The sequence below is a fragment of the Micromonospora parathelypteridis genome, assembly GCF_014201145.1.
Taxonomy (GTDB): domain Bacteria; phylum Actinomycetota; class Actinomycetes; order Mycobacteriales; family Micromonosporaceae; genus Micromonospora; species Micromonospora parathelypteridis.
The window spans coordinates 2803397-2859786 of sequence record NZ_JACHDP010000001.1 but is presented as its reverse complement, the minus strand read 5'-3'; the positions used below and the strand labels follow the sequence as shown (position 1 = coordinate 2859786).

The following is a 56390-nucleotide window of genomic DNA, read 5'->3' as shown; positions in this document are numbered from 1 at the left end:
TCTCGTAGAACTTCCGGGCCGCGTAGGCGGGGGTCAGTCGTTCGGCGACCGAGCCCCATCCCGGCCGCTGCTGGAACAGGCCCAGCGAGTCGTGGTCGGCGCCGACGCCCTCGTGCGGCAGGGCCAGAGACTCGGGGACCGTGCTGTTCGCCAGGTTGCGCAGGGCGGACTCCTGCATCGCGGTGGCCAGGGCGATCACCCAGCCGCGCGAGGGCACCCCCAGGTCCTGGCCGACCTTGATGATGATCGCCGCGTTGCGGACCTGCGCGTCGCCGTACTCGGTGAACCGTGGCAGCTCGGCGGCGATGTCCACCGGACGGACCGGGCCGCAACCCCAGCCCGCGAGGGTGTCCCCGTTCTCCGGGTCGCCGCCGAGCCCACTGAGGAAGAAAGCGGCGGTGCCGCCGGTGCAGCAGAGCAGGAACAGCACCCCGGTGAGTATCGCGGCGATCACGCCCACCCGCAGCGGCCGGCGGACAGCGCCGGCTGCTCGACCGGTGGTCATTGCCGCTCCCAATCGACCACGTCGACCAGCCAGCTGCCCTGCGCGGCAACCAGCTCGAGCCGGAGCCGACCGGTGTCGAGGGGCAGCAGCACCTCGACGAACGTCTCGGTACGCGATCGCACGGACGGCGGACCGCTGACCGCCTCGGCCGGCACGCCGCCCGGCTCGGCGCCGGCCAGCTTCTCGGTCAGCGCCGGGGTCGACAACGGCCGCAGTCCGGCCTGCCACTGCTCGGCGGTCATTCCGGGGCGGCCCAGCCAGGCCGCGGTGAACCGGTCGGCGGTCTGCTCTGGTGTGCGGGCACCCGGTGCGGTGACCGGCGACGGCGGAGCCTCGGTGGAGGTCACGCCATCATCACCGGCGGTCGGGTCCACGGTGGTGATCGGCCGGTTCGGGCGGCTGCTCAACCCGTCCGCCGGGTCGGCCGGGCCGGAGACCAGCCGAGCCGCCCCGATCACGCCGAAGATGAGCACCGCGATCACCAGCGCCACCCCCAGCCGGGACCGCAGCGCCCGGGTGAAGAGGAACTCCAGGGCCCGTCGCATCGCCGTCACCGCGCCTCTGAGCGCACCCGCGGTCCGGTCCGGTCCGGCGCACGCTCGGTGGAACCTGGTCGGTACACCGCGAACGACGGGTTCTCGGCCGGCACGTCCGGCTCGGTCCACGTAGCCGGCTGTCGCCGCCGGGGCTGGGGCGGGACCGGACGACCACGGCCGCCGGTCTTCTCCGTCGGCGTCTCATCGGTGTGTTCCCGGCCGTCCGGCCGGCCCCTGTCGCGTTGGCCCTCGACCGGTGCGGTCGGCGTCGAGACCGGATCTTCCCTCCGCGCCTCCGGACGCAGCCGGGTCTGCTCCGCGTCCGGCGACCGGCGCCGTCCGCCCACCGGCTCCGCCGTGCCGCCCGGCTCGGCCACGTCCAGTCGTGCGGCCGTCCGCATGTCACGGAAGAACCGGCGGTGCCAGGACCCAGCCGAGCTGACCGCCTCGCTGCTGTCCTTCCCGCCGAGCTGGGTGATCCGCCGGTACGGACGTAGCAGCAGCCAGCCGACCACGCCGCACAGCCAGACCAGCACCACCTGGAGCCAACCCGGCAGGGTCGGAGTGCTCATGATCAGGTCGACCGCGAACAGGTAGATGGCGGCCCCGGTGCCGAAGATGGCGATGTTGAAGACTGCGGCGACCACGGCGTTCGCCAACCGCCGCAGCCCGGCGCTGGCCGGCCGGAGTAGACCGACCGTACCCAGGATGGGTGCCGCGATCACCGCCCACCGGAAGATCAGGAAGCCCAGCAGAACCAGCAACGACGCCGTCAGGTCAAACATGGCGAAGAGCACCGCGGCCAGCACCGCGATGAACCCCGCGCCAACCCGGTCCATGTCCCGGACTCCCTGGAGGTACTCGTACGCCTCCGGATCCTCGGTCTGGATCTGCTGGGCCACCCGCGCCCACTGCTGCTGCTTGGCCTTGATCGTCGCGTCACGGGTGGCCGGGTTGGCGCGCAGCTTCTCGGCCTCGTCCCAGGAGAGCGACTTGGCGTCGTAGAGCGCCGGGCCGTACTTGCGGGCGGTCTCGCTGTCGGCCGAGCCGAGGACACCTCGGAGCCAATTCCGGTAGAGCATCGCCTCGGTGGCGGTGTCGCTGGCTCGCACGGCGGGCGGGCGGTTGTCCTTACAAGCTCCGGGGGTTGGATCGTCGCACTCGTCTGGGGGGGTGTCCCGGGCTGCGGGACCCACGGCGTCGTGCACCACGCCCAACGTGGTGACCAACGTGCCGTCGGCAATGTTCGCCGACTTGACCGGCCAAGCGGCGAGCGCCGTAACCGCGACCATCACCAGCAGCGCCCAGCCCGCGGTGGTCATCGCGTTGCTCATATCGGACTGGCGGGAGCGCCAGAGGAGGTACAGCCCCACCACGCACAAGGTGACGATGCCGAAGACACTGAACACCTTCTGGTACACGGCCTTGGTCGCCTGCTCGACCAGTGGGTCCGCCCAACCCCACATCGAGCGCGGATCCCAGGCCCGCTCTCGCAGCGCGTTTGAGGCCCCCACGATCGCAGTTGCGATCATGAACTCCCCGTTCGCCACGGTCGTGGTGAACTTGTAGTCCGGATGCAGGACAGACGACGCGCAGCCGCCCGGTATGTCGTACGTCGGGTAGCTGTAGCCTGCGTAGCCGTAGTCGCTGTAGAGCCCTTTCGGCCCAAGCTCCTTGGCGGAATCTGGGCGGCCTGCGAACCAGCCGGCGAGGCCGGAGTCCGGCGTACCCGGGGTCGGTGCGTTTCGGCACTTGACCTCGTCCTCGCTGACCGCTTGCAGTTTTCCTACGCAGGCCCGGAAGTCGGCCTGCCACTCGGCGGTGGTGCAGAGGTCGGCGCGGACCTGCGCGACGGGAGGTGCGGCGGCTGCGGCCTCTGCACCGATCAGCGGCCAGCTGAGGGTCGCCACGGCCAGTACGCCGAGGGCGAGCAGGAACGACGTGATCCTTGCCCGGGCCCCAGCCATGTCACGCCTCCAGATCCGGCAGGGGGATGCTCGGGAGCACTCCGGCCGCTGCGGCGATCGCGGCGGGCGTCGTGTCGAGGTGGTCCAGCAGCCCTTCGACGTACGAGACGTCGACTCGGACCTTCTGCACGCGGCCGTCAACGTCGCGCATCACGAACTCGCGGAAGCCGAGGCGGTTGGCCGAGCTGGTGTCGGCAGCGGAGAGCGAGGCGAGTGTTGCCTCGTACCCGTCGTTGACCGGCACCCGCAGCAGCCGCAGTGCTTCGGAGGCGATCTCGGCGTCTTCGGCGATCCGGCCGACGAAGACGGTGGAGACCAGGTTCTGCACGTCGAGGCCGAGGATGTCGCGGGGGTTCTGCGAGGCGACCAGCGCGGCGAGGTTCCATTTGCGGGAGTCGCGGGCGAGTCGGACCAGGAACGAGCGTCCGGACCGCCAGCCCTCCATGAAGTGCGCCTCGTCCAGGCCGACAAGCTTGCGGGACGACATCGAGCCGCCGTAGCAGCGGCGAACGGCGAGCCGGTGCGCGGTGTGCAGCATCGGCAGGGCCAGTGCCTCCTCGGCCGACCAGTACTCACGCTCGATCTTGAGGTCGGGCAACCGCAGCCCGGCCATGGTGATCACGGTGAGTGCGGCGTCGGCGCCGAGCAGCCCCTCCGGTGGCCGCCCGAAGAAGAGCATCGCCAGTGGCATCTCGGCGGTGTCCAGCAGGAGGTTGGCGAGCTCCTTGCCGGTGTCGTCGTCGAGGCGACCGAGGCAGCTCACCACGTCGTCCAACGTGGATGTCTCCTCGGCGGGTACCTGGCGGACGGCGTGCCGGAACAGCGTGGCGGTTGACGCCTCCCGGGCCACCTGCGGCGGCACGAGCATCATGCAGATGTCCTGGACCAGCATCCGCCGCTCGGCCCGCGCGTTGGAGACCGCGATCTCGAACTCGCGGTCACCGGACGCCCCGGCAGCGAATTCGGTACGCAGTGGCGTGGGAATGAGCGAGTAGGGCGCCAGGGTGCCGTGCTCCGAGCCGGTCAGGTTCAACACCCGGGAGTACGGTCGCAGCTCCGGCATCGCGCAGAGTCGGGCCAGCGGCCCGGACGGGTCGAGCAGGGTCACCTGGACACCTCTGCGGGCCGCCAGGTAGCCAAGCGCGCCGAGCAGGGTCGACTTGCCACCGCCCGGTTCGGCAACGAAGACCGCGAGCCCGGAGCGCTCCCGGACCTCCATGGGGAAGTGCAGGTCGAGGAAGACCGGGCGGCGGCAGGTGCCGGCGGTCCGGCCGATCAGGTCGCCCCGCCGGTCACCCACGTTCGATGCCGCCTGGGGGAGCGCGGCCGCCAGCAACGGCACCGGCATGCGGCGGACGTAGCCGGTGTTGGCGATCGGTTCGCCAGGGATGAACTCGCGGGCCAGCCAGTCCTGGTTCTTCGGGTGCTGCAGCGAGATGCGCAGTTCCCGGGAGTAGAGCTGGATGAGCCGGCGGGCCCGCTCCAGGCATTCCTCCCTGGTCCGGCCGCCGACGGCGATCCGGTGCCAGCCGTGTGCGCGGGCCGAGTCGACCGGCAGGCCGGTGGTCATCTCGTCGCCGATCACCAGCGCGCGCTTGGCCAGTCGCTCCAGCTCCGGGGGTGCGTCGATGCCGTGCTCGGCATAGTCGAGCTGTTGCGAGCGGATCATCCGCAGCCGGTGTTCGAGATTTCGGAAGGAGTCGTTGGAGCCGAGGATGTCGACGCGGGTGGAGATCTCCATCGGCCAGGGCAGCCGCTCGTGGAAGTGCAGCCAGGGTTCGTGCCGTTCCGGGATCTCCAGCGGCTCCATCCGGCCGACGGCGAGCACGGCCACGTGCCGCTCCTCGCCGGTCATCCGGTTGACCAGCTTCACCGTCGAGCCGTACGGGGTGCGGTAGCGCTCGACCTGCTCGGTCAGGGCGAGCAGGTCGCCGCGTTCCCAGCGCCCGTCGGTCACCGGGGAGAGTGTGCCCGGCGGCGCCATGCAGAGGGCCACCGAGCGGTAGAGCAGCCACTCGAGCTCCTGCGCGGTGACCCGCCGGCCTCGCATGCCGAACGCGCCGAGGACCTCGTCGAACTGCTCCACGGTGCGACCCAGCTTGCGGCGCTCGCCCTCGGCGGTGCCCCGGCCGAAGCTGCGCAGCAACCGTTCGGTGAGCGAGTCGCCGAGGGACCGGCGGGCGAAGGTGACGCCCAGGTAGGTCTGGCCCTCAGCGTGGTTGACCGCCATCAGGTGGCGCTGGGCGGCGACCAGGTGATCAGCCCAGCCGGTGGTGCCGGGCACGTCGGCGAGCGGTGCGGAAGTGTGTGCGTCGATGGTGCGCGCCCACTCGTCGGCGGGGAACGGCCGTGTGGTGCGACGCAGGTGCAGCCGGAAGCCGGCCAGGCCGGCGTACTGCTCGGAGATCGCCGACAGCAGCGCCTCGCGCTCCGCGTCCGGACGGAACGCCCAGCGGACCTCGGGCAGCCAGTACCACGCGGTGACGGTGTTGGGTGTGAAGGTCAGGTGACCGGCGATCTCGGTGATGGCCAGCTCGACCGATGGGTCCCGATCCCCAAATTTGATCTTCGGGGCGCGGATGCGCGTCGGTTTGGTCGGTCGGTCCGGTCGGCTCGCGGCACGCTGTCGGGGTGGGGCGAGCTGCCGCCCGGTCGGCTCGGTGTCGGCGCCCCGGGGTCGCTCCGTGTTGGTGGTCCGGCGCGCGGTGCGCTCCAGAGCCGGCCGCTCCGGGGGTGCGGTGCTGGCCAACGGCTCCGCCGATGCTGTCGGCCGGCTGGCTTGTGTCGTCGGCCGGCCTGCCGGCGTAGCCGTGGAGCCGTTGCCCGGCGCGGTGCTGGCTGGGCGGCTGGTGGGACCGGTGGTCGCCGGCGGCGGCGCGGCGGCGGTCGGGTCGGCCTCGGCCGGTGGACGGAGCATCGGCAGGCGATCGCCGGCCTGATGCGGCACCCGGGACTCGCTGGCCGGGTGGCCGCCCCCGTGTCGCGGCTCGACGGGCCGGCGACCGCTGCCGGGCCGGTCGTCGGGCGTCCACGGTGGTTCCAGTTCGGGAATCGGCCGGCCTGGGGCCGGGCCGGCTGCGGGTGGCGGCTGCTGTGGGATCGCCGGCTGCTCCCGGGTGCTCGGACCGGCCGAGACGGCTCGCGCCGCGCCGGGCCGTGCCCCGCCGAACAGGTCCAGGAAGGGAGAGTCGATGTCGGCGTTCTCGCCGGCCGACACCGCGGTGGGCTCGGCGGGTGGCGTCCGGCGGGGGACCGGCCGGGGTGCCTGGAACACGCCGACCGCACCGTGGCCGGGCGACGTCACCAGCGCAGGATCGAGCGCGACCTCGTCCTCGTCCTCGGCGCCGGTGTAGCCGTATGACTGCGCACGGTGACTTGCCGGCACGGCCGGGTGGCCGGCCGGGGAACCCGGCGTGGAAGAGCGACTCATGCGACCGCCTTAGTGACTGGCGGCAGGCTGTTACCCGCGTAGTACGACGGACCAATCGGCGTACGCCCGGTCATGCCAGCTCCTCCCGGATCCTGATCCGGCTGCCGACCAGGCGCGGGTCGCGCTGCTCGATCGCCGGCTCCCGGGTGCGTCGCCAGTCGGTCAGCGCGGTGCGGATGACCACCCGCGCCGGCCGATCGGGGTCGACGTGCCGGAAGATGAACGACGTGGTCACGATGGCGAGCGCGATCTCCCAGGCGGGGAAGAGCTCGACCGTCAACGTGAACAGCCAGTGGATGAACATGTAGAGGGGGACCAGCAGCATGAAGAGCCCGTACTGGGCGTAGGGCAGGTGGACCGGAAGGGTGTAACCGGGCGGCCCGAGGTAGACCAGGCGGGCCCGGTAGATGTCGTCGTCGGTGCGCAGCCGCATCTGGTGAACGCGCCTATTCGAAGATGAGGTCGATCAGGTAATCGCCGACGAAGAAGAGTGTTGCCGCGCCCGCGATGAAGGCGAGCCCGACGATGGCGATCGCGGAACTGGTCAGCACCTTGGAGATCTCGCCCCGGCTGGCACGGCCGATGAAGATGACGCCCAGGACGGCGAGCAGGATCGGCGCGATCTTGCTGGCGAAGAAGGTGACGACACTGTTGGTGTCGATCCCCTTCGGTGCCGGCTCGGCGAGCGGAGTCGACGCCAGAGTGGAGAGCGCGTGGGCGACGCCGGACGACGCCGTCTCCATGAGCTCGAAGGCGATCACTGGAAACCTCCCCATAGCGCGGCCGGCGGTGCCGCGGCGGTGCAATAGGCGAGCCTGGCGGGAAAAGTGCTCCACAGGGCGCAGCGATCTTGACCCTGTGTTCGTTACTCACCACAGAGCGTGGCGAGGTTTGGGCGGTTTTTCCCCGCTTCGGCCCTCCCTCCAAGCTTCGCCATCTCGATGCTGGCCAATTCCAAAGCGTACGGGCCGCCCCGGATTGCGACAAGCCGCGAAGGGGCTGCCCGATGCTGCCCGGATGACCGATCGTACACCTGTTCCAATGAGCACGTCAGGGATGGTGATGCGAGCCGACCCGGGTCGGTAAGCGCCGCTGCCGCGACCGGTACCGTCTAGTCGTGACCGATCTGGTGCGGGCTTCGGGCCCGGTGGTGATGGGCGTCCTCAACGTCACACCGGACTCCTTCTCCGACGGCGGACGGTACGCCGACCTCGACTCGGCTGTCGGACATGGCGTCCGTCTCCGCGACGCTGGCGCGCACCTGGTCGACATCGGCGGTGAGTCGACCCGCCCGGGCGCTGAGCGGATCGACGCCGCGACCGAGGTCGCCCGGGTGTTGCCGGTCATCCGCGAGCTGACCGCCGCCGGCGTGGCGGTCAGCATCGACACCAGCCGCGCACGGGTGGCGGAGGCCGCCCTGGGCGCCGGGGCGGCGGTGGTCAACGACGTCTCCGGTGGACTGGCCGACCCGGACATGGCCCGGGTGGTCCGGGACGCACGCTGCCCCTGGGTGTTGATGCACTGGCGTGGCCACTCCCGCGAGATGCGCGAGCTGGCCAACTACACCGACGTGGTGGTCGACGTCCGGACCGAGTTGGCCCAACGGATCGACGCGGCGCTGGCCGCCGGGGTTTCCGCCGACCGCCTCATCGTCGACCCTGGACTCGGCTTCGCCAAGACCGCGGCGCACAACTGGGAGCTCAGCGCCCGCCTGCCGGAGCTGCTGGACCTCGGCTACCCGCTGCTCTTCGGGGCCAGCCGCAAGTCGTACCTCGGCAGGCTGCTCGCCGCCCCGGACGGCACCCCGCGACCGACCGCCCAGCGGGAGGCGGCCACCGTGGCCACCAGTGTGCTGGCGGTCGCGGCGGGTGCCTGGGGCGTACGCGTGCACGACGTACAGGCCACCGCCGACGCGCTCGCCGTCTGGGCCGCTACCGGCAGCCCGCGCCTGGCCGCCGCTACCAGCAACCCGCGCCTGGCCGCCGCCTCCGACGATCACGAGCAGAAGGTGCAGCGATGACGACCGACCGGATCCAACTGACCGGCCTGCGGGCCCGCGGCCGGCACGGGGTGTACGACTTCGAGCGGGCACAGGGGCAGGACTTCGTGGTCGACGCCGTCCTCGAACTGGACCTGGCCCCGGCCGCCGCCAGCGACGACGTCACCGACACCGTGCACTACGGCGAACTGGCCGAACGACTGGTCGCGGTGGTGACCGGCGAGCCGGTCAACCTGATCGAGACCCTCGCGGACCGACTTCTCGCGGTCTGCCTGGCCGACGAGCGGGTCGCGGTGGCCACGATCACCGTGCACAAGCCGGAGGCCCCGGTGCCGCACACCTTCACCGACGTGGCCGTCACCATGACCCGGACGCGTTCCCGGTGACCAGGGCCGTGCTGTCGCTCGGCAGCAACCTGGGTGACCGGCTGGATCACCTGCGCACGGCTGTCGCCACGTTCGGCGACGCCGTACTCGTGCTCTCCGGGGTGTACGAGACTCCACCGTGGGGCGACACCGACCAGCCCGCGTACCTCAACGCGGTGTTGCTGGCCCAGGACGAGACCGCGACGCCGCGCGACTGGCTGGAGCGGGCTCGCGGCGCGGAGCGCGCGGCCGGTCGGGTCCGTGACCCGCAGCGGCGGTTCGGGCCGCGCACCCTCGACGTGGACGTGATCGCGGTCTGGGACGACGACGACACGCCGGTGCTCAGCGACGACCCGGAGCTGACGCTGCCGCACCCCCGGGCGCACCTGCGCGCCTTCGTGCTGCGGCCGTGGATCGACATCCAGCCCTACGGGCGGCTGCCCGGTCACGGCTGGCTGACCGACCTGCTCACCACCGGCCCCGCGGCCGACGACGCGTTGGAACTGCGCCCCCGGCCGGAGTTGGCGTTAGAGTCGACGACATGACCGAGCGGAGCCGGCCGGCATGACGCAGGCGAAGTCCCCACCACCGGGCGGGTCGGGCCCGGATCGGTCACGGATGGGCCCCACCCGGATCTCGACCCTGGTCGTGGCCGCCCTGGCTGCGGCGGCGGTGGCCTGGCTGCTGATCAGCACCCTCTACTACAGCGGCATCCCACGGCTGCCCTGGCTGCCGGTGGTGACGCTGGCCGGGCTCGCCGTGCTCGAGGCGTACGCCGCGATCAACACCCGGGGCCGGATCGAGCGCAAACCCGGCCGGGACGCGGTCGACCCGCTGCTGGTTGCCCGCTTCGTGGTGCTGGCCAAGGCATCGGCGCTGGCTGCGGCGATCTTCGCCGGTTTCTACGCGGGTCTCACCGGCTGGCTCTTCGTGGAGACCACCCGCGCGGCCCTGGACGATCGACCGGCTGCCGGCGGGGGTCTGCTCGCCTCGCTGGCTCTGGTCGGCGCCGCCCTGTGGCTCGAGCGCTCCTGCCGGGTGCCGGAACGCCCGGACGACGAGCGCGAGCAGGACCCACGGGAGAGCCGCCCCGGGCAGCGCTGAGCATGGGGTTACGCCCGGGTCCGGGCGCGGGTACGGTGCCTGCGATCGGGGAGCAAGGGCCGCCCACCGATCGTCCGCGCGCCGGACCGGGGACGGCCGGCCACTGGGGAGGCGGCGTCATGGGGTACGAAGAAGCGGGGCGGGACCGCGCGACCGAGCCCTCGTCCGGGGTGCCCGTCGCCGTTCTGGAGAACGTCTTCGACGACCCCACCCACGGCGAGCCGGGCCGGGATCGGGTCGGCGTCCATCTGGGCTGGGAGCTTGTGCTGCTGGCTGGGCTGGCGGTCCTGGGCTGGCTGCTCTGGCAGGAAAATCCGGCCGCCCTGCGCGCCGACAACCTGCGCACGCTGCTCGTCGACGCGGTGGGGCTGGGGTTGCTCGCCCTGGCCGCCGGGTTGAGCCTGCGTACGGCCGCGCCAAACCTGGCCGTCGGGCCGGTCGCGGTCGCCACCGCCCTGCACTACGCCGAGCAGGGCGATCGGGGTCTACCCGCGTCGGTCGGCCCGGCGGTGGCGGTCGCCGCGCTGGGCGGGCTCGCGCTGGCGCTGGCCGTGGTGGGGCTGCACGTGCCGGGTTGGGCTGCCAGCCTGGCCGGCGCGGCCGGTGTGGTGGTGTTCATCGAACGCCGTTCGGGGCCTGTGCTGGTGCAGAGCGACTACGACCCGGGGCGCAACGCCGGATACCTCTTCGCCGGGTTCGCCGCGCTGGCCGTCCTCGGCGGGTTGTTCGGCGCGATCCGGGCGATCCGCCGGCTGGTCGGCCGGTACCGGCCGATCGCCGATCCGGCCCAACGGCGGGGCGCGGTTGCCGCCGTGGTCACCGCGCTCGGGCTGGTCGGCTCGACCGTGCTGGCCGCTCTCGCCGGGGTGCTGCTCGCGGCCAACGGCCCCGGGGTCGTCGAGCCCACCTCGGGGCTGGACCTGACGGTGCTGGCGATCGGGGTGGCCCTGCTCGCCGGCACCAGCGCGTACGGCCGTCGGGGCGGTGTGTTCGGAACGTTGCTGGCGGTCAGCCTGGTCGCCGCCTTCCAGGTGTACGCGTCGGAGCGCGGCTGGACGTTCAGCACCTGGGTGGTCGGCGGCGTCGCGCTGGGCGTCGGACTGCTGGTCACCCGGCTGGTCGAGACGTTCGGTCGGCCCCGAGCGGGCAGCACCGACAAACCTGAGCCGGTCGGTGACGGCACGATCAGCACGGGTTGGACCATGCCGCAGTCGCAGTCGGTCGACAACTGGCCGCCGACGTTGCCGACGCCGGCCGCACCCCAACCCGTGGACCCGTGGCGGGATCCGCGTTGGGAGGACAGCCCGCGCAGGTGGGACACCGACGAGCGGTGACCGACGTCGCGTCCGCCAAGCCGGAGCTGATCTCGACCGTTAGGCTCGGCGGCATGACCGACACACCTGCCGCCACCCCCGGCGGAACCTCGTTCGAGGAGCTTGACGCGCTGTCCACCGAGGAGTTGCGGGAGCGGGCGTTCGCCCTGGCCCGGGAGCGCCGCGACGTGGGGTTCTACTGGTCGGTGCTGCGGCACCTGCCGAACGCGGACGAGGCCACGGTGCTGGACGGCGCACCGAACTCGATCGGCCCGACCATCGACGAGGCCAACGCGTTGTGGCGGGAGTTGACCGGTCACGGCTACGAGGAGTCCGCGCCGTTGCTGCGGGCTGCCTTCATCGACTACCTGATGAAGCACTGAACCGCTCGAGGCAGCCCAGGTCCGCCCGAGCGACCGGGTCGGGGCCTGGGCGGATCGCATCGCTCATGCACCGCTCCGGCCCGGTCGGCCGCTACGGCACGGCCGCCGGCACCGGTGCGCTCGCCGTGCTGTTGCTGGTCGGCATCTGTGGCAGCCCGGCGTTCACCGGTTGGGCCGCCACGCAGACCGACCCGGAGTCGGCGGGCGCCTTCTACGTGCGCCTGCTCGCGTGGCCGGCCTGGCGGCTCGACGCGGACGGGCAGGCCGGCGGCTTGTTCGCCGCCGACCTGCGGGCCGTGCTGCTGGTGGTCCTCGCGGTGGCCCTGCTCTACCTGTTGCCCGCCGCGCAGGTGGCCCGGGTGCCCGGCTCGGTCAGCCAGTTCTTCTCCGGCTGGGCCGCGTACGTGCTGGCCGGCGGGCTCGCCGCCGTGCTGGCGGCGCTGCTCGGTCCGACCCCGTCGCTGCTGGGCGCCTTGCAGGACGCCAGCACCGGTGCCGGCTACGGCTTCCTCACCGGGTGGATCATCGGCACCGCCAGCCTCGGCGGTCGCGCCTGATCCGACCGGGCAGGTCAGCTCGTCGGGCGGCCGAGGTCGAGCAGGCGCTGTCGGCTGAGCGCACCCACCGGTCGGCCGGCGTCGGTCACCACGAGTTGGTCCCGTCCCGAGGTGAGCAGCACCGCCAGAGCGTCGTACGCCGAGCCGTCCAGTGCCACGGTGGGCAGGTCCGCCGCGGCGTCCCCGGGTACTGGTTCCAGCGACTCCCGATCGAGTGGGGTGACCGCCAGCCGGCGGATGCCCCGGTCGGCTCCGACGAACTCGCGTACGAACGGGGTGGCGGGTGCGCCGAGCAGCGCGGCTGGCGTGTCGTACTGCTCCAGGTGCCCGCCCTCGGAGAGCACCGCGATCCGGTCGCCGAGCCGGACCGCCTCGTCGAGGTCGTGGGTGACCAGGACGATCGTCTTGCGGACCTCGGCCTGCAGGCGCAGGAACTCCTCCTGGAGGCGGGCCCGGACGATCGGGTCGACGGCCGAGAACGGCTCGTCCATCAGCAGCACCACCGGGTCGGCGGCGAGCGCACGGGCCACTCCGACCCGCTGCCGCTGGCCACCCGACAGCTCGTGCGGGTAGCGGCCGCCGAACTGGGCCGGGTCCAGTCCGACGAGGTCGAGCAGCTCGTCGACCCGGGCCCGGGTCTGATTCTTGGGCCACCGGAGCAGGCCGGGCACGGTGGCCACGTTGGCCCGAACCGTCTGGTGTGGAAAGAGGCCGACGTTCTGGATGACGTACCCGATCCGGCGGCGCAGCCGCACCGGGTCGACGTCGGTGACGTCCTCGTCACCGAGCGTGATGCGGCCGGCGGTCGGTTCGATCAGACGATTGATCATGCGCAGCACGGTCGACTTGCCGCAGCCGGACGGGCCGATCAGCACCACGAGTTCGCCGGCCCGGACGTCCAGGCTGAGCCCTCGGACAGCCTCGGTGCCATCCGGGTAGCGCTTCTGGATGCCCTGTAGGGAGATCGATGCCGCGCGAGGGGATTGGGTCACGTCGGCAGCCTCCGGGGTAACGTCCACGTATGTCCTTCCGCCTGAGCTACCGGGCCGACCCGGGTAACCCCTGGTTCTCCTGGCAGTACGTGCGGGACAACTCTGACACGATCCTCGCCGCCGTGCGCGAACACGCCTCCCTCACCGGGCGCGCGGTGTTGATCGCGGTGCTGATCGCCCTGCCGTTGTCCGTGCTGGCGTACTGGTTCCGGCCGCTCGCCGGTCCGATCCTCGCCGTCAGCGGGGTCGTCTACACCATTCCATCGTTGGCGCTCTTCGCGTTCATCGCGCCCTACCTGGGCACCGGGAGCACCACCGTGCTGGTCGGGCTGGTCCTCTACGCGCTGCTGCTGATCGTGCGCAACGTGGTGGCCGGGCTCAACCAGGTGCCTCCGGAGGTCGGCGAGGCAGCCGAGGGGATGGGGTACGGCCGGTGGGGGCGGCTGTTCCGGATCGACCTGCCGCTGGCCCTGCCGGGCATCGTGACCGGCGTGCGGTTGGCGACCGTCTCCACGGTGGCGTTGGTCACGGTCGGAGTGCTGGTCGGGCACGGCGGCCTCGGGCAGTTGATCTTCGCGGGCTTCCAGAACAACCTCTACAAGGCCGAGATCATGACCGCCGCTCTGCTCTGCGTGGCGCTCGCGGTCGTGCTCGATCTACTGCTCGTCCTGGTCGCCCGCCTGGTGACCCCCTGGTCCACCCGGAGGGCACGGTGACCGTCGCGACGAACCCGATCGGCCAGGCGGTCGTCTGGATCAACGACCCACTGAACTGGACCAATCCCGGAGGGATGCTGGACCGCCTCGGCGAGCACCTGACGATCTCGGCCCTGGCGGTGGCGCTCGGCTGCCTGGTGGCCTGGCCGCTGGGTCTCTGGCTGGGGCACCTCGGTCGTGGCGGCGGTCTGGTGGTGCTGGTGTCCAACGCCACCCTGGCCATCCCCACCCTGGCACTGCTGACCATCCTGCCGGTGGTCTTCGCCAGCGGCTTCGGGCGGACGCCGGTGGTGGTGGCGCTGGCCGTCTTCGCCGTCCCACCCCTGCTGGCCAACGCGTACACCGGGGTGCGGCAGGTGGACCCGGAGGCGCTCGACGCGGCCCGGGGGATGGGCCTGTCCGGCGGGCAGTTGCTCCGCCGCGTGGAGCTGCCGCTCGCGGTGCCCTACCTGGCGGCCGGGTTCCGGACCGCCGCGGTCCAGGTGATCGCGACCGCCGCGCTGGCCTCGTTCGTCAACGGCGGCGGCCTCGGCCAGATCATCCGGACCGGGTTCGGCATCGGTATCGCCGCCGGCGGGGGGCAGATCGTCGCCGGTGGTGTGCTGGTGGCCGGGCTCGCGCTGCTGGCCGAGGTGGTCCTCGGCGGTGTCGAACGGCTGGTCACCCCCCGACCGTTGCGGCGCGGGCGGCAGCGCGCAGGCCGGCCCCGCCCCGCTGACGCCACCGGGAGCGCCTGACTCGTCCGGGTGAGCCTTCCGTCGAGCCAGCGACCAACGGTGGGCCGATCGGTGACGATGCGGTGACGAAGTCCATCCCAAGTTGTCGGTCGGTTGCGGAGCATGTTGGGTGGATATTCGCGGGCGACCGACAGTCAGGATCGTCCGTCGGACACGCGGCCGGCCCGGGACGGGCCGCGCCGGGACACGGAAGGCGGGCACATGCGCGCACGTACACGTCTGGCGATCGGCGCTATCAGCGCCGTCGCCGGGGCAGCGCTTCTCACCGGGTGCGGTGACGCCGGCTCGTCCGGCACCGATGCGCCCAAGCCGGGCGCCTCCGGCGCCGGGTGCGCCCCGGTCGCCGGACAGCAGCTCATCGCTCTGCAGGACGACAAGAAGCTGCAGAATTCGGACAACGTCATTCCCGCGGTCAACAGCAAGGCGGCCAACCCGCAGTTGATCGCCGCATTGGACAAGGTCTCCGCAGCGCTCGACACGCCGAAGCTGATCCAGCTCAACAAGGCCGTGAACGACGACCGCAAGACCCCCAAGGTGGCGGCCGAGGAGTTCGCGGCGGCCAACAACCTCACGGCGGGCATCGCCAAGGGTCCGGGCGGCGCGATCACGGTGGGCGCCGGCAACTTCGCCGAGAGCCAGACGCTGGGCGAGCTGTACCGGATCGCGCTCACCGCCGCCGGCTACGAGGTCAAGGTGCAGCAGATCGGCAACCGGGAGCTCTACGCGCCGGCTCTGGAGAAGGGCGAGATCCAGGTCGTCCCGGAGTACGCGGCGACCATGGCCGAGTTCCTCAACACCAAGGCCAACGGCCAGAACGCCCAGCCGGTCTCCTCGCCGGACATCAACACGACGGTGACCGCGCTCAAGGCCGAGGGCGACAAGGCCGGCCTCACCTTCGGCACCCCGGCCGCCGCACAGGACCAGAACGCCTTCGCCGTCACCCAGGCCTTCGCCGACAAGTACGGCGTGCGGACCCTCTCCGAGCTCGCCGCCAAGTGCTCCGGCAACGCCACCGTGCTGGGCGGCCCGCCGGAGTGCGAGCAGCGTCCGTTCTGCAAGCCGGGCCTGGAGAAGACGTACGGGTTGTCGGTGGGCAAGTTCTCCTCGCTGGACCAGGGTGGACCGCTGACCAAGAGCGGGCTGCGCGACGGTTCGATCAGCGTGGGCCTGATCTTCTCCTCGGACGGGGCCTTCGCCACGAGCTGACTCTCCCTGCGTGCTGAGGACGCCCCCGCCCTCCCGGGTGGGGGCGTCCGCGCGTCCCGGGACCCCGTTCCCTCCGGTGGAGAACCTCGGTAGGCTGCACATCCATGCCAGCCCCGGCCACCTCCGACGCCCGGCGTCAACCACCCCTGCTGACCATGCTCTTCTGGGCGGGCGTCGCTATCGCGCCGGTGGCGGCGCTGATCCTGCTGGTTGCCGACGGTAACGGCCCGTTGCGCCTCGCCGCGGTGCTCGCCATCCTCGCGGTCGTGCTGATCGGCCTCTCCATCGCTCTGCGGCCCGACGGTGAGGACGCGTCGGTGCGAGCCGACGAGCTGCTGGATGAGATCGAGGAGCTCCGCCGGGAGGTGCGCGCCGAGATCGGGGCTGTCGCGCAGCGCGTCAACCAGGCGCTCGACCAGGCGCACCGGGCCCAGGAAGGGCTCGCCACGGTCCGCCGCCGTCTCGACGCCAGCGGTGCCGCCCTCGCCGGCGCCGCCCCTGCCGGTGCCGCGGTGCCAGCCGGGGATTCGGCGGGTGCTGGCCGGGCGCGAGTGCCGGCGGTCGAGCCGCCGGTGGACAACGTGCCGGTGGCCCGTAGCCGGGTGTCAGTGCCGGGTGAGGCGGCGCCGGGCCGGGCCCGGGTCGCCGGCCCGGACGACGCGGCCCGGTGGGGTCGCTCCCAGCACGCGGACGACGGCGAGCCGGCGTACCCGCGAGAGGCCGCCGAGTCGCCGGCGAGTACGGGGACGTACGGCGCGGAACGGTCGGCTGCCACCGCGTACGGCTCGGCCCGCCCCCGAGAGCACGATCGCCCGGAGCCGGCGCACCGGCCGGTTGGCGTGGTCCGGCACACCGAGACCGTGCACGTCACCACCCGACACACCGTGGTGGACGGTGGGCCCGCCGAGCCGGCTGGGCGCTACGGCGGCGGGTACGCCGGCCAGTGGACCTCGCCGGCACAGGAGTGGACCCGGGGCGGCGACGCCGATGAACGTCCCCGAGCCGGGTACGGCGACGACCGACGCTCCGGCGACGACCGCTCCTGGGGGGCGTCGGCCGCGACCCGGGGCGAGCCCGAGTGGACCGATCCGCGCGACGCCTACGCCGAGCCCGACGAGCCCGGCCCGGCCGCCAGGTCGCACCGTTCACCGGAGAGGCCGGCCGCGGACTCCTGGGACAGCCCGGACGATCGCGGCTGGTCGGAGCAGCGCGATCGGGCGAGCGCCGCCGCGCCGCAGCCTGGGCCACCCTTGCGGGCCGACGACACGGGTGAGTACTGGTCGCAGTTGCGGGCCGGTGATCGGTGGGCCGCCGTCCGCGACGACGAGAACGGCCGCGAGCTGCGGGTCGGCGAGCGCCGCGCCGAGATGCACGCCGACGCCGCCGGCACCGAGTACCGGATGGCCGACCGCTGGGCCGCCGTCCGCCATGAGGAGCCGCGCCGTCATGAGGAGCCGCGCCGTCACGAGGAGCCGCGCCGTCACGAGGAGCCGCGCCGCCATGAGGAGTACGAGTCGTACCACCGGGACGAGCCGGCACGTCGGTCCGAGCGTGACGGCGGCTGGCGGGCCGAGCCAGCGGACCGGCCGGCGCTGCCGGTGGGCGGTGTCCCGGTGCCGGACGAGTGGCGCCCGCCGCGCCAGCGCGGTCACCAGGCCGAACCCGCACCCGAGCGGCCCGGTCGGCGTCGGGTCGACGAGCGCTACGGCTACCCGCCCCAGGACGACGTTCCGCGCGCCGGCGGGGCTCCGCCCGGTGACCGCTGGCGCTGAGACGTCAGGCGGCTGACGTCACTTGTCGATGTCGCCGACCACGAAGAACATCGAGCCGAGGATCGCGATCAGATCCGGCACCAGGCACCCGGGGAGCAGGGTGGCCAGCGCCTGCACGTTCGCGTACGAGGCGGTGCGCAACTTCAACCGCCACGGCGTCTTCTCCCCGCGGGACACCAGGTAGTAGCCGTTGATGCCGAGCGGGTTCTCCGTCCAGGCGTAGGTGTGCCCCTCCGGCGCCTTGAGCACCTTCGGTAGACGGGTGTTGATCGGCCCGGTCAGTTGGTCCACCCGGTCCAGGCACTGGTCGGCGAGGTCCAGCGACGCGTACACCTGGTCCAGCAGCACCTCGAAGCGGGCGTGGCAGTCCCCGGCGGTCCGCGTGACCACCGGCACGTCCAGCTCGTCGTACGCCAGGTAGGGGTCGTCGCGGCGCAGGTCCAGGTCGAGCCCGGAGGCGCGGGCCACCGGCCCGGACGCGCCGAACGCGGCGGCGTCAGCGGCGGACAGCACGCCCACGCCCACGGTCCGGGCCAGGAAGATCTCGTTGCGTCGGATCAGATGGTCCAGGTCGGGCAACCGCCGGCGCACCTCGCCGATCGCCGCGCGGGCCCGGCCCGTCCACCCGTACGGCACCTCCTCCTTGAGGCCACCCACCCGGTTGAACATGTAGTGGATTCGGCCGCCGGAGACCTCCTCCATCACCGCCTGGATGGTTTCGCGCTCCCGGAAGGCATAGAAGATCGGCGTGATCGCCCCGATCTCCAGCGGGTAGGAGCCGAGGAACATCAGGTGGTTGAGCACCCGGTTCAGCTCGGCCAGCGCCATCCGCAGCCAGGTGGCGCGTTCCGGCACCTCCATGCCCATCAGGCGTTCGACCGCGAGCACCACGCCCAACTCGTTGGAGAACGCCGAGAGCCAGTCGTGCCGGTTGGCCAACACGATGATCTGCCGGTAGTCACGCACCTCGAAGAGCTTCTCGGCACCCCGGTGCATGTAGCCGATGATCGGTTCGCAGGCGACCACCCGCTCGCCGTCGAGCACCAGCTTCAGCCGCAGCACACCGTGCGTGGAGGGGTGCTGCGGGCCGATGTTCAGCACCATGTCGGTGCCGAGCTGCTGATCGCCGGTGCCGGCGACGAGGCCGGCCCCGGTGCCGACGGTCAGTTCACGGAGGTCCCCGGCGTCGGTGGTCATGCCCGTCATCGTGCCACGCCCGGGCCGAGCGGGATGCCGACCGGTTGGCGCAGCCACCAGTGCCCACCGAGTCCAGCCGGGTCGGTCAGCTCGGCCACCTCCGACGCGGCGGCCAGCGCCCGCACGTACCCCGCCGGGTCGGTGCCGGCCATGCTCAGCGGCGGTCGGCCGCCGTCGGCCCCGAGCGCGCGCAGCGCCTCCCGCTGCAGGACCAGGGAGTACGCACACCGGGCGACCGCCGCACCACCGGAGGCGACCGAGTCCATGGCGACGTGCGCGGTCACATCAGTCGTCCCGTCCGGCACCGGGGGCACCTGCCGCCCATCCCGGTACCCGGTCAACGTCCCGTCGACAGGTCGGCCCTCCCTGAGGTGCCCATAGTCCACCGCCACCGCCAGCCCTCGGCTGATCTTCCGGACTGCGTTGGCCCAGGCCTCATCCCTGCTTCGGCCGATTTCGGCTCGTGGGTGGTCGCTGTGGGGGGTTTCGGGGCAGCCCGGCCGGCTCCGGGCGGTCAGGCTTGATCCCTGCGCCGGCCGGGCTGCCCCGAAACCCGACTCGCTAGCGCTGGTCGCGTCGGTCCAGGTCAGCCCCGGATCAGGGGGACTGTTCGTACTGCGAGGACTCGTGGGGCCGGGCCACCAGGTAGTCAGCCAATCAAGATCAGGAGGACTGACCGGCTCACCAACCGTTTCCGTGCCACTCTCGGGATCGACCAACACGTATCGCCAGCCATCGGTGGTGTGCACCGCCACGTCCAGCGGGACGTTGTCCAGCCACTCGGTAGCCAGCAGCACTCCCGTGATCTCACCGGGAATCTCGGACACCCAGTCGATCTCTTCGGGCAGGTTCTCGGGGCGGACCGCGTACTCCACTGCCGTGAACCGCACCCGCTCCGCAAGCGACGGACGAACGGCAACCAACGACGGCTCGCCGGCGGAGGCCGTGGGAGTCAGGGTTTCCGGGGAGCCCGCCCGCGGAGGGATCAAGCCTGACCGCCCGGAGCGGGTGGGCTCCCCGGAAACCCCCACCGCAACCCCGACGGCCTCATGGATGGTTCGCAGCAGCTCCCCACGCCCGGCGCCCACGTCGACCACGTCAAGGCGCGACGGGTGGCCGAGGGCGGTGTCAACCTCGGTGATCAGGCGTAGGAGCGCGGTGGCGAAGGCGCGGGAGGCGTGCACGCTGGTTCGGAAGTGGTCGGCCGGCCCGGTGTCGGTGACGAAGAAGCCGCCCGGCCCGTAGAGGGCCTGGCTCATCGCGTCCCGCCACAGGATCGACATCAGTTCACTCCGAGTTCAGGGTGCGTCACCGTGCCGACCCTACGGTCATCGGTGCGCCGGACCAGGTGACAAGGGGCACTTCCTTCGGCGGTGAACGTTTTCACACATGCTTGTCCTGGTTCGGCAGGCCGGGCGCATACTTGCGATCGACCGGTACCCCTTCTCGAGGACTGGATCGTCGTCATGAGCGCACCGCTGCGCCCGCGTCCGGCCGCCCCTCGCGGGCCCGCCGTTCTCGGCACCCCTGCCACCTCCCGTCTGCTCACCGTCGGTGTCGTTGGCGCCGGTCGGGTCGGAGCGGTGCTGGGCGCCGCACTCGTCGCCGCCGGGCATCGGGTGGTCGCCGTCACCGGCGATTCCGGGGCCAGCCGCGCCCGACTCGCCCTGCTCCTGCCCGAGGTGCCCCGCCGCCCGGTCGCCGCCGTGGCCCACGCCGCCGTCGACCTGCTGCTGATCGCGGTGCCGGACGACGCCCTGGCCGGTGTGGTGGCCGAGCTGGCCGATCACGGGGCGCTGCGGCCCGGCCAGGTGGTCGCGCACACCTCAGGCGCGCATGGTCTGGCCGTGCTTGCGCCGGCCGCCGAGGTCGGTGCCCGGCCGCTCGCCCTGCACCCCGCGATGACCTTCACCGGTACGCCGGACGACCTGACCCGGCTGGCCGGCATCTCGTACGGCGTGACCGCCCCGGCGGAACTGCGCCCGCTCGCTGCCCGGCTGGTCGCCGACCTGGGCGGCGTGCCCGAGTGGGTGGCCGAGTCGGACCGCCCGTTGTACCACGCCGCGCTGGCTCACGGCGCGAACCACCTGGTGACCCTGGTGAACGAGGCGACCGACCGGCTGCGCGACGCCGGGGTGGCCCGGCCGGAGAAGGTGCTCGCCCCGCTGCTGCGGGCCGCACTGGAGAACGCGCTGCGGCTCGGTGACGACGCGTTGACCGGGCCGGTCTCCCGCGGCGACGCGGGCACCGTCCAGCGGCACCTGGATCGGTTGGCCGCCACCGCACCGGAATCCGTTCCCGCGTACCGTGCGTTGGCCCGGCGGACCGCCGACCGGGCGATCGCCGCCGGCCGGCTGCGGCCGGTCGACGCGCAGTCGCTGCTCGGCGTGCTCGCCGACACCAATCGGGAGGTGACGCTGTGAGCGTGAGGAGTGAGCCGATCTTGCGAGCCCCGCAGTCGCGAACCGAGGTGGCGCTGTGACGCAGGTTGTGCACACGCGTGCGGAGTTGGCTGCGGCTCGCGCTGCGCTGACGGGCACGGTCGGTGTGGTGATGACCATGGGTGCGTTGCACTCCGGGCATGAGACGTTGCTGCGTGCGGCCCGGAAGCAGGCCGACCACGTGCTGGTGACGATCTTCGTGAACCCGCTGCAGTTCGGGCCGAACGAGGACTTCGACCGCTACCCGCGCACCCTCGACGCCGACCTTGAGGTGTGCCGGCGGGCGGGCGCAGATCTTGTCTTTGCCCCGTCGGTGGCCGACATGTACCCGGACGGCCAGCCCCGCGTACGCCTCGACCCGGGCCCGCTCGGCGCGGAGTTGGAGGGCGCGAGTCGCCCCGGCTTCTTCCACGGTGTGCTCACCGTCGTGCTGAAGTTGCTCCAGCTCACTCGGCCGGACCTGGCGTTCTTCGGCGAGAAGGACTACCAGCAGCTCACCCTGGTCCGGCGGATGACCCGGGACCTGGACGTGCCGGTCGAGGTGGTCGGCGTGCCGACCGTTCGGGAGCCGGACGGGTTGGCGCTGTCCAGCCGCAACCGGTACCTGAGCGAGTCGGAGCGGGCAGCCGCGCTGAGTCTGTCCGCCGCGCTGCGGGCCGGTGGGCAGGCCGCCGACGAGGGCCTGGACGCGAAGGCGGTGTTGGCCGCCGCGCACGCCGCGTTCGGTGCCGGTACGCCCGGTGCCCGCCTCGACTACCTGGTGCTCACCGATCCCGAGTTGGCACCGGGGTTGGAGTCCGGGCCGGCTCGGCTGGTGATCGCCGCCTGGGTGGGCGCCACCCGGTTGATCGACAACGCGGCGATCCACCTCGCCCCACGCCACTGACCTGGCCGCACCACCCTCCACCACTTTCGTGAAAGGCCACCCCAATGCTGCGGACCATGCTCAAGTCGAAGATCCACCGGGCCACGGTGACCCAGGCCGACCTGCACTACGTCGGTTCGGTGACGGTGGACGAGGACCTGCTCGACGCCGCCGACCTGCTCCCCGGCGAGCAGGTCGCGATCGTGGACATCACCAACGGTGCCCGGCTGGAGACGTACGTGATCCCGGGCGAGCGGGGCAGCGGTGTGATCGGCATCAACGGTGCCGCCGCGCACCTGGTGCACCCCGGTGACCTGGTCATCCTGATCTCGTACGGGCAGATGGACGACGCCGAGGCCCGGTCGTACCGGCCGCGGGTGGTACACGTGGACGCCGACAACCGGGTGATCGAGTTGGGCGCTGACCCGGCTGCGGTGGCGCCCGGCATGGCCGGTGACCCGGTGCCCAGCCCGCTGGCTGTGTCCGGAGTCTGATCTCGCGCGACGCGATTCCGGTCTGTTACCGGAAGGTCATTTCCGGTTACCCTTGGCGCGCTGGCGCAAGCTGGCGGGTGGCTGGGGGAGGCCGCTATGCGCAGTGCCACGACGACCCTGTTCGCCGCTGCCGTGACGGCAGTGCTGCTGGTGGGCTGTGCCGGCTCCGGTGACCTGGACGGTGACCTGACCGACGACTGGGCGGCGATGCCGCCACCGTCGGCGTTCACCCCGGCCGCCGGTGTGTGTCAGGCCGCCGATTTCATCGACGTGGTCACCCTGGCCAGCTACGAGCCGGTGGACTGCGCCGGCCCGCACCGGGTGGAGACCGTGCATGTGGGGGCGTTCCCGATCGAGCGGCCGAGTGCCCCGGCGGGTGGCTCGGCGGAGTTGCGGGGCGCGTTCGCCGAGTGCGACACCCGGGCGACCGGCTACGTGGGCGACGACTGGCGGGCCGGCCGGCTACGGCTGTCGGTGGCCTTGCCCTCCGGGCCGGGGTGGGCGGCGGGTTCCCGCTTCTTCCGGTGCGACCTCATCGAGCTGACCACGGTCGAGGCTGGGGGCACGGTGGTGGTTCGCTCGGGCAGTCTGCGGGACGCGTTGAAGGGGGCCGCCGGGCTGCGGCTCGGCTGTCAGCAGACCCGTAAGGCGGCCGGTCGGGCCGTGCAGACGCTGGCCCCGGTGGAGTGCGCACAGCAGCACGACGCCGAGTTCGTCGGGGTGTGGCGTGCACCGGACACGGCGTACCCGAGCCGCGACTCCGACTGGGCTCCGCTCTACACCGGCTGTCGGAGCGCTCTCGCCCGGTTCGTGGGCGTGCCCGACGACGCCGACCTGGCCTTTCGCAGCGGTGTGGTGGTCCGCCCGCCGGGTGCGGGACGCTGGCGGGTCGGTGACCGGGGCGTCCGCTGCTACCTGTGGCTCAGCGACCGTACGGTGACTGTCTCGCTGAAGGGCGCGGGCCCGGCTGGCCTACCGGTTCGGACGAAGTGACCACGGCCTGACGGTCGGCGCCGCGCGGGCGACGCCGGACGGGGTCGCCGAAAACACTCGTCCCGCCCCCGCCGCCCCGAGCGAGGATGGTTCGGGTTGACTGGGGGGATGGACCTCTCCACCGTCGACCTGCCGGCCCTGCCCGCGTTGCTGGCCGCGCCCGCGCCCGGCTGGGTGGAGACCACCGACGTGATCGTGGTGGGTTCCGGGGTGGCCGGGTTGACCGCCGCGCTGCACCTGCGTGAGGCGGGTCTGCATGTCACGGTGGTCACCAAGGTCAACATCGATGATGGTTCGACCCGATGGGCGCAGGGCGGCATCGCCGCGGTGCTCGACCCGGCGGACACCCCGGCGGCGCATGCCCGGGACACCGAGGTCGCCGGGGTGGGGCTCTGCGACCCGGCGGCGGTCCGCGTGCTGGTCGAGGAGGGCCCGACCCGGCTGCGGGAGTTGATGCGCATCGGGGCGGAGTTCGATCGCCACCCGGACGGCTCCTTGATGCTGACCCGTGAGGGCGGGCACCGGGCGGACCGGATCGTGCACGCGGGCGGGGATGCCACGGGCGCGGAGGTGCAGCGGGCCCTGCACGCCTCGGTGCAACGCGACCCGTGGATCCGCCTGGTCGAACACGCGCTGGTGCTCGACCTGCTGCGAGCGCCGGGCGACGGCCCGGACGGGCTCGGACCGGCCTGCGGGATCACCCTGCACGTGCTCGGCGAGGGCAGCGAGGACGGCGTCGGTGCGCTGCTGGCCCGGGCGGTGGTGCTCGCCACCGGCGGGATGGGGCAGATCTTCGCGGCGACCACCAACCCGGCGGTCTCCACCGGCGACGGGGTTGCGCTGGCGATGCGGGCCGGCGCGGCGGTGACCGATGTGGAGTTCGTCCAGTTCCACCCGACCGCCCTGATCACTCCGCCGGGCGCGGGAGTCCCCGGTGCCGGGCACGCGCAGCAGCCGCTGGTCTCCGAGGCGCTGCGCGGTGAGGGCGCGTACCTGGTGGATGCCGACGGCAAGCGGTTCATGGTGGGCCAGCACGAGTTGGCCGAGCTGGCACCCCGGGACGTGGTGGCCAAGGGCATCCACCGGGTGTTGCTGGCCACCGGGGACGACCACGTCTTCCTCGACGCACGCCACCTGGGCGGGGATTTCCTGGCCGGGCGGTTCCCGACCATCGTGGCGTCCTGCCTGGCGATCGGCGTGGACCCGGCGACCGACCTGATCCCGGTGGCGCCGGCCGCCCACTACGCCTCCGGCGGCGTCCGCACCGACCTGCGCGGCCGCACCTCCATCCCGGGCCTGTACGCCTGCGGCGAGGTGGCCTGCACGGGTGTGCACGGCGCGAACCGGCTGGCCAGCAACTCGCTGCTGGAGGGTCTGGTCTTCTCGCGGCGGATCGCCGAGGACATCGCGGCCGGCCTGCCCGAGCAGGTCCAGCCGGCGGACACTGGCGCCTGGCGTGGGGGCACGGGCTGGGTGCTGCCCGCGGAGGTGACGCCGACCCTGCAACGGGCGATGACCCGGGGCGCCGGGGTGCTCCGATCCGCGGCGACGCTGGCCGAGACGGCCGGGACGCTGACCGAGCTGGGCGCTGCCCGGGGCCGGCCGCGGACCGCCGACTGGGAGGCGACAAACCTGCTCACCGTGGCGTCCACGCTGGTCGCTGCCGCGTACGCGCGCGGCGAGACCCGGGGTTGCCACTGGCGGGAGGACTTTCCGACAGCCGACGAGCGGTGGCTGGGCCACCTGGTCGGGTCGGTCGGGGCGCAGGGCCGGATAGGGCAGCACTGGGAGGGGCGTTCTTCATGACGGAGTCGACGCAGGCGGCTTTGCGGGCGGCCGGGCTGGATCCGGCGCAGGTGCGGCAGGTGATCGAGACCGCGCTGATCGAGGATCTGGGCCCGGACTTCCTGGACGTCACGAGCGTGGCCACCATCCCCGCGGAGCAGACCGACACCGCCGATCTGGTGGCCCGCGCGGACGGTGTGGTGGCCGGGATGGCGGTGGCCGCCGCCGTGTTCGAGCTGGTGGGCGAGGTGACGGGCTTCGGTCGTACCGTCGAGGTGTCGGTGGTGGCCCGCGACGGCGAGCGGGTGGCCCGCGGTGCGGTGCTGGCGACGGTGACCGGCCCGACCCGGCTGCTGCTGACGGCCGAGCGGACGGCGCTCAACCTGCTCTGCCGGATGTCCGGGGTGGCCACCCACACCCGCGCCTGGGCGGACGCGTTGGCCGGCACGAAGGCGATGGTGCTGGACACCCGCAAGACGACGCCGGGCCTGCGGGCGTTGGAGAAGTACGCGGTGCGGGCCGGCGGGGGCACCAACAAGCGGATGGGCCTCTACGACGTGGCCATGATCAAGGACAACCACAAGCTGGCGGCCGGGGGCATCACGCCGGCCTACCGGCGGGTCCGGGAGGCGTTCCCGGAGGTGCCGGTGCAGGTCGAGGTGACCACCGTCGACGAGGCGGTGGAGGCGGTGGAGGCCGGGGCGGACTTCCTGCTCTGCGACAACATGACGCCTGAGGTGTTGGCCGAGGCGGTGGCCGCGGTGGGTGACCGGGCGGAGTTGGAGGCGACCGGCGGGCTGACCCTGGAGGTGGCGGGTCGGTACGCGGCCACCGGCGTCGACTTCCTCTCGGTGGGCGCGTTGACCCACTCGTCGCCGATCCTGGACATCGCGTTGGACCTGCGGACCGAGTAGCGGGCGCGCGACGGCGACTCAGACGGTGGTCAGCGAGCTGGTGGCCAGGTTGAAGATCACTCGGCTCTCGGTGTCCTGTCGGCCGTCCAGGCCGTACTTGGCCCGGAAGAGCTCCAGCACCCGGTTGTAGATCTCGGGCGGCAGTTCGTCGGCCTCTCCGATGGCGAAGATCTCGCCGTCGGCCTCGGGCCGGTCCAGCACGACGGTCAACCCGGCCAGGCCGTGCCGGGCCACGTTGCGCACCAGGTCGGTGCCGGCGATGTACCACTCGCCGTCGGAGCGTACGTAGTGCGCGTCGCAGGTCTCCAGGTCCCGACCGGCCTGGCGCAGGCAGAGCCGCAGCGTGAGGCAGGCCGCCAGGTCCTCCAGGGGGGCGGTGTCCCACAGTTCGGCGAACCGGTCGTCGACGAACTCGCCCAACGGGGTCGAGACGAACGCCTCGATCTGCTGGGTGTCGAAGGTGCTGCCCTGCACCGGGAAGAACGAGATGAAGGCCTTGCCGTCCCAGCGGTACATCTGGACGGAGGGGGCGGCGCTGTAGACCCGGACCTGAAGTCGGGCGCGGGCCGACTCGGGCAGTTCCTCGCTGAGCCGCGCGAGGTGCCACAGGTTGTTGAGGATGGCGACCGAGGCGTCCCGCCGGCGTAACTCCTCGCCGCGCAGTCGGACCGCCGGTGAGTCCGGGTCGAGCAGGAGCACCTTGACGGCCGCGCCGTTGACCAGCGCGGAGCGCAGCGCGGCCACGAACCGGGCCGCGTACGGGCCCTCCAGCATGCTGGTCCAGGTTTCCAGGATGGCCACGATCTCCCGGGACTGGGCGACCCGTTCGATCAGGGCGTCCCGGTCCAGTCGGGGGTGCTCGATGATGCTGACCGTCTGGAGTTCGCGGAAGAGCGGGTTGAGCACCACGTAGGTCAGCAGCGTCATGATCAGAGCGGCGCCGATGTTGAGGTAGAGGTCGCCGGCGAAGCTGCCGCTCTCCCGAACGGACGCCCGCCACGCCTGCACGATCATCCAGATCGCGCCGCCGGCCAACGCGACCAGCACCAGCACGTGTCGTCGACGTCGGCGCAGGGTGTTACGGCCCCGCACCCACCACGTCCCCGACATGTCCGCTCCCCGTCCGGCCGCGCCGTGGATAGATCCATGCTCATGTCGCGATACGACAAGGATACGGTCCGGCGGCCGGTCCGCACCCGCCCGTACGGTCGTTGTCTAGGCTGCGTGCGTGCTGCTCTGCATCGACATCGGAAACACCAACACCGTGCTGGCGACCTTCGACGGCGACAAGCTGGTGCACTCCTGGCGGATCAAGACCGATGCCCGCTCGACGGCGGACGAGTTGGGCCTGATGTTCCGGGGCCTGCTGGCCGGGGACAACGTCGAGATCACCGGCGTGGCCGCCTGCTCCACGGTGCCGGCCGCACTGCGGTCGCTGCGCACCATGCTCGGCCGCTACTACGCCGACCTGCCGAGCGTCATCGTCGAGCCGGGCGTGCGGACCGGGGTGCAGCTGGCGATCGACAACCCGAAGGAGGTGGGTGCCGACCGGGTGGTGAACACGCTGGCCGCGTACACCCTCTACGGCGGGCCGTCGATCGTGGTGGACTTCGGCACCACCACCAACTTCGACGTCATCAGCGGGCGGGGCGAGTTCCTCGGCGGGGCGTTCGCCCCGGGCATCGAGATCTCCTTCGACGCGCTGGCCGCCCGGGCCGCCCAACTGCGCAAGGTCGAGGCCACCAAGCCCCGCTCGGTGATCGGGAAGAACACCGTGGAGTGCCTCCAGGCCGGCCTGTACTTCGGCTTCGCCGGCCAGGTGGACCGCATCGTCGAGCGGATGACCGAGGAGTTGGGTGAGGTGAAGGCGGTGATCGCCACCGGTGGCCTGGCGTCCCTGGTGATCAACGAGTGCCGCACCATCACCCACCACGAGCCGATGATCACGCTGATCGGCCTGCGGATGGTCTACGAACGCAACCTGTGACGCCGGGCGCCGCCGTGGTCGGTCGCCGCGCGGGGCTTCACCGCCGTCGGGCGCGGAAGACCATGGTCCGGTACGGCATCTCGATGATCTCCCGGCCGACCAGGTCCGGGTGACGGGCGAGGAGGTCGAGTACGTTCCGGTCGACCTCGGCCTGCTCCTGGCTGCTGGCGGTCAGCCAGTAGGAGCGGGTGTGCAGCATCCCGAGCAGTTCGTCCGGGGTGAGCAGCGTCCGGTGCGCGAACCGGGCCACCTGCACCGGCCCGAAGGCCGGCCCGAAGCCGGCGACCTGCCTGCGTAGATCGGGTGCGTTGTCCCGGAGGTCGGCGATCCGGCTCAGCTCCACCATCCAACTGGCCGCCTGCTCGTCGCGGATGTTCCAGATCGGGGCAAACGTCCCGCCGGACCGAAGCACCCGGGCGATCTCGGCGTGCGCGGGTTCCTTGTCGAACCAGTGGTAGGCCTGGCCGACCAGCACCGCGTCGGCGCTGCCGTCCGGCAACGGCATCGACTCGGCGCTGCCGGCCCGGGCTGTGAGACCCGGGGTGGTGATGTCCAGTTGGGCGCGCATGCCGGGGTCGGGCTCCACCGGCGTCACCGGGTGCCCGAGGGACCGTACGACCCGGGTCAGGATCCCGGTGCCGGCGGCGAGGTCGACCACCTGGGCGTCGTCGTCCAACCCGTCAAGCGCCCAGCGGACCGCCTCTTCGGGATAGCTGGGACGAAACCGGTCGTAATCGCTCGCCGCAGCGCCGAAGGAGAGGGCCTGAGTGTGATCGACCATGACGGGAGGTTATCCGGTAACAGCCCCCGGGACGCTTGAGTACGCTCGGGCCTGACCCCCTGTATCTCCCGTGACGAGGAAGCGTGCCGTGAGCGAGCAGAACGCCGTGCCAGTGGACCCCGCCGACGACCTTCCCGAGCAGATGAAGGTCCGCCGGGAGAAGCGGGACCGGATGCTCGCCGAGGGCGTGGAGCCCTACCCGGTCGGCTTCCCCCGCACGACCACCCTGGCGCAGGTCCGGGCGAGCTACGCCGACCTGCCGACCGACACCGCGACCGGCGACCAGGTCGCGGTCACCGGCCGGGTGATCTTCGTGCGAAACACGGGCAAGCTCTGCTTCGCGACCTTGCGCGACGGCGACGGCACCGAGTTGCAGGCGATGCTCTCCCTGGACCGGGTCGGGCCGGAGCGGTTGGAGGCCTGGAAGCGCCTTGTCGACCTCGGTGACCATGTCGGCGTCACCGGCGAGGTGATCACCAGCCGCCGGGGTGAGCTGTCGGTGCTGGCTCAGCAGTGGGAGATGACCGCCAAGGCGTTGCGACCGTTGCCGGTGGCGCACAAGCCCCTCTCCGAGGAGGCCCGCGTTCGGCAGCGTTATGTCGACCTGATCGTCCGGCCGCAGGCACGGGAGATGGTCCGTACTCGAGCCGCCGCCGTACGTAGTCTGCGCGATTCATTGCACGGGCAGGGCTTCATCGAGGTGGAAACGCCGATGTTGCAACTGCTGCATGGTGGTGCGGCGGCCCGACCGTTCGTGACCCACAGCAATGCGTTGAACACCGATCTGTATCTGCGAATCGCTCCGGAACTGTTTCTCAAGCGCGCCGTGGTCGGCGGTGTCGACCGCGTCTTCGAGATCAACCGGAACTTCCGTAATGAGGGTGTCGACTCTTCGCACTCGCCGGAGTTCGCGATGCTGGAGACGTACCAGGCGTACGGCGACTACGACACGATGGCCGAGTTGACCCGCAATCTCGTGCAACAGGCCGCGATCGCGGTCAGCGGCTCGATGGTGGTGACCCACGCCGACGGGCGGGAGTTCGACCTGGGCGGCGAGTGGCGGTCCGTGACGCTGTTCGGCGTGCTTTCCGAAGCACTCGGCGAGGAGGTCACGGTCCGCACCGAGCGATCCCGCCTGGTGGAGTACGCGGACAAGGTCGGATTGGCCGTGGACCCGAAGTGGGGCCCGGGCAAGCTGGCCGAGGAACTGTTCGAGGAACTGGTCGTCCCCGGCCTGGAAGCACCCACCTTCGTGCGGGACTACCCGGAGGAGACCAGCCCGCTCACCCGGGCCCACCGCAGTGAGCCGGGGCTGGCCGAGAAGTGGGACCTCTACGTGCTCGGCTTCGAGCTGGGCACCGCGTACTCCGAGCTGGTCGACCCGGTTGTGCAGCGCGAGCGGCTGGTGGCCCAGGCGCAGCTGGCGGCCCGTGGCGACGACGAGGCGATGCGTCTCGACGAGGACTTTCTCCGGGCGATGGAGTACGGAATGCCGCCGGCCGGCGGTATGGGAATGGGAATCGACCGGCTCTTGATGGCCCTGACCGGGCTCGGAATTCGGGAAACGATCCTCTTCCCGTTGGTCCGCCCGGAGTAGTCCCGCCGGGCTCGAGCAGAGTTGTAACGGCATCCTATTGACGGGGCGAGCAGCGCGCGGGTTATTGTGCTCTCGTTAGCAGGAGCACCCTGCTCGAAAGGAATGTGGGACGTGGCCAAGCAGATCATTCACAAGCTGGTCGATGACCTGGACGGCGGGGACGCTGACGAGACCGTCAAGTTCGCCCTCGACGGCGTTCAGTATGAGATCGACCTGTCGAGTGCCAACGCCGCTAAATTGCGCGACGCTTTCGCCTCGTACGTGGGTGCCGGCACGAAGGTCGGCCGGGGCGGCGTGGTGATCGGTGGGCGGGCTGCCCGCGGTCGGGGTGGCGCGACCGCCGATCGGGAACAGAACAAGGCGATCCGGGAGTGGGCCAAGAAGGCCGGCAAGGACATCTCGGACCGGGGTCGTATCCCGCAGGAGATCGTCGACGAGTACCACGCGAAGCGCTGATCCGTCAGCAGCTGGGTGGCTAGCACGTCACCGCAGGCGACACCGACGCCGGGCCGGAGCAGTTCTCCGGGCCGGCGTCGCCGTCTCTGCGACCGGCCCCGGTCGGACGCTTGTCGCCCGCCCGCGCCCGGTCAACCGACCGCGTCCGGGGGCCGGGAAGCATTCCGTGGCCCCCGGCGTTATCCACAACCAGTGGACCAACTATCCACAGCCTGTGGACAACCTTCCCAGGGTTGGGCGCGGCGGTCGTCGAGACCGCCGGTCCGCCCTCCCAGGGCCTCCCGGAACGCTTTCGGAGCCGGGATTGGGCCTACATCGCGCCAGTCGGATTTCGCTCTGCGCGTAGCGACAGGACTACCGGAACACCTCCTGAGCGCGGACGGTTGTCCAAAACGACGTGCAACCGACCCGGACCAGAGACACACGACCTCAGCTGAGTCGGTCAGCGACGATAGAGTAAGGAGGCACGGACGCCCGTCCCGGACGTTCGTGCACCGGCCCCGCCAAGATCTTGACCATCAAGGCGCACGGCACGTGAGGAGCACGAGGGCATGTTCGAGCGGTTCACCGACCGAGCGCGACGGGTTGTCGTCCTGGCCCAAGAAGAGGCCCGGATGCTCAACCACAACTACATCGGTACGGAACACATCCTGCTGGGCCTGATCCACGAAGGTGAAGGCGTCGCGGCAAAGGCCCTGGAGAGCCTCGGCATCTCCCTTGAGGGCGTCCGCCAGCAGGTCGAGGAGATCATCGGCCAGGGCCAGCAGGCGCCGAGCGGGCACATCCCGTTCACGCCGCGGGCCAAGAAGGTGCTGGAGCTGTCGCTGCGCGAGGCGCTGCAGCTCGGCCACAACTACATCGGCACCGAGCACATCCTGCTCGGGCTGATCCGTGAGGGCGAGGGCGTCGCCGCCCAGGTGCTGGTGAAGCTCGGCGCCGACCTCAACCGGGTCCGCCAGCAGGTGATCCAGCTGCTCTCCGGCTACCAGGGCAAGGAGCCTGCCGCGGCGGGCGCCGCGCCGGGTGAGGCCGCGCCGTCGACCAGCCTCGTGCTGGACCAGTTCGGCCGTAACCTGACTCAGGCCGCCCGCGAGGGCAAGCTCGACCCGGTCATCGGGCGCGAGAAGGAAATCGAGCGGGTCATGCAGGTGCTCTCCCGCCGTACCAAGAACAACCCGGTCCTGATCGGTGAGCCCGGCGTCGGTAAGACCGCCGTGGTGGAGGGGCTGTCCCAGAAGATCATCAAGGGCGAGGTGCCCGAGACTCTCAAGGACAAGCAGCTCTACACGCTCGACCTCGGTGCGCTGGTGGCTGGTTCCCGCTACCGCGGTGACTTCGAGGAGCGCCTCAAGAAGGTGCTCAAGGAGATCCGCACTCGCGGCGACATCATCCTGTTCATCGACGAGATCCACACCCTGGTGGGTGCGGGCGCCGCCGAGGGCGCGATCGACGCGGCGAGCATTCTCAAGCCGATGCTGGCCCGTGGTGAGCTGCAGACCATCGGTGCCACCACCCTCGACGAATACCGCAAGCACCTGGAGAAGGACGCCGCTCTCGAGCGCCGGTTCCAGCCGATCCAGGTGGGTGAGCCGTCGCTGGCGCACACCATCGAGATCCTCAAGGGCCTGCGCGACCGCTACGAGGCGCACCACCGGGTGAGCATCACCGACGCCGCCCTGGTGGCTGCCGCAACTCTGGCCGACAGGTACATCTCCGACCGCTTCCTGCCGGACAAGGCGATCGACCTGATCGACGAGGCCGGTGCCCGGATGCGGATCCGTCGGATGACCGCGCCGCCAGACCTGCGTGACTTCGACGAGCGCATCGCCCAGGTGCGCCGCGACAAGGAGTCCGCGATCGACGCTCAGGACTTCGAGCGCGCCGCCCAGCTGCGGGACAAGGAGAAGCAGCTCCTTGGCCAGAAGGCTCAGCGGGAGAAGGAGTGGAAGGCCGGTGACCTGGACGTCGTCAGCGAGGTCGACGACGAGCAGATCGCCGAGGTGCTCGGCAACTGGACCGGCATCCCGGTCTACAAGCTGACCGAGGAGGAGACCTCGCGCCTGCTGCGCATGGAGGACGAGCTGCACAAGCGCGTCATCGGCCAGGAGGACGCGGTCAAGGCGGTTTCGAAGGCGATCCGGCGTACCCGGGCCGGCCTGAAGGACCCGAAGCGCCCGTCGGGCTCGTTCATCTTCGCCGGCCCGTCCGGTGTCGGTAAGACCGAGCTGTCCAAGGCGCTCGCCGAGTTCCTCTTCGGCAGCGAGGATGCCCTCATCCAGCTGGACATGTCCGAGTTCCACGACCGCTACACGGTCTCCCGGCTCGTTGGTGCCCCTCCCGGCTACGTCGGTTACGACGAGGGCGGACAGCTGACCGAGAAGGTGCGGCGTCGGCCGTTCTCGGTGGTCCTCTTCGACGAGATCGAGAAGGCCCACCCGGACGTGTTCAACACGCTCCTGCAGATCCTCGAAGACGGTCGGCTCACCGACGGTCAGGGTCGGATCGTGGACTTCAAGAACACGGTCATCATCCTGACCACCAACCTGGGCACCCGTGACGTCGCCAAGGCGGTGTCGCTGGGCTTCCAGCAGTCGGAGGACTCCGAGTCCAACTACGACCGGATGAAGCAGAAGGTCAACGACGAGCTCAAGCAGCACTTCCGGCCTGAGTTCCTCAACCGGATCGACGACACCATCGTCTTCCACCAGCTGCGCCAGAACGAGATCCTCTCGATCGTGGACATCATGATCCAGCGGATCGAGGGCCAGCTGCGCAACAAGGACATGGGCCTGGAGCTCACCGACAACGCCAAGAAGTACCTGGCCGCGAAGGGCTTCGACCCGGTGCTCGGTGCCCGTCCGCTTCGTCGCACGATCCAGCGCGACATCGAGGACAACCTCTCCGAGCGGATCCTGTTCAACGAGCTGACCCCGGGTCAGATCGTGGTGGTGGACTGCGAGGGCGACCCGAACGACATCGACAAGTCCAAGCTCGTCTTCCGGGGCGCGGAGAAGCCGGTCGAAGTTCCGGACGCCGTGCCGGCCGACCTCGGTGGCACTGCCGCTGGCACTGCCGTCGCGGGTGCGGACGAGTAGCACAACCAGCAAGGGGCGGGCCCGATGGCGCAAGCGCCATCGGGCCCGCCTTTTTGGTACCACCACCCACCAGACCAGCCGCCGCAGCGGCCGAGACGAGCTTGATCGTCACCAGGTCGCCGATGTGGCGGTGTCGCGCTGTCTGGATGCCCCCACGTCGCCGACCTGGCGTCGATCATGAAAGACGAGGCGGCGGGCCGCCGCCCATGGGGGTCAGGTGGTGAGGTCGGCGGTGGGTTGGGACGGGCCGTCGCCGACGAGGCGGAAGGAATCGGCGTCGGCCGGTTCGACGAGCCCGTCCTGCACCAGGCCGGCCAGGGCTCGGGCACGCTGCACGTCATCGGTCCAGACCTGGTCGAGCCGTTGGTGTGGGACCGGCCCGGTGGCCTCCCTGAGCACCCCGAGCAGCAGGCCGCGTACCTGTCGGTCGGTGCCCGCGTACCGCTGGGGTCGGCGGGTTGGCCCTGCCGGGGCCTCCTGGCCGGAGGCACGCCACGCGCAGACCGACTCGACCGGGCAGGCCGTACAGCGTGGTGACCGGGCCGTGCAGATTACCGCGCCCAGCTCCATGAACGCGGCGCTGGCCAGGGCCGCTGCGGCGGGTTCGATCGGGAGCAGTTCTTCGGTGGCGACCAGGTCGGCTGGCCGGGTGACCGGCCCGGCGTCGGGCTCGCCGGCCACGGCCCGGGAAACCACCCGACGCACGTTGGTGTCGACCACCGGGTGCCGCTGCCCGTACGCGAATGCCGCCACCGCCCGCGCCGTGTAGGTGCCGACTCCCGGCAGTGCGAGCAGTTGCTCCAGCCGGTCCGGCACCTGGCCGCCGTGCCGGTCCACGATCGCGACCGCGCATTCCCGCAGGCGGACGGCCCGACGGGGGTAGCCGAGACGTCCCCACATCCGGATCGCCTCGGCCGGCGTGTCCGCCGCCAACGCTGCCGGCTCCGGCCAGCGGGCCAGCCATGCCTGCCAGGCCGGCAGCACCCGGACCACGGGTGTCTGCTGGAGCATGACCTCGCTGACCAGGATGGCCCAGGGAGTGGTCCCGGGCTCACGCCACGGGAGGTCGCGGGCGTGCTGCTGGAACCATCGGCTGACCAGGGTGGCGAAGTCGGGTTGAGTCATGACGCCGTCGATGATGTCACGCGGCGCGGTCCCGCTGGATGGGCGGCTCGGGCGGGGTGTTGCGGCGACGGCCGACGGATCGGAGAGAATGCGCGGATGAACGAGCTCGCGATCACCGTCATCGGTCGGGACCGGCCGGGCATCGTGGCCGACGTCGCCGAGGTGCTGGCCCGACTGGGCGCGAACCTCACCGACAGCACGATGACGCGGCTGCGGGGGCATTTCGCGATGACCCTCATCTGCACCGGGCCGGCAGCCGCCGAGGTGGAGGCCGCGCTGGCGCCGCTGGCCGCCGAGGGTCAACTGCTGGCGACGGTACGCGCGGTCACCCCCGACGGCGAGGTGCCTCCAGTGGGTGAGCCGTACGTGATGGCGGTGCACGGTTCGGACCGAATGGGCATCGTCGCGGCGATGACCCGGGTGCTGGTCGACGCGGGCGGAAATGTCACCGACCTGAGCACTCGGTTGGCTGGTTCGCTCTACGTGGTGTTGGCCGAGGTGGAGTTGCCGGCCGGTGTGGCTGACACCCTTGTCGACCGGTTGCACCGGACGGCTGCCGAGCTGGGCGTCGAGGTCACGCTCCGGCCGGCGGACCCGGATCTGTTGTGACCGGCGCCCAGGAGAGCGGGCCGGACGCCGAGGCGTACGCCGGTCTGGGCGACTGGACGCCGGAGTCGCTTGTCGTGCCGGGTGAGGTGCGGGCGGTGGTGTCCGCCCCCCATCCGGTGCTGAGTCGTGCCGCCGACGAGGTCGATCCGACGGCGAAGGAGACGGTTCAGCTCGCGGCCGACCTGGTCGCGACGATGCGGGTCTCGCCGGGCTGCGTTGGGCTGGCCGCGCCGCAGGTCGGGGTGGGCGCTCGGGTCTTCGCCGTCGATGTGACCGGGCACCCGAAGGCGGTCACGCTGCACGGCACCTTCGTGTTGTGCAATGCGCGCGTGGTCGAGGCGACCCGGTGGAAGGCGGGCCGGGAAGGGTGCATGTCGGTGCCGGACCTGACCGGGGATGTGAAGCGGGCCAGCCGGCTGGTGGTGGAGGGTGACCTGCCGGGCACCGGCAAGCCGGTCCGGTTGGTGACCGACGGCTTCGAGGCGCGGGCGTTGCAGCACGAGATCGACCACTGCGCGGGCCTGCTCTTCCTGGATCGGGTGGCCGGCGCGCACGCCGTCTATCAGCGCAAGGTCTATCTCTGATCGGGTGTCGGACGAGGGACATGGCCGTCCTGAGTGGAGGGTGGAGCGCGCGGTCCGGAGAGGCCCCGGCGCGTCGCGCCGCACTGGCGGGCAGAGCGCGGCTACGGTGGAGGGCATCATGCGTCTGACGGTCGGCCCCCTGCCACCCGCCGTGTACTGGCGGCGTCGCGTCGTCGTACTTGGAGCGGGGCTTCTCTTCCTGATTGTCCTGCTCTACTCCTGCACCGGCTCGGGTCGTTCCGACGGAGACCCGAAGGCGGGGGGGACGCCGACCTCGGCGCCGACGTCCGCCGAGTCTCCCGGGTCGGGCTCGGGCGGGCCGGTGCTGACACCGCAGACCGGTGCTCCGCCGACGTCCGCCGATCCGGATGCGGCGTCGAATCCGAGCCCCGCGATCACCAGCAACGAACCTCAGTTGGGCGCGGCGGCCGGTTCGGTGGACGACAGCACCTGCACCGACGCGGAGATTCGCGTGGTCTCGGTGGCGAGTCCCACCTCGGTCCAGCGCGGGGCGATGGTCGACCTGCAACTCAAGATCAAGAACACGTCGGACCGGACGTGCAGCCGGAACGTCGGGGCCGATCTGCAGGAGATCTTCATCAAGTCGGGTGCCGAGAAGATCTGGTCATCGGACACCTGCGGCAAGGTTCAGGGCTCGGACGTGCAGTCCTTCATTCCGACCTTCGAGCGCTCCTACAAGGTGGCCTGGAACGGGCGGGACACCAGCCGGTGCGACGGCAGCGGGTTGGCCGCCGGGCCGTTCCCGCCGCTCGGGACGTACGAGGTGTTCGCCCGGGTCGGCACGAAGCTCAGCGCGCCGGTGAAGCTCACCGTCACCGGCTGAGCCGGGTCAGACGTAGCGTTCGAGGATTGATGCCTCGGCGAGCCGGGACAGCCCCTCACGGACGCCGCGAGCCCGGGCGTCTCCGACCCCTTCGACAGCCTGCAGGTCCTCCACGGTCGCGCCCAGCAGCCGCTGGAGGCTGCCGAAGTGCACCACCAGGCGGTCGACCACCGCAACGGGCAACCGCGGCACCTTGGCCAGCAGTCGGAAGCCCCGAGGACTGACCGCCGCGTCCAGCGCGTCGGACGCGGCCGGGTAGCCGATCGCCTTGGCCACCGACACCAGGTCGATCAGCTCGGTGGCGCCGAGCAGATCCAGCTCGACCAGGGCCTCGTCCAGGGTGCGCGACTTGCGGCCGACCGGGAGGTAGTCCCGGATGACCAGCGTCCGATCGGCGTCCACGCCGGCCATCAGCTCGTCGAGCTGCAGGGCCAGCAGGCGGCCGTCCGTGCCCAGCTCCACCACGTACCCGGCGATCTCGTCGGCGATCCGGCGAACCATCTCCAGACGCTGCACCACGGCCACCGCGTCCCGCACGGTGACGAGATCCTCGATCTCCAGTGCGGAGAGCGTGCCGGAGACCTCGTCCAGTCGGAGCTTGTAGCGCTCCAGGGTGGCGAGCGCCTGGTTGGCCCGGGAGAGGATCGCCGCCGAGTCGTCGAGCACGTGCCGCTGACCGTTGACGTAGAGGCTGATGATTCGCATGGACTGGCTGACCGAGATGACCGGGTAGCCGGTCTGCCGGGCCACCCGCTCGGCGGTGCGGTGCCGGGTGCCGGACTCTTCGGTCGGGATGGACGGGTCGGGCATCAGGTGCACGGCCGCCCGGACGATCCTGGTGCCGTCGCTGGAGAGCACGACGGCGCCGTCCATCTTGCACAGCTCCCGGACCCTCGTCGCGGAGAACTCCACATCCAGCGGGAAGCCGCCGGTGCACAGACCCTCGACGACCTTGTCGTAGCCCAGCACGATGAGCGCGCCGGTGCGGCCGCGCAGGATGCGCTCCAGACCGTCGCGCAGGGCGGTGCCCGGGGCCATCAGGGCGAGGTTGGCGCGCAGCGGATCCCCGGCGCTCCCGGTGGCTCCCGCGGTCACGCTCACGCTGATCGGGCGGGCGGGCGAGCCCACGGCGCCGGTGCGGGCCTGGGGCGGCGCGCCGGCTGGCTTGGTGGTATCGCGGTCGATCGGCACGGGCACAGTCTACGGACTGCCGTGCGGTGGGTGCTGTCGTGGTTACTGTGATGTGTCACGATGCGGCCCTTCCAACCCGTTTCCCGCTTGCGACGTGCTGTCCGGTTTCGCCGCCCTCGTCGGCACGGTGGGTCACTCGGCGGACGCGCGGGCCGCATGTTGCAGCGCCGAACGGACATCCGTGACCTCGGTCACGCGCATGTTCTCAGGGCCCGCGCCGGTGCTGGCCGGGCCGCAACCGGGCGGCACGAGGGCCACCTTGAACCCCAGCCGTGCCGCCTCGGCCAGCCGACGCGGCACCGCCCCGACCCGGCGCACCTCGCCGGTCAGCCCCACCTCGCCGATTGCCACCAGGTGCGGCGCGATGGCCAGGTTGAGCCCACCGGAGGCGACCGCCAACGCGACCGCCAGGTCGGCGGCCGGCTCCACCACCCGGATGCCGCCCACCGTCGCGGCGAAGACCTCCCGATCGTGCAGGGTCAGCCGCTCGGTGCGCCGTTGCAGCACCGCGAGCACCATCGCCAGTCGCGCCGAGTCGAGGCCGGAGACGGTGCGTCGGGGAGAGCCGGCCACCGTCGCGCCGATCAGGGCCTGCACCTCGGTGACCAGCGCCCGCCGCCCCTCCATCGCCACTGTGACGCAGGTGCCCGGGACCGGCTCCGCGTAGCGGGTCAGGAACAGCCCGGACGGGTCGGCCAGGCTGCTGATGCCGCCCTCGTGCATCTCGAAACAGCCGACCTCGTCGGCCGCGCCGAACCGGTTCTTCACGCCGCGCACCAGGCGCAGCGAGGAGTGCTTGTCGCCCTCGAAGTGCAGCACCACGTCAACCAGGTGCTCCAGCACCCGTGGCCCGGCCACCTGGCCGTCCTTGGTGACGTGCCCGACCAGCACCGTGGCGATGCCCCGCTCCTTGGCGACCGAGACCAGCGCGGAGGTGACCGCGCGCACCTGGGTCACCCCACCGGGCACCCCCTCGGTGCCGGTGGTCGAGATGGTCTGCACCGAGTCGAGCACCAGCAGGCCCGGCTTGACCGCGTCGAGGTGCCCGAGCACCGACCCCAGGTCGCTCTCGGCCGCAAGGTAGAGCTGGTCGTGCAGGGTGCCCATCCGCTCGGCGCGCAGGCGCACCTGACTGACCGACTCTTCCCCACTGACCACCAGCGATGGGCTGCCGGCGCCGACCGCCCACTGCTGAGCCACGTCCAGCAGCAGGGTCGACTTGCCCACGCCGGGCTCGCCGGCGAGCAGCACCACGGCACCGGGGACCAGGCCGCCGCCGAGCACCCGGTCGAGCTCACTCACGCCGGTGGGGACTGCTCGGGCCGGTGCGGCGCTGATGGTGGCGATCGGCCGGGCTGGCTCGGCCGGCATGCGGGAGCTGACCACCCGACCGGAGACCGTCGGGCCGGTCACCGTGCTCTCGACCACCGAGCCCCACTCGCCGCACTCTGGGCAGCGCCCCACCCACTTGGGCGGCTGGTGCCCGCAGGCGTCGCACTCGTAGGCCGGACGCGGCTCGCGGGCGGTGGCCCGCCCACGGGAGGCACCGGCCGTGGCGCCACGCGGAGGAGTCGATCGGGAGGTGGTCACATCAGGACGCTAGCCCTCGCGTACGACGAAAACACCCCGGCGTGGTGGTCACCACGCCGGGGCGTTTGTCGATGTGCAGGTCGTGTCACTCGTGGGTCGTGCCGCCCTCGTCGAAGCCGCCCTCGCGCTCGATGATCGGCGACGGGGGCGCCGCCGGGGTGAGCGGCACCGCGATCGGGGCCGCGCCGGTCACCGTGTTGCCGTTGCCGAAGTCGAAGGTCACGAAGACGTTCTGACCGGAGCGCAGCGCCTCGGTCAGGCCGATCAGCCGGAGCTGCGTGGTGGCCTCGGAGTTGAGCTGGATGTAGCTCAGCGGGGCCAGCTCGATCCGGGCCGGCTGACCCGGGGCGGCAGCGCTGGCCGAACCCGACGCCCGCGCCGATTCCGGGGCGGACGGGGTGGCCGAGGACGACCCGGTCTCGGACGGCGTCGCCGTCGGGCGGGCCGAGCCGGACGCGGAGGTCGACGGGCTCTGCGTGCCGGACGGGGACAGGCTGGCGGGGGCGGACTCCGAGGCGGACGGCGACGGGCTCGCCGAGCCACCGCTGATCCGCACCTCACGAGCGCTCTCGGTGGTGACGGTGACGGTGACCGTCTGCTTGGAGTCGTTGTAGATCACGGCGCTGAGCGGGGCGTCCTGGCCGGCTCGGAAGCCCTCGGTGCCCGGGTAGTCCACCAGCAGACCACGCACGGAGAAGGATCCGTTGTTGGTCGTGAGGTTGACGCCCTGGACCGACGGCTCCTTCAACGCGGTCTCGGCGATCTGACCGGTGCCGCATCCGGACGCCAGCAGGCCGGTCGCCGCGATCCCAGACAGCAACAGGGCCGCCCGCCGGGATCCCCTGATCGAGCGCGTCACGTCGGTCCTCCTCGTCACAATCCCCACCCGGGCCGCACGCCGGGCACGGTGGCCATACCCGCGCAGACCGCGCTCCAGGGTAGTTGGGGCTGATCGAGGCCCGCACGCGGACCCGGCAATGCCACCTGCCCGGGTGCCGTTCACACCACCCGACCGCTCGCGACCAGCAGGACCACGTCGATCAGGGCCACCAGCATCACCGCCCGGAAGGCCGCCACCGGCCGCCGGCCGGCCCGGACCGCCGAGCGGCCGGCGTACCAGCTCAGCGGCGGCACCACGGCGGCCGTGCCGACCGCCGCCAACCCGATCGCCGACGGCGGCCCGGGCGGCCCGAGGACCAGGGCCGCGGTCGCCGCGAGGAGCAGTCCCGCCGCCGCTGCCCGGCTCCCGGCGGCACCCAGCCGATGTGGCAGGCCGCGCACCCCGGTCCGAGCGTCGTCGGCCAGGTCGGGCAGCACGTTGGCGAAGTGCGCGCCGGCACCGAGGCACGCCGCCGCCGCCAGTAGCCAGACCGGCGGGGTCGGTTGACCGGGCAGCGCCAGCACCACGAAGGCGGGGAGCGCGCCGAAGGAGACGGCGTACGGCAGCACCGAGAGCGCGGTGGCCTTCAACGGCCAGTCGTAGAGCAGCGCGGAAACCAGGGCGACGGTCAGCCAGAACGCCGCCGTCGGGTTCGTGGTCAGCGCCAGCAGCGGACATGCCACCGCGGCCGCCGTCGCGGCCCAGGCCGTGGTGCGCCGACCGACCACGCCGGCGGCGACCGGTTTGTCGGTACGCCCCACAGTGGCGTCCCGCTCGGCGTCCAGCGCGTCGTTGGTCCAGCCGACGGCGAGCTGGCTGGCCAGCACGGCGAGCACCACCGAGGCGATTCCCGACGGCCGATGGCCCACTCCCCACGCCAGCAGACCGGCCACCGTGGTCACCGCTGCGGCCGGTTCTGGATGGCTCGCTCTGACCAGCCCTAACACCCTCGACGACATAAGGGAAGTCTGGTCGTTACCGAGCAGTCGTGCCACGCTCGGAGCCATGCGAGACGTGGCTGCGGCCCCGGCGTCCACCGGCCCCCGGGTGCTGCCGCGAAACGACCCGCGCCAGTACGACGACCTGGCCGGTGAGTGGTGGCGGCCGGATGGCGCGTTCGCGATGCTGCACTGGCTGGCCGCGGCCCGCGCGGCGCTGGTGCCGCCGGCCGCCCGCCCCGACGCGTTGCTTGTCGATCTGGGTTGTGGCGCCGGTCTGCTCGCGCCGCACCTGGCCGGCAAGGGCTACCGCCACGTCGGGGTGGATGTAACCCGCTCGGCACTGGTCCAGGCAGCCGAACACGGCGTGCGCGTGATCCAGGGCGACGCGACCGCTGTTCCGCTCCCGGACGGGTGCGCCGACGTGGTTTCCGCGGGCGAGTTGCTGGAGCATGTGCCGGCCTGGCCGCGGGTGGTGGCCGAGGCGTGCCGGCTGTTGCGCCCGGGTGGCCTGCTGGTGCTGGACACCCTGAACGACACGGCGTTGGCCCGGCTCGTCGCGGTACGGATCGCCGAACGGCTGCCGACGGTGCCGCGGGGCATTCACGACCCACGGTTGTTCGTGGACGCTCGGGCGTTGGTGGCCGAATGCGCGCGGCACGGCGTCGACCTACGGCTGCGCGGCATCCGCCCGGAGGCCGGCGGCCTGGTCGCCTGGCTGCTGCGGCGGGCCCGCGCGGCACGCACGGGTGCGACCTCGGCCGGTCGTGCGCCACGCATCGTGCCGACCCGGTCCACGGCGGTGCTCTACCAGGGCCGGGGGGTCCGAAGCGGATAGTCGGGCCCGTGGCGGGGTACGGCACTGGAGGAGGAGGCGATATGACGGTGCACGCGCTTGAGGCGGCCCGCCGGTTGGCGCCGCGTTTCGCCGCGCGGGCGGCAGAGCACGACCGGGACGGTTCCTTTCCGGTGGACGACTTCCGTGACCTGCGGGAGGCCGGTCTGTTCGGGTTGATGGTGCCCCGCGCGCTGGGGGGCCTGGAAGCCTCCTTCGCCGAATACACCGCAGTGGCCACCGAACTTGCCCGGGGCAATGGCGCGACCGCCCTGGTGTTCAACATGCACGCCTCGGTGACGGGCGCGCTGGGTGCGGTCACCGAGGAGCTGGCCGAGGCGCTGGGCGTACCGGAGGAGGCGCTGGCCGCCCGGGACCGCCTGCTCACCGCCGCCGCGCAGGGTTCGTGGTACGCGGTCGCGATGAGCGAGCGTGGTGCCGGTGCCCGGCTGTCCCAGTTGAGCACGGTCTACGAGGCGACCGACGAGGGCTGGCATCTCAAGGGCAGCAAGACCTTCTGTTCCGGTGCCGGGCACGCCGACGGCTACCTGGTGGCGGCGCGCAGCGCGGCCGACCAGTCGGTGGTCTCGCAGTTCCTGGTGCCGGCGGGCGACGGCCTGACCGTGGAGCCGACGTGGGACTCGCTCGGTATGCGGGCCACCTCCTCACACGACCTGCACCTGGACGTCACGGTGCCCGCCGGTCGGCTGCTCGGCGGGGTCGAGGGTCTCGCGTTGGTGGTGGCCCAGTTGATGCCGCACTGGCTGGTGGCGAGTTACGCGGCTGTCTACGTGGGGGTCGCCCGGGCTGCGATCGACGCGGCGGCCGAGCACCTCAATCAGCGCAAGCTGGCAGGTCTGCCGGCGGTGCGTGCCCGGCTGGGTCGGGCGGACGCGGCGACGGCCGCCGCGCAGCTGGTGGTCGCCGAGGCGGCCCGTCGAGTGGACGAGGCACCGGGCGACGCGGAGACCAACCGCTGGGTGTGGCGGGCGAAGCTGCTCGCCGGCACCACGGCGGCCGAGGTGGCCGCGTCGGTGCTGGAGGCGGCCGGCACCTCGGCGACCCGCCGTGGTCATCCGTTGGAGCGGCTCTACCGGGACGCCCGCTGCGGCTCGTTGCACCCGGCCACGTCGGATGTCTGCGCCGACTGGCTCGGCATTGCCGCGCTGGGCGGCGACCCGGATCGCGACGCATCGGCACCACGTTGGTGAGCGGGCCGTGCGGGACTCGCACGGGAGTTACGCCGGCCGAGGTGGCCGGTGGGTCGGCCAGGGGGAGGACAGCGTCTGACGAGAGGTGGGCATCGTGTCCGTACCAGTGATCGCAGGGCTCGGGACTGCACAGCCGCCGTCCGCTCTGCAGGACGAGTTGTGGGAGGGCTTCTTCTCTCGGCACTTCTCCGGCACCACCCGGTCGTTGGCCCAGCGGATCTTCGCGAACTCGGGGGTGACCCGACGGCAGGCCGCGGTCAACCCCCTGCTGGAGGACGTCTCGGACTGGCCGACCGAGCGCCGGATGCGCCGCTACCAGGTGGAGGCTCTGCCGCTGGGCAAGGAAGCGGTGGGTCGTGCGTTGACCGCCGCCGGGCTGGACGCCGGCGACATCGGGCTGTTCATCGTCTGCTCCTGCACCGGGTACGCCACTCCCGGGCTGGACATCCTGCTCGCCCGGGACCTCGGCATGGCTGCGGACACCCAGCGGATGTTCATCGGTCACATGGGCTGCTACGCGGCGCTGCCGGGGCTCGGTGCGGCGAGTGACTTCGTCACCGCGCGGGGGCGACCGGCGTTGCTGCTCTGTGCGGAGCTGACCAGCCTGCACATCCAACCGTCCAGCTCTCGGGTGGACACCCAGCAGATCGTCTCCCACGCGCTCTTCTCGGACGCCGCGGTCGCCGCCGTGGTCGTGCCGGGGGGCCGGGGGTACGCGTTACGCGAGGTCACCGCCGTCACCGACACCTCGACGGCCGACCACATGACCTGGGACGTCACCGACGCGGGCTTCCGGATGGGTTTGTCACCGAAGGTGCCGCAGGTGCTCTCGAGGCATGTCCACGGGCTGGTCGACGACCTGCTGGCCCGGCACGGGGTCGCCAGCTCCGACGTGGACGGCTGGGCGGTGCATCCGGGCGGGCCGCGGATCCTCAACGTGGTGGAGCGGGAGTTGGCTCTTCCCCCGGAGGGGTTGGCGGCGTCCCGGGCGACGCTCGACGAGCATGGCAACTGCTCGTCGCCGACCGTGCTGCTGATCCTGGACCGGCTGGGCCGTTCGACACCGGCGGCCCGACGCGTCGTCATGCTGGCGTTCGGCCCCGGTCTCACCCTCTACGCCGCTCTGCTCGATCGACAGGACTGAACATCCGGCCGGTACGCTCGCCGCATGGATCCAACGGCAGACGATCGGCTGCGATCGGCGGTGCTGGTCGGGGTTGCCGTGGGCGCCCTGGCGGTCGGCGGCTGGTGGTGGCGGGCCGCGGCTCCCACCCCGGCGGCCAGTTCGGCGCGTCCACCAGCGGCCACACCGATCGTCGAGCCGACCGTCAGCAGCGCGCTGGAACGTGTCCTGGCGTCGTCGGGGCCCGATGCGTCGGTGACGTTGCGGGTGAACCCCGAGACGGGCGAGGTCATCGAGTTCGAACGTCGCCCGACGAGTCTGACCCTCGGCACTGGCGACGCTCCGGGCGACCTGCCCGACCTCGAAGAGACGATCTGGCGGCAGCAGGGGGAGATCGTCCCTGGTCAGGACGTGACCAGACAATCGACCGACGACGGTGCCCGCTACCTGCTCCAATACCGCTGCACCCGGCCCGGCACGCTGATGGTGACGAGCACCGGGGCCGAAATCGCCGGGCCGTCGCACATCGATTGTGACGGCACGATGGCCGCCGCCGAGGTGCTGCCCGCTGGCGGGCCGATCCGGGTGACCCTGTCGGCTGTGGGCGACCAGCCCATCGACGCCGAGGCGCAACTCGTCGCGGTGCCCTGAGTCTTTGCCGTGCGTCCCGGCCGTCCCTTACCCGCGGACCGTCAGGTGCAAGAGCAACTCCATGTCGCCGACGTGGCTGCATCCACGTGCCGGGAAACCGCTACATCGCCGACGCGGAGTTGATCTGCCGCCGGCCTCGTCAGGTCAGCCGGTGAGAGCGGTCAGGTCCTGCCGGTACGTGTCGACTGGCCCCAGGTCGGGCAGCACCCGGGTGACCATTCCGCCGCGGTCGACCAGCAGCGCGGTCAGGGCGCCTGGGCGGACTGGTTGGCCCAGGAACGAGCGCAGCCCGCCGGCGGGGTCGGCCAGCGCCCGGACCTGCCGCTGGTTGCTCGGCGGGGGCGGGACCGTCCGGCCGCCGGCGACGGTGACCACGGAGACGCCGGCGGGCGCGGCCGCCAGGGCGTCGGCGACCCGCTCCGGGCAGGGGCAGCCGTCCACCAGGATGATCACGGCGGGCAGCAGGCCACGCAGCGGCACCGGCGCCTCGCTCTCGTCGACCAGGTCCAGTGCGGGCAGTGCCCGTCCGGTGAGGGTCGCGGGCGGAGAGTAGGGGGCCGGGGTCGGTCGGTCGTTGCCACGGTTGGCTCGCGGCCAGGTGACCACGAGCAGGCCGGTCAGCGTGGTGAGGACCGCCACCAGCAGGACGAGCAGCGGCAGGCTCAGGGCCCGGGGGCCACCTCCGGCGGCCCGGCGCAGCTCGCGGCGGATCTGGGCGGCCTCGGCGGCAAGCGCGGAGGCGTCGTCGGGGACCACCACCCGGCCCCATTCGGGCGGCAGGCCGGGCAGGCCGTCGGCTGGCCCGTGGCCCTCTGCATCCGGCTTGCCCATCGGACCTCCTGAAGGGTCTCGAGAGCGGAGTGCGGCTCGGTCTCCAGGGTCCCGCACCAGGGGCACCTCCCGCTACACCTGGGCGCAGTCCCGCCGGCCGGGATACCATAGGAGGAGCGCATAGCCCTTGATCTCGACGTTCTGTTCACTCGTGCCGGGCAGTCATCTGCACGTTACAGAGCGTGTTCGAACCATTGGTTTGACCGCCTGTCAAGCCGAAGCAAGACCTCTCACAGGGCCCCTGAGCTGCGCCAACGGTCAGGACATCGGTGAGACATCGCTGCCTGACCGTGTTACCCTAGACACAGCGAAAGGGGTTTCGAACCTATGGTTTTCAGTGTCGGCGAGACCGTTGTTTACCCCCACCACGGGGCCGCACTCATCGAGGCAATCGAGACTCGGGTCATCAAGGGCGAGCCTAAGCAATACCTCGTCCTGAGGGTCGCGCAGGGTGACCTGACGGTCCGGGTGCCCGCCGAGAACGCCGAGATCGTGGGCGTTCGCGAGGTGGTCGGCGAAGAGGGCCTCGGTAAGGTCTTCGACGTTCTGCGGGCTCCGCACACCGAGGAGCCGACCAACTGGTCGCGGCGTTACAAGGCCAACCTGGAAAAGCTGGCCTCCGGAAACCCGTTGAAGGTCGCCGAGGTCGTGCGTGACCTGTGGCGCCGGGAGCGGGAGCGGGGCCTCTCCGCAGGCGAGAAGCGAATGCTTGCCAAGGCCCGAGACATTCTCGTCGGCGAGGTTGCGCTGGCTGAGAAGAGCACCAAGGACGAGGCGGAGACGCTGCTCGACAAGGTCCTTACCGAGGCCTAGTCCGCACAGCATCGTCGTACCCGATTCGTAGCAGAGAAACCACCGAGGACCGCGACGTGACCGCGCAGCTCAATCCGCGCGGTGACGTTGCGGTCCTCGTGCCTGCGGCGGGTGCTGGCGTACGGCTCGGCCCCGGCCGACCCAAGGCGCTGCGCCTGCTCGCCGGCGAGCCGCTGCTGGTGCATGCCGTGCGTCGGTTGGCCGCCGCACCTTCGGTGCACACGATCGTGGTGGCCGCGCCGGTCGCCGAGGTGCATGCCGTCCGCGAGCTGCTGGCCCCGATCGCGCCGGTGATCGTGGTGGCAGGCGGTGCGGAACGGCAGGCGTCGGTGGCCGCCGCGTTGGCTGCGGTGCCCGCCGGTCCGACGATCGTCCTGGTGCATGACGCCGCCCGCGCGCTCACCCCTCCTGAACTCGTCGAATCCGTCGCGGCGGCGGTCCGCGACGGGCGTGACGCGGTGATCCCGGTTCTGCCGGTCGTCGACACGATCAAGGAGGTCGGTGCCGGCGAGGTCGTGCTCGGCACCGTCGACCGTTCCGCCCTGCGCGCGGTGCAGACCCCGCAGGGTTTCCGCCGGGCCGTCCTCAACGCCGCGCACGCCGTCGGCGGCGACCCCCTCACCGACGACGCCGGGCTTGTCGAGAAGCAGGGCGTCACGGTGAGCTGCGTGCCGGGCTCGGAGTACGCCCTGAAAATCACCCGACCGTTCGATCTGGCCCTGGCGGAGCACCTGCTCGCCGCCTCCGGTTGACGCGTACCCTCTGATCATGATCGTTCCCCGGGTGGCCATCGGCGCCGACGTGCACGCGTTCGAGCCCGGCCGTCCGTGCTGGGTTGCGGGACTGTTCTGGCCCGACCAGGACGGCCTCGCCGGGCACTCGGACGCTGATGTGGCCGCGCACGCCGCCTGCAACGCGCTGCTCTCCGCCGCCGGCCTCGGTGATCTCGGCTCCGCCTTCGGGGTGGGCGAGCCGGAGTGGGCCGGCGCGTCCGGGGTGGCCCTGCTGACCGAGACGGCCCGCCGGGTGCGGGCTGCCGGCCTGGAGATCGGCAACGTGTCCGTGCAGGTCGTCGGCAACCGACCCAAGATCGGCCGCCGCCGGGCGGAGGCCCAGCAGGTGCTGTCCGCCGCCGTCGGCGCCCCGGTCACCGTCTCCGCCGCGACCACCGACGGGCTGGGCTTCACCGGCCGCGAGGAAGGGCTGGCGGGCGTCGCGGTGGCCCTGGTGTACGACGCGCCGGCCGCCTAAGCTCGCCGCGATGTCCAGCGACCCCGCTCCTGACCGGTCCGCCGCCGACGGCTACGTCCAGCGGGCCCAACTCCTGGCCGAGCTCGGCCGCCACGACGAGGCGGCCGGGGAGCTGACCTACGGGCTGGCCCTGCAGCCGGATGACGTGGACGCCCTCACCATGCTGGCCCGGGTGCACCTGGCCGCCGGCCGCCCGGCCGATGCGCTCACCGCTGCGGACGCGGCCGTGGCGGCCGCGCCGGAGACTTTCCCGCCGCTGGTCGCCAGGGGCATGGCGTTGACGGATCTGGAGCGCTACTCCGAGTCGGCCGCCACCGCCGACCGGATCCTCGCCCTCGGCCCGGCCGACGCGTACGCCCAGCGGAGCGCGGCGGCGATCCTGGCCGGCGCCCGCAACGGCCAGCCGGCGCTGAACGCGGCCTGGCGTGGGGTCGAACTGGCCCCGGAGGAGCCGCAGGCGCACCTGGTGCTGAGCCTGGTCGCTGCCCGCCTGGACCTGTTCGACCTCGCCGAGCGGGCCTACCGGGAGGCGTTGCGGCTCGACCCGCGCATCGCCGAGGCCGGGCACGATGTCGGTGTCATGCGACTGGAGCAGCGCCGCTGGTCGGAGGCGTTGGCGCACGTTGCCGAGGCCGTGACGATCACCCCGAGCCGAATCGACTCGCCGCGGACCCTCGCGGACGGCCTGCACCGCCTGGTGCTCTACGGCGCGGGTTGGACGCTGGTGGCTGCGGTGCTGGTGGCGTTCGCGGCCTCCGCGAACGACGGCTTCTCCCGCATCCTGGCGGTGCTCGCCGCACTCACCGGCGGGATCGTCGTCTGGCAGCTCGCGGCCCGGCTGCCGGGGCTGACCCGGACCGTCCTGCCCACCATGCTGCACTCGGACCGGGCGATGGCGCTGGCGATCTACGCCGTGGCCGCCGCGCCGGTGCTGCTGCTGGTGTACGCGGTGGTCGGCTCGCCGTGGCCCTTGGTGTTGGCCATCGCGGTCACGGCGGTAGCCGAGTTCGCCGTCTTCACCAGAACCGCCATCCGCTGACCCACCCTCCGGCAGCATCCAGAAGATCACCCAGCGTCGCCCAGCTCGACCAGGTCAGGGTTTTCGCCGGAGCCCGCCCGCGTCGGGATCAAGCCTGACCGCCCAGAGCGGGTGGGCTCCGGCGAAAACCCAAAGGCCGACTAGGCAGAACGCGCCCAGGTCCAGGCGTACCCCTCGTCCTCGCAGTTGCTGGCGGCGTCGCAGAGATCCAGGGGGCGGAAGGTGTCGACCATGACGGCCAACTCGTCGAAGTAGTCCGCGCCGATTGAACGCTCGGCGGCACCCGGCTGGGGGCCGTGCGTGAAACCGGACGGGTGCAGTGAGATCGAGCCCTGCTCGATGCCGGAGCCGCGCCGGGCCTCGTAGTTGCCGCCGGTGTAGAAGAGCATCTCGTCGGAGTCGACGTTGTGGTGGTTGTACGGCACCGGGATCGACTGCGGGTGGTAGTCGACCTTGCGGGGCACGAACGAGCAGATGACGAAGTTGGGGCCCTGGAAGGTCTGGTGCACCGGCGGGGGCTGGTGGATGCGGCCGGTGATCGGCTCGAAGTCGTGGATGGAGAACGCCCACGGGTAGAGGTGCCCGTCCCAGCCGACCACGTCGAACGGGTGGTTGGCGTAGACGTAGCGGGTCCAGCCACGACGGTGGCGGACCAGCACCTCGACCTCCTCGTCGTCGACGAGCAGTGGGGCGTCGGGGCCGCGGACGTCGCGCTCGCAGTACGGCGAGTGCTCCAGGAACTGGCCGCGGACCGAGAGGTAGCGCTTGGGCGGGCCGATGTGCCCGGACGCCTCGATGGTGAGCAGCCGGGCGGGCTGGTCGCCGGTGGGCACCAGTCGGTGGATGGTCGAGGTGGGGATGATGACGTAGTCGCCGGCGACCACGTCCAGCACCCCGAACGGGGACTCGACGCGCAGGGTGCCCGACTCGACGTAGAGGCAGTGGTCGCCGGTCGCGTCGCGGAACAGCGGCGAGGGTTGGTCCGCGAGCACGTACCCGATCCGGACGTCGTCGTTGGCGAGCAGGTACTGCCGGCCGAGGATCGGGTCGACGCCGCCGGTGTCCAGTTTGTGGGTGCGCAGGTGGCGGGGCTTGAGCGGCAGGTTCGGTGCCCGGGTGAACGCGGCTGGGGCGAACTCGTCGGCGGCCAGGATCGCCGTGGGCGCGTGCCGGTGGTAGAGCAGGGACGAGTCGGAGGAGAACCCCTCCTGGCCCATCAGCTCCTCGGCGTAGAGGCTGCCGTCGGGCTGACGGAACTGGGTGTGGCGCTTGCGCGGCACCTCGCCGACGCTGCGGTAATACGGCATCTCGCCTCCCGATATGTCCCGTCCACCGGCCAGGTGTGTCCGATAATCGGACGCTGTTGTCCGTTCCTTGTAGCGTCCCGTACATTCTTGTTCCGTGTCAACGCAGGTGCCCGCACTCCTCGACGGCCTGGTGGACGACGCCGCCGTCTTCCCACCGGGCAGCGCCGCGCTGCCGGACGCCCTGGCCGCCCACCGCCAGCACCGCACCGCCTGGTACGCCGACCTGGTGGGCCCGCTGCTGGTCCCGGCCTCGAAGGTGGCGCGCGGGGACCTGGGCGGGCTCGTCGACCCCGGCGAGGGCCTGGTGGTCGGCGTGATCGGTGACACCGGGATCGGGCACCTACCTGTCGCGCTGTCGTTTCTGGCACCGGACGGCGTCACCGCGCGCCAGATCGAGGTGGCGGTCGCCAAGCGCGGCGAGGACCCGCTGCCCGGCATCGCCGAGTTGCTGCGGCTGACCGGCACCGTGCCGGGCGTCGAAGCCGTCTACGCCGAGCTGCCGTTGACCTTCGGGTTGATGGGTGCGCTGGACGCGCTCGCCGCCGCTCGGGCCGACGGGGTGCCGATCGCGGCCAAGTTCCGCACCGGCGGCCTGGCCGCCGAGCTGTTCCCCACGCCGGCCGAGCTGGCCGCCGTCATCTGCGCGTGCCGCGACCGTGGTCTGCCGTTCAAGCTGACCGCCGGGCTGCACCAGGCCGTCCGGCACCTGGATGCGGAGACCGGGTTCACCCACCACGGCTACGCCAACGTGCTGGCTGCGACCCTGGCAGCCGCTGATGGTGACAGTGTGGAGGCGGTCGCCGAGCTGCTGACCGTGGTCGACCCGCGCCCCCTGCTGGAGCGCGCCACGGTACGGCTGGACGAACCCCGCCCACTGTGGGTCGGCTTCGGCTCGTGCAGCATCCTGGAACCACTGACCGATCTGATCCGGCTTGGGCTGGTGAACGGGGGCTACGACGCATGACCTGGGTGACCGGCGCCGACGGTTCGCCGTACGGGGTGACGAACCTGCCGTACGGGGTGTTTCGGACCGACGGGGGGCAGCCCCGGATCGGCGTACGGATCGGGTCCTGGGTCTTCGACCTGGCCGCGGCGGAGGCCGCGGAGCTGGTGCTGGCCGCCGGTGCGCTGCTCCGGCCCACCCTCAACGAGTTCATGGCGCTCGGGCGTCCGCAGTGGACGGCGGTGCGGCAGCGGATCACCGAGCTGCTGACCGACCCGTCGCACCGGGCCGCGGTGGAGCCGATGCTGGTGCCTCTCGACGACGTGGAGTTGCTGCTCCCGATCGAGGTGGCCGACTACGTCGACTTCTACTCGTCCGAGCACCACGCGTCGAACGTCGGGCAGATCTTCCGCCCCGGCCAGCCGCCGCTGCTGCCGAACTGGAAGCACCTGCCGATCGGCTACCACGGGCGGGCCGGCACGGTGGTCGTCTCCGGCACGCCGGTGATCCGGCCGACCGGGCAGCGCGCCTCCGCCGAGGGCCCGGTCACCGGCCCGTCGGTACGCCTCGACATCGAGGCCGAGGTCGGCTTCGTGGTGGGCGTACCCAGTGCGTTGGGCGACCGGGTGTCGGTCGACGACTTCGCCGACCACGTCTTCGGAGTGGTGCTGGTCAACGACTGGTCCGCCCGGGACATCCAGGCCTGGGAGTACCAGCCACTCGGCCCGTTCCTCGGCAAGTCGTTCGCCACCTCGATCTCGGCCTGGGTAACGCCGCTGGACGCGCTCAGCGACGCCTTCGTGCCCGCCCCCGACCAGGACCCACCGGTCGTCGACTACCTGCGTGCCGTGCCGCACCTGGGCCTGGACCTCCGACTGGCGGTCGAGTGGAACGGCGAGCAGGTCAGCGAGCCGCCGTTCGCCACCATGTACTGGACTCCCGCACAGCAGTTGGCGCACCTCACCGTCAACGGCGCGTCACTGCGCACCGGCGACCTGTACGCCTCCGGCACCGTCTCCGGCCCGGACCGCTCGCAGGTCGGTTCGTTCCTGGAGCTGACCTGGGGCGGGGCGGAGCCAATCAAGTTGGGCGACGAGAGCCGCACCTTCCTCGCCGACGGAGACACGGTGACCATCACCGCCACCGCTCCCGGCCCGGACGGCACCACCATCGCCCTGGGCCAGGTCACCGGCACGGTTCGTCCGGCTCACTGAGCGGGCACGTTCCAGCCGTCTCGTCCATGGGACTCGTGATCGCACCGGCTGTGCGATCATCCGCCCTGGTTAACCCGTTGATCGTCCGGATCCCGTCGCCTCGCCGCGCGATCCGGGCCGGGCCATGCCCGGCTGCCAGCGGTGGGGCATCCCATCGCACACGGAGGTAACGACGATGCACGATCTCACGGGCGCGGTCTGGCGTACCAGTAGCCGCTCAAACGACCAGGGGCTCTGCGTGGAGGTAGCCGACAACCTGGTCGATGTCCATGGTCTGGTCGCGATCCGCGACTCCAAGGATCAGGCCGGCCCCACACTCGCGGTCAGCCCGCCTGGATGGACAGCGTTCATCGGCGCCATTCGGGTCGGTCGTTTCGAACACTGACCGATGCTCCGGCAGCGTCGGCGACGACCGGTGCCGAGCGACCGCCTAATCGGACAGTGTGGCCTCCGGGTGGTGGAAATTCCGTCCCGGAGGCCCCGTCCGGCCCTTACTCCGCGTACCGTCGGGGACACGGGAGGGTGGCATGTCGACGGTGGCGGTTACCAGGCTCATCGAGGCGCACGCTGTCGATGTCTGGTGTCTGTTGACCGACCTGCCCGGCCGTGCGGCCCGGCTCGCCGCCGCCGGCCCGATCGAGGTGCTCACCCCGGGTCCGTTCGGGCCGGGCACCGCCTGGCGCGAGGAGCGCGCCCAGCCGGGCGGTGGCACGCTTGTCGAAGAGTTTCTGGTGGTGGAGACACTCGCCCCACACCGGCTGGTGCTCTGTTCCTCCGGTGCCGGCGTGGATTACCGGATCACCTGGAGCCTGCGGCCGGTCCGACGTCGCCGTCGGGGTTGCACGGCGGTCACCGTCACCCAGGAGGCGGTGCCGACCGCCCCCTACGGTCGAGTGGTCGCGCTGCTGCTCGGTGGCCTCGCCGCGCGGGCTGTCGAGGTGGCGCTCCGGCGTGACCTCGCCGACCTGGCCGTGGCGGCCACTGCCACCGGCTCCGTCGAAGCCGCCTGACCGTCAGCCGGTCACCTCCGCGCTGTGCCCGGCCGTGGCCGCCGCGACCTGGGCGGGGTTCGGCCGGTGCCGCTGGGTAGGGTGCCGGGCGGAGGTGCGGCATGGGGATCCCGAGGGGCCGGCGATGGCTCGCGATCGCGGTCGCGGCGCTGCTCGCGACCGTGGCCGTCGTGGTCATCGTCTACCGGGTGCTCGCGCCGGCCGAGGTGAGCACGGTGGCCCGGAGCGACTATCCGGCCGCGGCCCGACCGCCCACCGGTGTGGTCGGTCGACTGCCGGTCGCCCCGTTGATCGTGGACGGGAGGCTGCGGGTGTACGCCGCACACCGTCAGGTCTATGCCGATCAGCCGGTCGACGGGCGGTACCGGAACAGCCCGTTCTGGTCGTACCGACGTTGGCCGGCGGAGTTGACCGGGGTGGTGGCCAGCGGCAGCGTGGTGGTCAGCCGTTGGTCCGACGGTCAACTGGTCGCGCTCGACGCGCCGACCGGTCGGGTGCGCTGGAAGACCGACGGCCCGGAGCCCGCCGAGAGTGCGGCGCTGGTGCGGCGTACCGGTGCGGCCACCGTCTGGGGCCCGCGCGGGCTTCACCTCACCAACCTTCCGGACGGCCGCACGGTGGTGGTGGTCAGCGGAGACGCCCAGGCGCGCGGGGTCGAGGTGAGCGCCGGTCGGGAGTTGTGGAAGGTCGATCTGCCCGGCGGTTGCCGCAGCGACGTCGGCACCACCGCTTCCGGGCAGCTGATCGGTCTGGACACCTGCGCCGGTCCCGCGACTGTCGAGTTCCGGGACATGGCGACCGGTGCGGTGCGCGAACGGTGGCGACCGCCGGGTGGCCCGGACGAGTTGGTGGTGACTCCGCTCGGTTGTCAGACCGGTCGGTCGTCCTGCTCGGCTCTGCGCACCGCTGGGCCGGGCGACGCAAACGGTCGGGGTTGGCTGGTGGGCGCCGGCGAGCCGGTCGCTGCCCCCGCGCTGGATCCCGCCGGTGCCATGGTGGTCGGTGAACAGGTCGTCGTGATGGTCGGCAGGGTGGCGGTGGGTCGGTCGGCGCGTACGGGCACCGAGCTGTGGCGCTCCGCGGATCTGGGTACGGCACGGCTTCTGGCCGCGCAGCCTGGCCGGGTGCATCTGCTGACCGAGGCGAACGACCTGGTGACGCTGGACTCGGTGACCGGTACGCAGCTGTCCCGCTTCCCGCTCAAGGTCGGACGGGATGGGACGGGCTGGGCACCCGGGGCGGTGGCAGCCGAGGGCGGCTACGTCGCGGTGGAACGGCTCCGCAGGCCGGTTGACCCGGACGGCGACGACGAGCGCTACTACCTGACGCCGGAGGCGGTGATCCTGGCCGCCACCTGATCGTGGTGTCTCCAGCACCCGGACAGTTGAACCGTCCATACCCTTTGTCCAGAAAGGGTATGTTTTTCATGGTTCAGGTTTCCGTTGGGAAGGGGTCGGCGCATGGGCAGGACAACAGCCAACTACCTCGTGGGTGGCGCACTAGCCGCCGCGAGCCTCGCGCTGGCGGTTCCGCCGGTGCTTGCCGCAGATCCCGCGTCGGCGCGGGGGTTCAGCACCGTCCGAGCCGCGCCGTCGGCGAGCGGCAACGTCACCTTCGAGATCTTGCCCGCGTCGCCGACGCCCACGCCGACGCAGCCCGCGCCACCCACCCCCACACCCACACAACCTGCGCCACCCACCCCCACACCGACGCAACCCACGCCGGCGCCACCCCAGCCCTCGCCCAGTCATGGTGGCGAGCTGCCGGTCACCGGTTCCGGTGGGTCCACGTTGGTGCTCGCCGGACTGGGTGTGACCCTGTTGGTCGTCGGTGGGATCGCGGCCCGTCGCAGGCGGCAGGTCTGACGTGTTGCCGCCGGCGGCTGGTGACGCCCGCCGCCGGCGGCCGGTCTGCTGCCGGCGTGTGTCAACGTCCAGCTGGGATCCGCTCTCGTGGGGTCCCGGTGGGGGGTCGGGGGGACTGCCGGGATCGGCGGGCCAACACCGCGAGGCCGGCGAGAAGCAGCAGGCCCGCGATGGCCGCCCCCACGGTCCAGGCGGACGTCATCCGGGAGATGACGCTGCCCCGCTCTCCGACCTGACCCGGGTCGGGGAACTGGATCTGCGCGGTGATGCTGCGCTTCACCAACCCGCTCTCCAGGTTCACCTCGATCTTCCAGGGCCCGTTCGGCAACTCGGCGGGTAGTCGGGCGGT

The 56390-nt window shown here is 71.8% G+C and carries 57 protein-coding genes (2 of these 57 running past the window's edge); 38 read left to right on the top strand and 19 right to left on the bottom strand.

The features are described 5' to 3' along the window. From HNR20_RS12750 to HNR20_RS12725, 6 genes are all read right to left on the bottom strand, one after another. On the bottom strand, positions 1-505 hold the beginning of the coding sequence (locus HNR20_RS12750; RefSeq protein WP_184179342.1) for a M23 family metallopeptidase. The gene continues 671 nt to the left of window position 1, outside the view; only the first 505 of its 1176 coding nucleotides appear in the window; it begins with the start codon at positions 503-505; its stop codon lies beyond the left edge, outside the window. Then, positions 502-1059: a hypothetical protein gene (locus tag HNR20_RS12745; protein ID WP_184179340.1), complete on the bottom strand. Its 558-nt coding sequence runs from the start codon at positions 1057-1059 to the stop codon at positions 502-504. Before HNR20_RS12745 ends, HNR20_RS12750 begins: the two co-directional genes overlap by 4 nt. Then, entirely contained in the window at positions 1056-3008 is a 1953-nt protein-coding gene (locus HNR20_RS12740) for an MFS transporter (protein ID WP_184179338.1), read from the bottom strand. Before HNR20_RS12740 ends, HNR20_RS12745 begins: the two co-directional genes overlap by 4 nt. A 1-nt stretch (position 3009) precedes the next feature. Continuing rightward, positions 3010-6438 (bottom strand): ATP-binding protein, encoded by a 3429-nt coding sequence (locus HNR20_RS12735; RefSeq protein ID WP_184179336.1) that lies wholly within the window; start codon positions 6436-6438, stop codon positions 3010-3012. Between the two features lie 70 nt (positions 6439-6508). Beyond that, a complete protein-coding gene (locus tag HNR20_RS12730; RefSeq protein WP_007466101.1) occupies positions 6509-6871 on the bottom strand; it encodes a hypothetical protein in 363 nt (120 codons plus the stop codon). A 13-nt stretch (positions 6872-6884) separates the two neighbouring features. Then, positions 6885-7199: a hypothetical protein gene (locus tag HNR20_RS12725; RefSeq protein WP_074315118.1), complete on the bottom strand. Its 315-nt coding sequence runs from the start codon at positions 7197-7199 to the stop codon at positions 6885-6887. 356 nt (positions 7200-7555) lie between these two features. Here HNR20_RS12725 and folP point away from each other — a divergent pair, with 356 nt between their 5' ends. From folP to HNR20_RS12690, 7 genes are all read left to right on the top strand, one after another. After that, on the top strand, positions 7556-8458 hold the full coding sequence (gene folP / locus HNR20_RS12720) for a dihydropteroate synthase (RefSeq protein ID WP_184179334.1): 903 nt from the start codon (positions 7556-7558) through the stop codon (positions 8456-8458). Further along, positions 8455-8823, top strand: a complete 369-nt coding sequence (gene folB / locus HNR20_RS12715; RefSeq protein WP_184179332.1) for a dihydroneopterin aldolase — start codon at positions 8455-8457, stop codon at positions 8821-8823. Before folP ends, folB begins: the two co-directional genes overlap by 4 nt. Then, positions 8820-9347 carry a 2-amino-4-hydroxy-6-hydroxymethyldihydropteridine diphosphokinase gene (gene folK / locus HNR20_RS12710; protein ID WP_184179330.1) on the top strand — a complete coding sequence of 176 codons (528 nt, stop codon included), beginning with the start codon at positions 8820-8822 and terminating at the stop codon, positions 9345-9347. Before folB ends, folK begins: the two co-directional genes overlap by 4 nt. A gap of 19 nt (positions 9348-9366) precedes the next feature. Beyond that, a complete protein-coding gene (locus HNR20_RS12705) occupies positions 9367-9906 on the top strand; it encodes a DUF3180 domain-containing protein (protein WP_184179328.1) in 540 nt (179 codons plus the stop codon). Positions 9907-10025: 119 nt separating this feature from the next. Beyond that, positions 10026-11240 carry an ABC transporter permease gene (locus tag HNR20_RS12700; protein WP_184179326.1) on the top strand — a complete coding sequence of 405 codons (1215 nt, stop codon included), beginning with the start codon at positions 10026-10028 and terminating at the stop codon, positions 11238-11240. 53 nt (positions 11241-11293) lie between these two features. After that, complete coding sequence (locus HNR20_RS12695; protein ID WP_184179324.1) at positions 11294-11602, top strand: hypothetical protein; 309 nt, start codon at positions 11294-11296, stop codon at positions 11600-11602. A gap of 65 nt (positions 11603-11667) precedes the next feature. Further along, the gene (locus HNR20_RS12690; protein WP_184179322.1) at positions 11668-12159 is read left to right on the top strand and encodes a hypothetical protein; all 492 of its coding nucleotides are present in this window, start codon (positions 11668-11670) and stop codon (positions 12157-12159) included. A 14-nt stretch (positions 12160-12173) separates the two neighbouring features. Here the strand turns inward: HNR20_RS12690 and HNR20_RS12685 are convergent, their stop codons facing one another. Continuing rightward, on the bottom strand, positions 12174-13178 hold the full coding sequence (locus HNR20_RS12685) for an ABC transporter ATP-binding protein (protein WP_373291021.1): 1005 nt from the start codon (positions 13176-13178) through the stop codon (positions 12174-12176). Positions 13179-13180: 2 nt separating this feature from the next. On the opposite strand from HNR20_RS12685, the gene HNR20_RS12680 reads away from it, so the two are divergent. From HNR20_RS12680 to HNR20_RS12665, 4 genes are all read left to right on the top strand, one after another. Continuing rightward, positions 13181-13867, top strand: a complete 687-nt coding sequence (locus tag HNR20_RS12680) for an ABC transporter permease (RefSeq protein WP_184179318.1) — start codon at positions 13181-13183, stop codon at positions 13865-13867. Then, entirely contained in the window at positions 13864-14604 is a 741-nt protein-coding gene (locus HNR20_RS12675) for an ABC transporter permease (protein WP_184179316.1), read from the top strand. Before HNR20_RS12680 ends, HNR20_RS12675 begins: the two co-directional genes overlap by 4 nt. 201 nt (positions 14605-14805) lie before the next feature. Beyond that, positions 14806-15810 (top strand): glycine betaine ABC transporter substrate-binding protein, encoded by a 1005-nt coding sequence (locus HNR20_RS12670; protein WP_184179314.1) that lies wholly within the window; start codon positions 14806-14808, stop codon positions 15808-15810. Between the two features lie 104 nt (positions 15811-15914). Continuing rightward, positions 15915-17582, top strand: a complete 1668-nt coding sequence (locus HNR20_RS12665; RefSeq protein WP_184179312.1) for a hypothetical protein — start codon at positions 15915-15917, stop codon at positions 17580-17582. A gap of 18 nt (positions 17583-17600) precedes the next feature. Here HNR20_RS12665 and HNR20_RS12660 read toward each other — a convergent pair whose 3' ends face one another. Then, a complete protein-coding gene (locus tag HNR20_RS12660) occupies positions 17601-18788 on the bottom strand; it encodes an NADH-quinone oxidoreductase subunit D (protein WP_184179310.1) in 1188 nt (395 codons plus the stop codon). Continuing rightward, positions 18785-20062 (bottom strand): SAM-dependent methyltransferase, encoded by a 1278-nt coding sequence (locus tag HNR20_RS12655; RefSeq protein WP_260321827.1) that lies wholly within the window; start codon positions 20060-20062, stop codon positions 18785-18787. The genes HNR20_RS12660 and HNR20_RS12655 overlap by 4 nt, the downstream gene beginning before the upstream one ends. 183 nt (positions 20063-20245) lie before the next feature. On the opposite strand from HNR20_RS12655, the gene HNR20_RS12645 reads away from it, so the two are divergent. The 6 genes from HNR20_RS12645 to nadC all read left to right on the top strand — a co-directional run bounded on the left by HNR20_RS12645 (position 20246) and on the right by nadC (position 26271). Next, a complete protein-coding gene (locus tag HNR20_RS12645) occupies positions 20246-21202 on the top strand; it encodes a Rossmann-like and DUF2520 domain-containing protein (RefSeq protein WP_184179308.1) in 957 nt (318 codons plus the stop codon). 55 nt (positions 21203-21257) lie between these two features. After that, on the top strand, positions 21258-22106 hold the full coding sequence (gene panC, locus HNR20_RS12640; RefSeq protein ID WP_184179306.1) for a pantoate--beta-alanine ligase: 849 nt from the start codon (positions 21258-21260) through the stop codon (positions 22104-22106). A 44-nt stretch (positions 22107-22150) separates the two neighbouring features. Beyond that, positions 22151-22579, top strand: a complete 429-nt coding sequence (gene panD / locus HNR20_RS12635; protein WP_184179304.1) for an aspartate 1-decarboxylase — start codon at positions 22151-22153, stop codon at positions 22577-22579. A 96-nt stretch (positions 22580-22675) separates the two neighbouring features. After that, positions 22676-23572, top strand: a complete 897-nt coding sequence (locus HNR20_RS12630) for a septum formation family protein (protein ID WP_184179302.1) — start codon at positions 22676-22678, stop codon at positions 23570-23572. A gap of 108 nt (positions 23573-23680) precedes the next feature. Beyond that, positions 23681-25378 carry an L-aspartate oxidase gene (locus HNR20_RS12625; RefSeq protein ID WP_184179300.1) on the top strand — a complete coding sequence of 566 codons (1698 nt, stop codon included), beginning with the start codon at positions 23681-23683 and terminating at the stop codon, positions 25376-25378. Further along, complete coding sequence (nadC, locus tag HNR20_RS12620; protein WP_184179298.1) at positions 25375-26271, top strand: carboxylating nicotinate-nucleotide diphosphorylase; 897 nt, start codon at positions 25375-25377, stop codon at positions 26269-26271. The genes HNR20_RS12625 and nadC overlap by 4 nt, the downstream gene beginning before the upstream one ends. Positions 26272-26289: 18 nt before the next feature. On the opposite strand, the gene HNR20_RS12615 is transcribed toward nadC, so the two are convergent. Further along, a complete protein-coding gene (locus tag HNR20_RS12615; protein WP_184179297.1) occupies positions 26290-27381 on the bottom strand; it encodes a hypothetical protein in 1092 nt (363 codons plus the stop codon). A gap of 118 nt (positions 27382-27499) precedes the next feature. Here HNR20_RS12615 and HNR20_RS12610 point away from each other — a divergent pair, with 118 nt between their 5' ends. Next, on the top strand, positions 27500-28258 hold the full coding sequence (locus HNR20_RS12610; protein WP_184179295.1) for a type III pantothenate kinase: 759 nt from the start codon (positions 27500-27502) through the stop codon (positions 28256-28258). A 37-nt stretch (positions 28259-28295) separates the two neighbouring features. Here HNR20_RS12610 and HNR20_RS12605 read toward each other — a convergent pair whose 3' ends face one another. Then, a complete protein-coding gene (locus tag HNR20_RS12605; RefSeq protein WP_184179293.1) occupies positions 28296-29039 on the bottom strand; it encodes a class I SAM-dependent methyltransferase in 744 nt (247 codons plus the stop codon). Positions 29040-29127: 88 nt separating this feature from the next. Between HNR20_RS12605 and lysS the strand changes: the two genes are divergently transcribed. The 3 genes from lysS (at position 29128) to HNR20_RS12590 (ending at position 34187) form a co-directional block, all read left to right on the top strand. Beyond that, positions 29128-30636, top strand: coding sequence for a lysine--tRNA ligase (gene lysS, locus HNR20_RS12600; protein ID WP_184179291.1), 1509 nt, complete (start codon positions 29128-29130; stop codon positions 30634-30636). Between the two features lie 111 nt (positions 30637-30747). Continuing rightward, the gene (locus tag HNR20_RS12595) at positions 30748-31092 is read left to right on the top strand and encodes a histone-like nucleoid-structuring protein Lsr2 (RefSeq protein WP_110563841.1); all 345 of its coding nucleotides are present in this window, start codon (positions 30748-30750) and stop codon (positions 31090-31092) included. A gap of 551 nt (positions 31093-31643) precedes the next feature. Further along, complete coding sequence (locus HNR20_RS12590) at positions 31644-34187, top strand: ATP-dependent Clp protease ATP-binding subunit (RefSeq protein WP_184179289.1); 2544 nt, start codon at positions 31644-31646, stop codon at positions 34185-34187. 213 nt (positions 34188-34400) lie between these two features. On the opposite strand, the gene HNR20_RS12585 is transcribed toward HNR20_RS12590, so the two are convergent. Continuing rightward, positions 34401-35312: an iron-sulfur binding domain-containing protein gene (locus HNR20_RS12585; RefSeq protein WP_184179287.1), complete on the bottom strand. Its 912-nt coding sequence runs from the start codon at positions 35310-35312 to the stop codon at positions 34401-34403. A gap of 96 nt (positions 35313-35408) precedes the next feature. Here HNR20_RS12585 and HNR20_RS12580 point away from each other — a divergent pair, with 96 nt between their 5' ends. From HNR20_RS12580 to HNR20_RS12570, 3 genes are all read left to right on the top strand, one after another. Then, positions 35409-35921, top strand: coding sequence for a glycine cleavage system transcriptional repressor (locus HNR20_RS12580; RefSeq protein WP_184179285.1), 513 nt, complete (start codon positions 35409-35411; stop codon positions 35919-35921). After that, complete coding sequence (locus HNR20_RS12575) at positions 35918-36505, top strand: peptide deformylase (protein WP_184179283.1); 588 nt, start codon at positions 35918-35920, stop codon at positions 36503-36505. Before HNR20_RS12580 ends, HNR20_RS12575 begins: the two co-directional genes overlap by 4 nt. Before the next feature lie 118 nt (positions 36506-36623). After that, positions 36624-37349, top strand: a complete 726-nt coding sequence (locus HNR20_RS12570; protein WP_184179281.1) for a hypothetical protein — start codon at positions 36624-36626, stop codon at positions 37347-37349. Between the two features lie 6 nt (positions 37350-37355). Here the strand turns inward: HNR20_RS12570 and disA are convergent, their stop codons facing one another. The 4 genes from disA to HNR20_RS12550 form a co-directional block, all read right to left on the bottom strand. Further along, entirely contained in the window at positions 37356-38540 is a 1185-nt protein-coding gene (gene disA / locus HNR20_RS12565; protein ID WP_184179279.1) for a DNA integrity scanning diadenylate cyclase DisA, read from the bottom strand. Positions 38541-38672: 132 nt separating this feature from the next. Beyond that, positions 38673-40130 (bottom strand): DNA repair protein RadA, encoded by a 1458-nt coding sequence (radA, locus tag HNR20_RS12560; protein ID WP_184179277.1) that lies wholly within the window; start codon positions 40128-40130, stop codon positions 38673-38675. Between the two features lie 85 nt (positions 40131-40215). Beyond that, the gene (locus tag HNR20_RS12555; protein WP_184179275.1) at positions 40216-40989 is read right to left on the bottom strand and encodes a hypothetical protein; all 774 of its coding nucleotides are present in this window, start codon (positions 40987-40989) and stop codon (positions 40216-40218) included. Between the two features lie 140 nt (positions 40990-41129). Beyond that, the gene (locus HNR20_RS12550; RefSeq protein WP_229687098.1) at positions 41130-41969 is read right to left on the bottom strand and encodes a UbiA family prenyltransferase; all 840 of its coding nucleotides are present in this window, start codon (positions 41967-41969) and stop codon (positions 41130-41132) included. Between the two features lie 46 nt (positions 41970-42015). On the opposite strand from HNR20_RS12550, the gene HNR20_RS12545 reads away from it, so the two are divergent. From HNR20_RS12545 to HNR20_RS12530, 4 genes are all read left to right on the top strand, one after another. Continuing rightward, positions 42016-42786 carry a methyltransferase domain-containing protein gene (locus HNR20_RS12545; RefSeq protein ID WP_184179271.1) on the top strand — a complete coding sequence of 257 codons (771 nt, stop codon included), beginning with the start codon at positions 42016-42018 and terminating at the stop codon, positions 42784-42786. Positions 42787-42827: 41 nt separating this feature from the next. Continuing rightward, the gene (locus HNR20_RS12540) at positions 42828-43994 is read left to right on the top strand and encodes an acyl-CoA dehydrogenase family protein (protein ID WP_184179269.1); all 1167 of its coding nucleotides are present in this window, start codon (positions 42828-42830) and stop codon (positions 43992-43994) included. An 85-nt stretch (positions 43995-44079) separates the two neighbouring features. Then, positions 44080-45138, top strand: a complete 1059-nt coding sequence (locus tag HNR20_RS12535) for a type III polyketide synthase (protein WP_184179267.1) — start codon at positions 44080-44082, stop codon at positions 45136-45138. 24 nt (positions 45139-45162) lie between these two features. Further along, the gene (locus HNR20_RS12530) at positions 45163-45768 is read left to right on the top strand and encodes a hypothetical protein (RefSeq protein WP_184179265.1); all 606 of its coding nucleotides are present in this window, start codon (positions 45163-45165) and stop codon (positions 45766-45768) included. A gap of 144 nt (positions 45769-45912) precedes the next feature. On the opposite strand, the gene HNR20_RS12525 is transcribed toward HNR20_RS12530, so the two are convergent. Next, positions 45913-46599 (bottom strand): hypothetical protein, encoded by a 687-nt coding sequence (locus HNR20_RS12525; RefSeq protein WP_184179263.1) that lies wholly within the window; start codon positions 46597-46599, stop codon positions 45913-45915. A 327-nt stretch (positions 46600-46926) separates the two neighbouring features. Between HNR20_RS12525 and HNR20_RS12520 the strand changes: the two genes are divergently transcribed. From HNR20_RS12520 to HNR20_RS12505, 4 genes are read left to right on the top strand one after another with little or no spacing between them, the layout of a single operon-like run. After that, a complete protein-coding gene (locus HNR20_RS12520; protein WP_007073334.1) occupies positions 46927-47412 on the top strand; it encodes a CarD family transcriptional regulator in 486 nt (161 codons plus the stop codon). 56 nt (positions 47413-47468) lie between these two features. Further along, positions 47469-48164 carry a 2-C-methyl-D-erythritol 4-phosphate cytidylyltransferase gene (ispD, locus tag HNR20_RS12515; RefSeq protein ID WP_184179261.1) on the top strand — a complete coding sequence of 232 codons (696 nt, stop codon included), beginning with the start codon at positions 47469-47471 and terminating at the stop codon, positions 48162-48164. 13 nt (positions 48165-48177) lie between these two features. Beyond that, positions 48178-48663: a 2-C-methyl-D-erythritol 2,4-cyclodiphosphate synthase gene (ispF, locus tag HNR20_RS12510; RefSeq protein ID WP_184188373.1), complete on the top strand. Its 486-nt coding sequence runs from the start codon at positions 48178-48180 to the stop codon at positions 48661-48663. Between the two features lie 10 nt (positions 48664-48673). After that, positions 48674-49702, top strand: a complete 1029-nt coding sequence (locus tag HNR20_RS12505) for a tetratricopeptide repeat protein (protein WP_184179259.1) — start codon at positions 48674-48676, stop codon at positions 49700-49702. A gap of 140 nt (positions 49703-49842) precedes the next feature. Here the strand turns inward: HNR20_RS12505 and HNR20_RS12500 are convergent, their stop codons facing one another. Further along, entirely contained in the window at positions 49843-51009 is a 1167-nt protein-coding gene (locus HNR20_RS12500) for a homogentisate 1,2-dioxygenase (protein ID WP_184179257.1), read from the bottom strand. Between the two features lie 94 nt (positions 51010-51103). On the opposite strand from HNR20_RS12500, the gene HNR20_RS12495 reads away from it, so the two are divergent. From HNR20_RS12495 to HNR20_RS12470, 6 genes are all read left to right on the top strand, one after another. Next, on the top strand, positions 51104-51973 hold the full coding sequence (locus HNR20_RS12495) for a hypothetical protein (RefSeq protein ID WP_184179255.1): 870 nt from the start codon (positions 51104-51106) through the stop codon (positions 51971-51973). Beyond that, complete coding sequence (gene fahA / locus HNR20_RS12490) at positions 51970-53166, top strand: fumarylacetoacetase (protein WP_184179252.1); 1197 nt, start codon at positions 51970-51972, stop codon at positions 53164-53166. Before HNR20_RS12495 ends, fahA begins: the two co-directional genes overlap by 4 nt. A 175-nt stretch (positions 53167-53341) precedes the next feature. Then, positions 53342-53551, top strand: coding sequence for a DUF397 domain-containing protein (locus tag HNR20_RS12485; protein ID WP_184179250.1), 210 nt, complete (start codon positions 53342-53344; stop codon positions 53549-53551). A gap of 142 nt (positions 53552-53693) precedes the next feature. Then, positions 53694-54176, top strand: coding sequence for an SRPBCC family protein (locus HNR20_RS12480; protein WP_184179248.1), 483 nt, complete (start codon positions 53694-53696; stop codon positions 54174-54176). Between the two features lie 101 nt (positions 54177-54277). Beyond that, positions 54278-55534 (top strand): outer membrane protein assembly factor BamB family protein, encoded by a 1257-nt coding sequence (locus HNR20_RS12475; RefSeq protein ID WP_184179246.1) that lies wholly within the window; start codon positions 54278-54280, stop codon positions 55532-55534. A gap of 102 nt (positions 55535-55636) precedes the next feature. Further along, entirely contained in the window at positions 55637-56041 is a 405-nt protein-coding gene (locus HNR20_RS12470; RefSeq protein WP_184179244.1) for an LPXTG cell wall anchor domain-containing protein, read from the top strand. Positions 56042-56102: 61 nt separating this feature from the next. Here HNR20_RS12470 and HNR20_RS12465 read toward each other — a convergent pair whose 3' ends face one another. Next, positions 56103-56390 carry the end of a hypothetical protein gene (locus tag HNR20_RS12465; RefSeq protein WP_184179242.1) on the bottom strand. The gene runs 594 nt beyond the window's last position, so 288 of the gene's 882 nt are visible here — the last part of the coding sequence; its start codon lies beyond the right edge, outside the window — the gene reads right to left on this strand; its stop codon occupies positions 56103-56105.

Coding starts and splice junctions, on each gene's coding strand:
- HNR20_RS12740 (WP_184179338.1), bottom strand. CDS start 3,008: ATGGCTGGGGCCCGGGCAAGGATCACGTCGTTCCTGCTCGCCCTCGGC.
- HNR20_RS12735 (WP_184179336.1), bottom strand. CDS start 6,438: ATGAGTCGCTCTTCCACGCCGGGTTCCCCGGCCGGCCACCCGGCCGTG.
- HNR20_RS12730 (WP_007466101.1), bottom strand. CDS start 6,871: ATGCGGCTGCGCACCGACGACGACATCTACCGGGCCCGCCTGGTCTAC.
- folB (WP_184179332.1), top strand. CDS start 8,455: ATGACGACCGACCGGATCCAACTGACCGGCCTGCGGGCCCGCGGCCGG.
- HNR20_RS12705 (WP_184179328.1), top strand. CDS start 9,367: ATGACGCAGGCGAAGTCCCCACCACCGGGCGGGTCGGGCCCGGATCGG.
- HNR20_RS12700 (WP_184179326.1), top strand. CDS start 10,026: ATGGGGTACGAAGAAGCGGGGCGGGACCGCGCGACCGAGCCCTCGTCC.
- HNR20_RS12695 (WP_184179324.1), top strand. CDS start 11,294: ATGACCGACACACCTGCCGCCACCCCCGGCGGAACCTCGTTCGAGGAG.
- HNR20_RS12690 (WP_184179322.1), top strand. CDS start 11,668: ATGCACCGCTCCGGCCCGGTCGGCCGCTACGGCACGGCCGCCGGCACC.
- HNR20_RS12680 (WP_184179318.1), top strand. CDS start 13,181: ATGTCCTTCCGCCTGAGCTACCGGGCCGACCCGGGTAACCCCTGGTTC.
- HNR20_RS12670 (WP_184179314.1), top strand. CDS start 14,806: ATGCGCGCACGTACACGTCTGGCGATCGGCGCTATCAGCGCCGTCGCC.
- HNR20_RS12665 (WP_184179312.1), top strand. CDS start 15,915: ATGCCAGCCCCGGCCACCTCCGACGCCCGGCGTCAACCACCCCTGCTG.
- HNR20_RS12660 (WP_184179310.1), bottom strand. CDS start 18,788: ATGACGGGCATGACCACCGACGCCGGGGACCTCCGTGAACTGACCGTC.
- HNR20_RS12655 (WP_260321827.1), bottom strand. CDS start 20,062: ATGTCGATCCTGTGGCGGGACGCGATGAGCCAGGCCCTCTACGGGCCG.
- HNR20_RS12645 (WP_184179308.1), top strand. CDS start 20,246: ATGAGCGCACCGCTGCGCCCGCGTCCGGCCGCCCCTCGCGGGCCCGCC.
- panD (WP_184179304.1), top strand. CDS start 22,151: ATGCTGCGGACCATGCTCAAGTCGAAGATCCACCGGGCCACGGTGACC.
- HNR20_RS12630 (WP_184179302.1), top strand. CDS start 22,676: ATGCGCAGTGCCACGACGACCCTGTTCGCCGCTGCCGTGACGGCAGTG.
- HNR20_RS12625 (WP_184179300.1), top strand. CDS start 23,681: ATGGACCTCTCCACCGTCGACCTGCCGGCCCTGCCCGCGTTGCTGGCC.
- nadC (WP_184179298.1), top strand. CDS start 25,375: ATGACGGAGTCGACGCAGGCGGCTTTGCGGGCGGCCGGGCTGGATCCG.
- HNR20_RS12615 (WP_184179297.1), bottom strand. CDS start 27,381: ATGTCGGGGACGTGGTGGGTGCGGGGCCGTAACACCCTGCGCCGACGT.
- HNR20_RS12605 (WP_184179293.1), bottom strand. CDS start 29,039: ATGGTCGATCACACTCAGGCCCTCTCCTTCGGCGCTGCGGCGAGCGAT.
- HNR20_RS12590 (WP_184179289.1), top strand. CDS start 31,644: ATGTTCGAGCGGTTCACCGACCGAGCGCGACGGGTTGTCGTCCTGGCC.
- HNR20_RS12585 (WP_184179287.1), bottom strand. CDS start 35,312: ATGACTCAACCCGACTTCGCCACCCTGGTCAGCCGATGGTTCCAGCAG.
- HNR20_RS12580 (WP_184179285.1), top strand. CDS start 35,409: ATGAACGAGCTCGCGATCACCGTCATCGGTCGGGACCGGCCGGGCATC.
- HNR20_RS12570 (WP_184179281.1), top strand. CDS start 36,624: ATGCGTCTGACGGTCGGCCCCCTGCCACCCGCCGTGTACTGGCGGCGT.
- HNR20_RS12550 (WP_229687098.1), bottom strand. CDS start 41,969: ATGTCGTCGAGGGTGTTAGGGCTGGTCAGAGCGAGCCATCCAGAACCG.
- HNR20_RS12545 (WP_184179271.1), top strand. CDS start 42,016: ATGCGAGACGTGGCTGCGGCCCCGGCGTCCACCGGCCCCCGGGTGCTG.
- HNR20_RS12540 (WP_184179269.1), top strand. CDS start 42,828: ATGACGGTGCACGCGCTTGAGGCGGCCCGCCGGTTGGCGCCGCGTTTC.
- HNR20_RS12530 (WP_184179265.1), top strand. CDS start 45,163: ATGGATCCAACGGCAGACGATCGGCTGCGATCGGCGGTGCTGGTCGGG.
- HNR20_RS12525 (WP_184179263.1), bottom strand. CDS start 46,599: ATGGGCAAGCCGGATGCAGAGGGCCACGGGCCAGCCGACGGCCTGCCC.
- HNR20_RS12520 (WP_007073334.1), top strand. CDS start 46,927: ATGGTTTTCAGTGTCGGCGAGACCGTTGTTTACCCCCACCACGGGGCC.
- HNR20_RS12505 (WP_184179259.1), top strand. CDS start 48,674: ATGTCCAGCGACCCCGCTCCTGACCGGTCCGCCGCCGACGGCTACGTC.
- HNR20_RS12500 (WP_184179257.1), bottom strand. CDS start 51,009: ATGCCGTATTACCGCAGCGTCGGCGAGGTGCCGCGCAAGCGCCACACC.
- fahA (WP_184179252.1), top strand. CDS start 51,970: ATGACCTGGGTGACCGGCGCCGACGGTTCGCCGTACGGGGTGACGAAC.
- HNR20_RS12485 (WP_184179250.1), top strand. CDS start 53,342: ATGCACGATCTCACGGGCGCGGTCTGGCGTACCAGTAGCCGCTCAAAC.
- HNR20_RS12480 (WP_184179248.1), top strand. CDS start 53,694: ATGTCGACGGTGGCGGTTACCAGGCTCATCGAGGCGCACGCTGTCGAT.
- HNR20_RS12475 (WP_184179246.1), top strand. CDS start 54,278: ATGGGGATCCCGAGGGGCCGGCGATGGCTCGCGATCGCGGTCGCGGCG.
- HNR20_RS12470 (WP_184179244.1), top strand. CDS start 55,637: ATGGGCAGGACAACAGCCAACTACCTCGTGGGTGGCGCACTAGCCGCC.